The organism is Caulobacter sp. SLTY, from assembly GCF_009905535.1.
In the GTDB taxonomy this organism is placed as follows: domain Bacteria; phylum Pseudomonadota; class Alphaproteobacteria; order Caulobacterales; family Caulobacteraceae; genus Caulobacter.
In genome coordinates this window covers 20,001-74,510 of record NZ_JAAALA010000008.1, presented here as the reverse complement: position 1 = coordinate 74,510, position 54,510 = coordinate 20,001, and the positions used below count along the sequence as shown (strand labels likewise).

At 67.0% G+C, this 54,510-nt stretch carries 53 protein-coding genes, 3 tRNA genes, 4 rRNA genes and 1 riboswitch (2 of these 61 running past the window's edge); of the genes, 30 read left to right on the top strand and 30 right to left on the bottom strand.

Going from position 1 to position 54,510, the window contains the following annotated elements; genetic code table 11:
- Together GVN21_RS06545 and GVN21_RS06540 are read left to right on the top strand one after the other, a co-directional pair.
- A protein-coding gene (locus tag GVN21_RS06545; protein ID WP_166573914.1) for an ABC-F family ATP-binding cassette domain-containing protein crosses the window boundary here: on the top strand, positions 1-484 show its 3' portion. It extends 1,100 nt beyond the left edge of the window; the window shows 484 of its 1,584 coding nt (coding positions 1,101-1,584); its start codon lies beyond the left edge, outside the window; its stop codon occupies positions 482-484.
- 238 nt (positions 485-722) lie between these two features.
- Complete coding sequence (locus GVN21_RS06540; RefSeq protein ID WP_166573913.1) at positions 723-1,385, top strand: ParA family protein; 663 nt, start codon at positions 723-725, stop codon at positions 1,383-1,385.
- Here GVN21_RS06540 and GVN21_RS06535 read toward each other — a convergent pair.
- From GVN21_RS06535 to GVN21_RS06525, 3 genes are read right to left on the bottom strand one after another with little or no spacing between them, the layout of a single operon-like run.
- Positions 1,382-1,822, bottom strand: a complete 441-nt coding sequence (locus GVN21_RS06535; protein WP_166573912.1) for a flagellar basal body protein — start codon at positions 1,820-1,822, stop codon at positions 1,382-1,384. The genes GVN21_RS06540 and GVN21_RS06535 overlap by 4 nt on opposite strands.
- The gene (locus GVN21_RS06530; protein ID WP_166573911.1) at positions 1,812-2,138 is read right to left on the bottom strand and encodes a rod-binding protein; all 327 of its coding nucleotides are present in this window, start codon (positions 2,136-2,138) and stop codon (positions 1,812-1,814) included. Before GVN21_RS06530 ends, GVN21_RS06535 begins: the two co-directional genes overlap by 11 nt.
- The gene (locus GVN21_RS06525; RefSeq protein WP_240902784.1) at positions 2,138-3,238 is read right to left on the bottom strand and encodes a flagellar basal body P-ring protein FlgI; all 1,101 of its coding nucleotides are present in this window, start codon (positions 3,236-3,238) and stop codon (positions 2,138-2,140) included. Before GVN21_RS06525 ends, GVN21_RS06530 begins: the two co-directional genes overlap by 1 nt.
- A gap of 181 nt (positions 3,239-3,419) precedes the next feature.
- Here GVN21_RS06525 and GVN21_RS06520 point away from each other — a divergent pair, with 181 nt between their 5' ends.
- The 5 genes from GVN21_RS06520 (at position 3,420) to GVN21_RS06500 (ending at position 9,046) form a co-directional block, all read left to right on the top strand.
- Positions 3,420-3,851 carry a flagellar assembly protein FliX gene (locus tag GVN21_RS06520; protein ID WP_166573910.1) on the top strand — a complete coding sequence of 144 codons (432 nt, stop codon included), beginning with the start codon at positions 3,420-3,422 and terminating at the stop codon, positions 3,849-3,851.
- A gap of 93 nt (positions 3,852-3,944) precedes the next feature.
- Positions 3,945-4,373 carry an RNA polymerase-binding protein DksA gene (gene dksA, locus GVN21_RS06515; protein WP_166573909.1) on the top strand — a complete coding sequence of 143 codons (429 nt, stop codon included), beginning with the start codon at positions 3,945-3,947 and terminating at the stop codon, positions 4,371-4,373.
- 71 nt (positions 4,374-4,444) lie between these two features.
- Positions 4,445-4,837 carry a nuclear transport factor 2 family protein gene (locus GVN21_RS06510; protein ID WP_166573908.1) on the top strand — a complete coding sequence of 131 codons (393 nt, stop codon included), beginning with the start codon at positions 4,445-4,447 and terminating at the stop codon, positions 4,835-4,837.
- Positions 4,838-4,889: 52 nt separating this feature from the next.
- Positions 4,890-6,224: a glutamate--tRNA ligase gene (gene gltX / locus GVN21_RS06505; RefSeq protein WP_166573907.1), complete on the top strand. Its 1,335-nt coding sequence runs from the start codon at positions 4,890-4,892 to the stop codon at positions 6,222-6,224.
- Positions 6,225-6,460: 236 nt separating this feature from the next.
- On the top strand, positions 6,461-9,046 hold the full coding sequence (locus GVN21_RS06500; RefSeq protein ID WP_166573906.1) for a DUF3857 domain-containing protein: 2,586 nt from the start codon (positions 6,461-6,463) through the stop codon (positions 9,044-9,046).
- A gap of 127 nt (positions 9,047-9,173) precedes the next feature.
- Here GVN21_RS06500 and GVN21_RS06495 read toward each other — a convergent pair whose 3' ends face one another.
- Both GVN21_RS06495 and GVN21_RS06490 read right to left on the bottom strand, forming a co-directional pair.
- The gene (locus GVN21_RS06495) at positions 9,174-9,470 is read right to left on the bottom strand and encodes a hypothetical protein (RefSeq protein WP_166573905.1); all 297 of its coding nucleotides are present in this window, start codon (positions 9,468-9,470) and stop codon (positions 9,174-9,176) included.
- Between the two features lie 70 nt (positions 9,471-9,540).
- The gene (locus GVN21_RS06490) at positions 9,541-10,152 is read right to left on the bottom strand and encodes a TIGR00730 family Rossman fold protein (RefSeq protein ID WP_166573904.1); all 612 of its coding nucleotides are present in this window, start codon (positions 10,150-10,152) and stop codon (positions 9,541-9,543) included.
- A gap of 94 nt (positions 10,153-10,246) precedes the next feature.
- On the opposite strand from GVN21_RS06490, the gene GVN21_RS06485 reads away from it, so the two are divergent.
- On the top strand, positions 10,247-11,041 hold the full coding sequence (locus tag GVN21_RS06485; protein WP_166573903.1) for a hypothetical protein: 795 nt from the start codon (positions 10,247-10,249) through the stop codon (positions 11,039-11,041).
- 74 nt (positions 11,042-11,115) lie between these two features.
- Complete coding sequence (locus tag GVN21_RS06480; protein ID WP_240902787.1) at positions 11,116-12,873, top strand: ABC transporter ATP-binding protein/permease; 1,758 nt, start codon at positions 11,116-11,118, stop codon at positions 12,871-12,873.
- Between the two features lie 182 nt (positions 12,874-13,055).
- Here GVN21_RS06480 and GVN21_RS06475 read toward each other — a convergent pair whose 3' ends face one another.
- From GVN21_RS06475 to GVN21_RS06465, 3 genes are all read right to left on the bottom strand, one after another.
- Positions 13,056-13,808 (bottom strand): hypothetical protein, encoded by a 753-nt coding sequence (locus GVN21_RS06475; protein ID WP_166573902.1) that lies wholly within the window; start codon positions 13,806-13,808, stop codon positions 13,056-13,058.
- A 48-nt stretch (positions 13,809-13,856) separates the two neighbouring features.
- The gene (locus GVN21_RS06470) at positions 13,857-14,396 is read right to left on the bottom strand and encodes a RidA family protein (RefSeq protein WP_166573901.1); all 540 of its coding nucleotides are present in this window, start codon (positions 14,394-14,396) and stop codon (positions 13,857-13,859) included.
- A gap of 69 nt (positions 14,397-14,465) precedes the next feature.
- Positions 14,466-15,203 carry a hypothetical protein gene (locus GVN21_RS06465; protein ID WP_166573900.1) on the bottom strand — a complete coding sequence of 246 codons (738 nt, stop codon included), beginning with the start codon at positions 15,201-15,203 and terminating at the stop codon, positions 14,466-14,468.
- A 74-nt stretch (positions 15,204-15,277) separates the two neighbouring features.
- A riboswitch (TPP riboswitch) is annotated at positions 15,278-15,388 on the top strand.
- A gap of 67 nt (positions 15,389-15,455) precedes the next feature.
- Here GVN21_RS06465 and thiC point away from each other — a divergent pair.
- From thiC to GVN21_RS06435, 6 genes are all read left to right on the top strand, one after another.
- Entirely contained in the window at positions 15,456-17,303 is a 1,848-nt protein-coding gene (gene thiC, locus GVN21_RS06460) for a phosphomethylpyrimidine synthase ThiC (protein ID WP_166573899.1), read from the top strand.
- A 179-nt stretch (positions 17,304-17,482) separates the two neighbouring features.
- Positions 17,483-17,983, top strand: a complete 501-nt coding sequence (locus tag GVN21_RS06455) for a GNAT family N-acetyltransferase (RefSeq protein ID WP_166573898.1) — start codon at positions 17,483-17,485, stop codon at positions 17,981-17,983.
- Entirely contained in the window at positions 17,980-18,378 is a 399-nt protein-coding gene (locus GVN21_RS06450) for a nuclear transport factor 2 family protein (RefSeq protein WP_166573897.1), read from the top strand. The genes GVN21_RS06455 and GVN21_RS06450 overlap by 4 nt, the downstream gene beginning before the upstream one ends.
- A 26-nt stretch (positions 18,379-18,404) precedes the next feature.
- Positions 18,405-18,998, top strand: a complete 594-nt coding sequence (locus GVN21_RS06445; protein ID WP_166573846.1) for a hypothetical protein — start codon at positions 18,405-18,407, stop codon at positions 18,996-18,998.
- 50 nt (positions 18,999-19,048) lie between these two features.
- Positions 19,049-19,384, top strand: a complete 336-nt coding sequence (locus GVN21_RS06440; protein ID WP_166573896.1) for a GIY-YIG nuclease family protein — start codon at positions 19,049-19,051, stop codon at positions 19,382-19,384.
- Entirely contained in the window at positions 19,381-19,893 is a 513-nt protein-coding gene (locus GVN21_RS06435) for a DUF2239 family protein (RefSeq protein WP_166573895.1), read from the top strand. Before GVN21_RS06440 ends, GVN21_RS06435 begins: the two co-directional genes overlap by 4 nt.
- On the opposite strand, the gene GVN21_RS06430 is transcribed toward GVN21_RS06435, so the two are convergent.
- Both GVN21_RS06430 and GVN21_RS06425 read right to left on the bottom strand, forming a co-directional pair.
- Positions 19,871-21,280: a S41 family peptidase gene (locus tag GVN21_RS06430; protein ID WP_166573894.1), complete on the bottom strand. Its 1,410-nt coding sequence runs from the start codon at positions 21,278-21,280 to the stop codon at positions 19,871-19,873. The genes GVN21_RS06435 and GVN21_RS06430 overlap by 23 nt on opposite strands.
- 79 nt (positions 21,281-21,359) lie before the next feature.
- Positions 21,360-22,427 carry an AraC family transcriptional regulator gene (locus tag GVN21_RS06425; protein WP_166573893.1) on the bottom strand — a complete coding sequence of 356 codons (1,068 nt, stop codon included), beginning with the start codon at positions 22,425-22,427 and terminating at the stop codon, positions 21,360-21,362.
- A 131-nt stretch (positions 22,428-22,558) separates the two neighbouring features.
- On the opposite strand from GVN21_RS06425, the gene GVN21_RS06420 reads away from it, so the two are divergent.
- Positions 22,559-23,083, top strand: a complete 525-nt coding sequence (locus GVN21_RS06420; protein WP_166573892.1) for a lipocalin family protein — start codon at positions 22,559-22,561, stop codon at positions 23,081-23,083.
- A gap of 65 nt (positions 23,084-23,148) precedes the next feature.
- Here GVN21_RS06420 and GVN21_RS06415 read toward each other — a convergent pair whose 3' ends face one another.
- A complete protein-coding gene (locus GVN21_RS06415) occupies positions 23,149-24,573 on the bottom strand; it encodes a DEAD/DEAH box helicase (protein ID WP_166573891.1) in 1,425 nt (474 codons plus the stop codon).
- A gap of 330 nt (positions 24,574-24,903) precedes the next feature.
- Between GVN21_RS06415 and GVN21_RS06410 the strand changes: the two genes are divergently transcribed.
- Positions 24,904-25,539: a murein L,D-transpeptidase catalytic domain family protein gene (locus GVN21_RS06410; RefSeq protein ID WP_205689966.1), complete on the top strand. Its 636-nt coding sequence runs from the start codon at positions 24,904-24,906 to the stop codon at positions 25,537-25,539.
- Here GVN21_RS06410 and GVN21_RS06405 read toward each other — a convergent pair.
- The gene (locus GVN21_RS06405) at positions 25,536-26,063 is read right to left on the bottom strand and encodes a tetratricopeptide repeat protein (protein WP_166573890.1); all 528 of its coding nucleotides are present in this window, start codon (positions 26,061-26,063) and stop codon (positions 25,536-25,538) included. The genes GVN21_RS06410 and GVN21_RS06405 overlap by 4 nt on opposite strands.
- A 79-nt stretch (positions 26,064-26,142) precedes the next feature.
- Between GVN21_RS06405 and GVN21_RS06400 the strand changes: the two genes are divergently transcribed.
- Complete coding sequence (locus GVN21_RS06400) at positions 26,143-26,595, top strand: DMT family transporter (protein WP_166573889.1); 453 nt, start codon at positions 26,143-26,145, stop codon at positions 26,593-26,595.
- Here GVN21_RS06400 and GVN21_RS06395 read toward each other — a convergent pair.
- Both GVN21_RS06395 and GVN21_RS06390 read right to left on the bottom strand, forming a co-directional pair.
- Positions 26,592-26,894, bottom strand: a complete 303-nt coding sequence (locus tag GVN21_RS06395; RefSeq protein ID WP_166573888.1) for a UBP-type zinc finger domain-containing protein — start codon at positions 26,892-26,894, stop codon at positions 26,592-26,594. The two genes, GVN21_RS06400 and GVN21_RS06395, sit on opposite strands and share 4 nt — an antisense overlap.
- Positions 26,891-28,564: a cyclic nucleotide-binding domain-containing thioredoxin-disulfide reductase gene (locus GVN21_RS06390; RefSeq protein ID WP_166573887.1), complete on the bottom strand. Its 1,674-nt coding sequence runs from the start codon at positions 28,562-28,564 to the stop codon at positions 26,891-26,893. Before GVN21_RS06390 ends, GVN21_RS06395 begins: the two co-directional genes overlap by 4 nt.
- 216 nt (positions 28,565-28,780) lie before the next feature.
- Between GVN21_RS06390 and GVN21_RS06385 the strand changes: the two genes are divergently transcribed.
- Positions 28,781-30,436, top strand: coding sequence for a choline dehydrogenase (locus tag GVN21_RS06385; RefSeq protein WP_166573886.1), 1,656 nt, complete (start codon positions 28,781-28,783; stop codon positions 30,434-30,436).
- 2 nt (positions 30,437-30,438) lie between these two features.
- Positions 30,439-31,380 carry an aldo/keto reductase gene (locus GVN21_RS06380; RefSeq protein ID WP_166573885.1) on the top strand — a complete coding sequence of 314 codons (942 nt, stop codon included), beginning with the start codon at positions 30,439-30,441 and terminating at the stop codon, positions 31,378-31,380.
- On the opposite strand, the gene GVN21_RS06375 is transcribed toward GVN21_RS06380, so the two are convergent.
- The gene (locus GVN21_RS06375; protein WP_166573884.1) at positions 31,377-31,919 is read right to left on the bottom strand and encodes a PAS domain-containing protein; all 543 of its coding nucleotides are present in this window, start codon (positions 31,917-31,919) and stop codon (positions 31,377-31,379) included. The two genes, GVN21_RS06380 and GVN21_RS06375, sit on opposite strands and share 4 nt — an antisense overlap.
- Positions 31,920-32,275: 356 nt before the next feature.
- Between GVN21_RS06375 and GVN21_RS06370 the strand changes: the two genes are divergently transcribed.
- Positions 32,276-32,959: a hypothetical protein gene (locus GVN21_RS06370; RefSeq protein WP_240902783.1), complete on the top strand. Its 684-nt coding sequence runs from the start codon at positions 32,276-32,278 to the stop codon at positions 32,957-32,959.
- 113 nt (positions 32,960-33,072) lie between these two features.
- On the opposite strand, the gene GVN21_RS06365 is transcribed toward GVN21_RS06370, so the two are convergent.
- The 11 genes from GVN21_RS06365 to GVN21_RS06315 form a co-directional block, all read right to left on the bottom strand.
- Positions 33,073-33,471, bottom strand: a complete 399-nt coding sequence (locus GVN21_RS06365; RefSeq protein WP_166573882.1) for a hypothetical protein — start codon at positions 33,469-33,471, stop codon at positions 33,073-33,075.
- A 9-nt stretch (positions 33,472-33,480) separates the two neighbouring features.
- On the bottom strand, positions 33,481-33,879 hold the full coding sequence (locus GVN21_RS06360) for a hypothetical protein (protein ID WP_166573881.1): 399 nt from the start codon (positions 33,877-33,879) through the stop codon (positions 33,481-33,483).
- A gap of 8 nt (positions 33,880-33,887) precedes the next feature.
- On the bottom strand, positions 33,888-36,800 hold the full coding sequence (locus GVN21_RS06355) for a M16 family metallopeptidase (protein ID WP_166573880.1): 2,913 nt from the start codon (positions 36,798-36,800) through the stop codon (positions 33,888-33,890).
- Between the two features lie 120 nt (positions 36,801-36,920).
- Positions 36,921-37,676, bottom strand: coding sequence for a hypothetical protein (locus GVN21_RS06350; protein WP_166573879.1), 756 nt, complete (start codon positions 37,674-37,676; stop codon positions 36,921-36,923).
- Between the two features lie 37 nt (positions 37,677-37,713).
- On the bottom strand, positions 37,714-38,196 hold the full coding sequence (locus tag GVN21_RS06345; RefSeq protein WP_166573878.1) for a hypothetical protein: 483 nt from the start codon (positions 38,194-38,196) through the stop codon (positions 37,714-37,716).
- Positions 38,193-38,630, bottom strand: coding sequence for a hypothetical protein (locus GVN21_RS06340; RefSeq protein ID WP_166573877.1), 438 nt, complete (start codon positions 38,628-38,630; stop codon positions 38,193-38,195). The genes GVN21_RS06345 and GVN21_RS06340 overlap by 4 nt, the downstream gene beginning before the upstream one ends.
- 9 nt (positions 38,631-38,639) lie before the next feature.
- Positions 38,640-39,440, bottom strand: a complete 801-nt coding sequence (locus GVN21_RS06335; protein WP_166573876.1) for a hypothetical protein — start codon at positions 39,438-39,440, stop codon at positions 38,640-38,642.
- A complete protein-coding gene (locus GVN21_RS06330) occupies positions 39,437-40,207 on the bottom strand; it encodes a hypothetical protein (RefSeq protein WP_166573875.1) in 771 nt (256 codons plus the stop codon). Before GVN21_RS06330 ends, GVN21_RS06335 begins: the two co-directional genes overlap by 4 nt.
- 185 nt (positions 40,208-40,392) lie before the next feature.
- Positions 40,393-40,797, bottom strand: a complete 405-nt coding sequence (locus tag GVN21_RS06325) for a hypothetical protein (RefSeq protein ID WP_166573874.1) — start codon at positions 40,795-40,797, stop codon at positions 40,393-40,395.
- Positions 40,798-40,806: 9 nt separating this feature from the next.
- On the bottom strand, positions 40,807-41,322 hold the full coding sequence (locus GVN21_RS06320; RefSeq protein WP_166573873.1) for an SRPBCC domain-containing protein: 516 nt from the start codon (positions 41,320-41,322) through the stop codon (positions 40,807-40,809).
- A complete protein-coding gene (locus GVN21_RS06315; RefSeq protein WP_166573872.1) occupies positions 41,319-41,666 on the bottom strand; it encodes a metalloregulator ArsR/SmtB family transcription factor in 348 nt (115 codons plus the stop codon). The genes GVN21_RS06320 and GVN21_RS06315 overlap by 4 nt, the downstream gene beginning before the upstream one ends.
- A gap of 170 nt (positions 41,667-41,836) precedes the next feature.
- Between GVN21_RS06315 and chrA the strand changes: the two genes are divergently transcribed.
- Positions 41,837-43,126 carry a chromate efflux transporter gene (gene chrA / locus GVN21_RS06310; RefSeq protein ID WP_166573871.1) on the top strand — a complete coding sequence of 430 codons (1,290 nt, stop codon included), beginning with the start codon at positions 41,837-41,839 and terminating at the stop codon, positions 43,124-43,126.
- Positions 43,127-43,159: 33 nt separating this feature from the next.
- Here the strand turns inward: chrA and hfaD are convergent, their stop codons facing one another.
- From hfaD to hfaA, 3 genes are read right to left on the bottom strand one after another with little or no spacing between them, the layout of a single operon-like run.
- The gene (gene hfaD / locus GVN21_RS06305; protein ID WP_240902782.1) at positions 43,160-44,368 is read right to left on the bottom strand and encodes a holdfast anchor protein HfaD; all 1,209 of its coding nucleotides are present in this window, start codon (positions 44,366-44,368) and stop codon (positions 43,160-43,162) included.
- The gene (hfaB, locus tag GVN21_RS06300; RefSeq protein WP_166573869.1) at positions 44,337-45,353 is read right to left on the bottom strand and encodes a holdfast anchoring protein HfaB; all 1,017 of its coding nucleotides are present in this window, start codon (positions 45,351-45,353) and stop codon (positions 44,337-44,339) included. Before hfaB ends, hfaD begins: the two co-directional genes overlap by 32 nt.
- The gene (gene hfaA / locus GVN21_RS06295) at positions 45,343-45,747 is read right to left on the bottom strand and encodes a holdfast anchoring protein HfaA (protein ID WP_166573868.1); all 405 of its coding nucleotides are present in this window, start codon (positions 45,745-45,747) and stop codon (positions 45,343-45,345) included. Before hfaA ends, hfaB begins: the two co-directional genes overlap by 11 nt.
- Before the next feature lie 199 nt (positions 45,748-45,946).
- Between hfaA and GVN21_RS06290 the strand changes: the two genes are divergently transcribed.
- Entirely contained in the window at positions 45,947-46,378 is a 432-nt protein-coding gene (locus GVN21_RS06290; RefSeq protein WP_166573867.1) for a CBS domain-containing protein, read from the top strand.
- A gap of 24 nt (positions 46,379-46,402) precedes the next feature.
- Here GVN21_RS06290 and GVN21_RS06285 read toward each other — a convergent pair whose 3' ends face one another.
- Entirely contained in the window at positions 46,403-46,834 is a 432-nt protein-coding gene (locus tag GVN21_RS06285) for an Rrf2 family transcriptional regulator (protein WP_166573866.1), read from the bottom strand.
- 641 nt (positions 46,835-47,475) lie between these two features.
- Here GVN21_RS06285 and GVN21_RS06280 point away from each other — a divergent pair.
- The 7 genes from GVN21_RS06280 to GVN21_RS06250 all read left to right on the top strand — a co-directional run.
- A 16S ribosomal RNA gene (locus tag GVN21_RS06280) occupies positions 47,476-48,959 on the top strand.
- Between the two features lie 234 nt (positions 48,960-49,193).
- Positions 49,194-49,270, top strand: a tRNA-Ile gene (locus tag GVN21_RS06275).
- Positions 49,271-49,318: 48 nt separating this feature from the next.
- Positions 49,319-49,394: transfer RNA gene (locus GVN21_RS06270), tRNA-Ala, on the top strand.
- A gap of 268 nt (positions 49,395-49,662) precedes the next feature.
- Positions 49,663-52,452: ribosomal RNA gene (locus GVN21_RS06265) — 23S ribosomal RNA — on the top strand.
- Between the two features lie 67 nt (positions 52,453-52,519).
- A 5S ribosomal RNA gene (gene rrf / locus GVN21_RS06260) occupies positions 52,520-52,634 on the top strand.
- 72 nt (positions 52,635-52,706) lie between these two features.
- A tRNA-Met gene (locus tag GVN21_RS06255) sits at positions 52,707-52,783 on the top strand.
- 1,176 nt (positions 52,784-53,959) lie between these two features.
- Positions 53,960-54,510, top strand: a 16S ribosomal RNA gene (locus GVN21_RS06250); it runs 933 nt beyond the window's last position.
- The 16S, 23S and 5S rRNA genes sit together here with 3 tRNA genes alongside, the layout of an rRNA operon.

The window sequence follows — 54,510 nt, the reverse complement described above, 5'->3', positions numbered from 1 at the left end:
CGCGGTCACCGGCCCAAACGGCTCGGGCAAGACCAGCCTGATCCGCATCGCCGCCGGCAAACTGGACCCCACCGCCGGGACTGTCCGGCGCGGCGTCCCGGCCCTGATGCTCGACCAGCGGGCCGCCATCCTGCGCGACGACCAGACCATCCTCGTCAACTTCCGTCGCCTGAACCCCGCCGCCGACCGGAACCGCGCCCAGGCCGCCCTGGCCCGGTTCCTGTTCCGCAACACCGCAGCCGACCAGATGGTCGGCTCGCTGAGTGGCGGCGAGCGTCTGCGCGCGGCCCTGGCCTGCGTCCTGCTCGGCGACCGCCCGCCCCAGCTGCTGATCCTCGACGAGCCGACCAACCACCTGGACCTCGCCTCCATCGAGGCCATCGAGGCGGCCCTGGCCGGCTATGACGGCGCCCTGCTGCTGGTCAGCCACGATGAGGCCTTCCTCACCGCGGTGGGCGTGGACAGCCGGCTGGCGCTCAACTGACAGGCAATTGGCCGGGCCGATCTCGCCGCCAGCGCGCACGGACTGTCACTGTTCGATGGCCCGTGTTACCTCAGCGCCCGGGACGGGGTAAGCGGTGGCGGGGGGATTCGTCGCCGATCCCTTGCCGTATCACCGCCACAGGACCGCGCTAAAAGGCTGTCCATTCCGCCGGATAGAGGGGGGCTGACATGATGGGATCGCGCTTCACCCGCCTCGCCGGTGACCGGCCGGTAGCCTCATGAAGACGCTGGCGGTTCTCTCCCGCAAGGGCGGCACGGGCAAGACAACCGTGTCACTGCACCTGGCGGTGGCCGCCTGGCTCGGCGGACGCGGCGTGCTGCTGGCCGACTGCGACCGCCAGGGCTCGGCTTCCGAATGGCGGCGTGAGCGGCGCATCGGCGGGCCCGTGGTGTTCGGCGCGAAGTCGCCCGCCCTGTTCGCCACCCAGCAGGCCGCGCGCCGCGCGGGCCGCGACCTGATGATCGTCGACACCAGTCCCAGCGCCAGCGAGGATCTGGCCGACGCCGTCCGTTGCGCCGACTTCTGCCTGATGGTCCTGCGGCCGAGCTTCCTGGACGTGCGGGCCGTCCGCGAGACCGCCGAACTGGTCACCCGCTTCGGCAAGCCGGGGGCCTTCGTCATCAATCAGGCGCCCCCGCGCCGGGGCGGCCGCGAAATGGCCTGCGTCGGCGACACCGTGGCCCAGCTTTCGACCATGGGCCGCCCGATCCTGCCTATCGGCCTGCGCGCCCGCATCGCCTACCAGCAGGCAATTGGCCTTGGCCTGTCGGTGCAGGAGGCCTCTCCCGGCAGCGCCGCGGCGCAGGAGATCGGCGGGCTCTGGCGAGCGGTCGAAGAGCAGATGTGGCCCGTGCCGGTCGAGGTCGAGGAAGCGGTCTAGGCGCTTCGGTTCAAAGTGACCGACCGCGCGTCGCCGGCGACCGCCGTCGCCCCCGGGCCGTAGCCCGTGCCGCTGCTGCGCTGGCTGACCACCTCTTCGGCGATGGCCTTGACCAGGCCCTCGGTCACCGTCCGCGCCGCTTCCAGCGCCCGGCCCTGCCGCGCCAGCACCGCGTCGAACGCCTCTGTCGCCCGCATCAGGGCCACGCGGCGCTCCAGGGTGGCGCCCTCTATCAGGGCGGGCTGGCTCCGTACCCGCGCCGATTCATGGCGGTAGAGATTGGCCAGGCGCGAGGTCTCTTCCAGCTGGCCCGCGGCCTCCTGCGGCCGGCGGCGCTCGAAGGCGCTGGCCTGGTCGGCGATCAGATTGGTCAGCCGCTCCGTCAGGATGATCAGTTGGTCGACCCGCTCGGCAGCGTCGCGCGCATCAAGCGCCATGGGGAACCTCTTCCTGCAATCCTTGAAGCTTCAGCATCTCGCGCTCGACCGGCCCGGCCAGGCCGATGCCGCCGGAGCGGCTCACCTGCTTGGCGACCGCGTCGGCGAAGAACGATTTGAACATCTCTTCCCCCTGGCCGCCGCCGAACGGCGCCTCGGTCCCGACGTCCTTGAACATCTGGGCGAACATCACCGACAGGAAGCTGGCCTCGTAGGCCTGGGCGGTTTCCTTGACCTTGGCGCGGGCCAGGGTCTGGGCCTGCTTCTGCGCCAGCAGCACATCGACGGGTGGGGCGACGGCCAGGGTGGGGGTCATCAGATCACCTCGATGTCGGCTTGAAGGGCGCCGGCCGCCTTGATCGCCTGCAGGATGGAGATCATGTCGCGTGGGGTGACCCCCAGGGCGTTCAGGCCCGACACCAGGCTGGACAGTGACGCCCCGCTCTTCAGGGTGATCAGCTTGCGCCCCTTCTCCTCCTCGACCCCAACCTGCGACTGCGGCACGGTGGTGGTCTCGCCCCGGCTGAAAGGCGCCGGCTGGCTGACCGCCGGGGTTTCCTGGACACTGATCGTCAGGTTGCCCTGGGCGATGGCCACGGTGGAGATCTTGACGTTCTCGCCCATGACGATGACCCCGGCCACTTCATCGATGATCACCTTGGCGCCGTAGTCCGGCTCGACCGTCATCCCCTCGACGGCGGTCACGAAGGCCATCACCGAGGCGCCCTGCGGCGGGGTCAGGGTGATGATCGACGGGTTGTTGGCGTAGGCGGTGTTCGGATACTTGGCGTTGATCACGTCCGCGATCCGCCGGGCGGTGGTGAAATCCGGATTGCGCAGGGTCAGGCGGATCTGGCTCATGCTGCGCATGTCGAAGCCGATCTCGCGCTCGATGATCGCCCCGCCGGCAATGCGGCCCGAGGTCGGCACGCCCTTGGTCACCGACGAGCCCGAGGCGCCGGAGGCCGAGATCGATCCGGTCTGCACGGTTCCCTGCGCCACCGCATAGGACTGGCCGTCTGCCCCGATCAGCGCGGTGACCACCAGGGTTCCGCCCATCAGGCTCTTGGCGTCGCCCATCGAGCTGACGGTCACGTCGATCGGGGTGCCGGCCGCCGCGAACGGCGGCAGCTTGGCGGTGACCATCACCGCCGCGACGTTCTTGGAGTTCAGGTTGGCGTCGCGGATGTTGACGCCCAGCCGCTCAAGCATCGCCTCCTGGCTCTGCTTGGCCTGGGGCGTGTTGCGCATGTTGTCGCCGGTGCCGTTCAGGCCGACGACCAGGCCGTAGCCGACCAGGGCGTTTTCACGCACTCCTTCGACCTCGACGATGTCCTTGATGCGCGACCCGGCCAGGGCCTCGCCGGAGACAGCGAGGGCCAGGGCCAGGACAACCGCGGAAATCAGACGCTGCATGAAACTCCACCCGGTGCGCATTTCACGCATGGGTGTGCGAAAACCGGGCCAGTCGGTTTCGTGAGGTAAATCAGAGGATTACGCGAACAGGTGACGCGGTCGCGGCAGAAATTGCCCGGCATTAACCATACCGCAAAGGCTGGCGGTGGAGATTCGTCGTCGAGATTTGGAGTGGTCGTCGATGAAGGTTGGGGGTTCCAGCGGGGTGACGTCGAACGGCGGGGCAGGGCGCGCGCGTCCCGCGGCCGGCGGCGGCTTCAACCTGCCCGGCGTGGGCGGGGCCGGCGCCGCGGCACCGACCGCCCGCGCGACCGGGGTGACAGGCGTTGCTTCACTCGACGCCCTGTTGGCCCTGCAGGAGGCGGAAGGCCCGCTGGAACGCCGCCGCAAGGCCATGGGCCGGGCGGGGCGGATTCTGGATGTGCTGGAGGACCTCAAGCTGGCGGTGCTCGACGGCGAGGTGTCGTCGGGCCACCTCGACCGCCTGCTGCGCGCCGTCCGCGACCAGCGGCAGGGCACCGAGGATGACCGCCTCGAGGGGCTCCTGAACGAGATCGAGACGCGGGCCGCCGTGGAACTGGCAAAGCTCCAACGGGCGAAGATTGCGGCATGAACGCGCGCTGAACGCGAGCTTCATTGTTTGCGCGACCGCTTTTGCTATAAGGCCCCGCTCGCTGTGAGCGGGGTAGTGGGGCGTGAGGCGTCAATGACGACGGCTACGGTTCTGAAGGTAGTGTCGGACTATCGTCCTTCCGAGGACGAGGAGTTCATGAACGAGCGTCAGCTCGAGTATTTCCGCAACAAGTTGCTCGGCTGGAAAGAGGACATCCTCCGCGAATCTCGCGAGACGGTGGCCATCCTCCAGAAGGAGACTGAAAACCATCCTGACTTGGCCGATCGCGCCACTTCGGAGACGGATCGGGCTCTTGAGCTGCGCACGCGGGATCGCCAGCGGAAGCTGATTTCCAAGATCGACGAAGCTCTTCGTCGCATCGAGGACGGCTCCTACGGCTATTGCGAGGAAACAGGCGAACCCATCGGACTGGCGCGTCTCGACGCCCGGCCGGTCGCCACCCTCAGCCTGGAAGCCCAGGAGCGGCACGAGCGCCGCGAACGGGTCCACCGGGACGACTGATTGCCTTACCCGCCCGGTCATTGACCGGGCGGTTCTGTTTTCCGAAGCTTCCACGCGATGGGGAGCGACGGATGACCGACGAAGATCGACGGCTGGGCAATCTGGCCGTTCTGGAACGCTATCGCGACGCCTGGGCGGCCGGTGACTTCCCTGGGCTGATCGGCCTCTACGCCGATGACTTCATCCTGCACTGGCACGGCGACAATCCATTCGCCGGAACCCATGTCGGCAAGGCCGCCGCTGTCGGCGCCCTGCTGGAATTCACGCGTCGGACCGATCGCAAGCTGGTGGCCGTCACCCACATCATGGCCGACGCGGACAGGGCCATCATGATCGCCCGCGAAAGTCTGGCCGGCCGGGAGGTCGACCGGGTGCTGATCTATCGCACCGATGGCGAAAAGGTGCTGGAATGTTGGGTGCTTGACGCCGACCAGGCCTACATCGACGGCCTGCTGAAAGCTTGACTTCCGGCCCTCGAAAGACGACCTACCCCGGCTCTTTCAGGGATTATTCTTCATGACCGTCAAGGTCCGCTTTGCCCCGTCGCCGACGGGCCGCATCCACGTCGGCAACATCCGCGCCGCGATCGTCAACTGGGTGTTCGCCCGGGGGCAGGGTGGAACCTTCGTGCTGCGGATCGACGATACCGACGTGGCCCGCTCGACCAAGGAGTACGAGGACGGCATCGAGGCCGACCTGACCTGGCTCGGCCTGACCTGGGACGAGCGCTACAACCAGTCCAAGCGGTTCGACCTCTATCATTCGGCCATGGAGCGGCTTAAGGCCGCCGGCCGCCTCTATCCCGCCTACGAGACCCAGGAAGAACTCGACCGCCGCCGCAAGGTGCAGCTGTCGCGCGGCCAGCCGCCGATCTACGACCGCGCGGCCCTCAAGCTCACCGCCGAAGAGATCGCCGCCTTCGAGGCCGAGGGCCGCAAGCCCCACTGGCGTTTCAAGCTGGACGGCCGCCGGGTGAAGTGGACCGACCTGGTGCGCGGCGAGTGCGACGTCGACACCACATCGATGTCCGATCCCGTGCTGATCCGCGAGGACGGCGCCTTCCTCTACACCCTGCCGTCGGTGGTCGACGACATCGACATGGGCATCACCCACATCATCCGGGGCGAGGACCACGTCGCCAACACGGGCACCCAGATCGAACTGTTCGAGGCCCTGGGCGCCGCCGCCCCGACCTTTGGCCACTTCAGCCTGCTGGTCGGCGCCGACGGCAGCGCGCTGTCCAAGCGCCTCGGCTCCCTGTCGATCGCGCAACTGCGTGAGGACGGTATCGAGCCCCTGGCCATCACCTCCCACATCGCCAAGCTCGGCACCTCAGATCCGCTGGAGGCCGGGGCCAGCCTGGCCGAGTTGGGCGCCAACTTCGACTTCGCCAAGATGGGCCGCGCGCCGGCGCGCTTCGACGAGGCCGACCTGCACCGCCTCAACGCCGGTGTCTTGCACATCATGGACTACGCGACGGCGAAACCCCGCCTGGCCGCTCTGGAGGCGGATCTTGGCGAAGACTTCTGGCTGGCCGTCCGCCCGAACCTCAAGCTGTTCAAGGATGTCGCCGACCTGGCCCGCATCGTCGGCGGCGAGATCGTTCCGGTAATCGAAGACCCCGCCTTCGCCGCCAGGGCCCTTGAACTGCTGCCGGCCACTGTTGACGCCTCGACCTGGTCCGCCTGGACCGCCGCCATCAAGGACGCCACCGGCGCCAAGGGCCGCGCCCTGTTCATGCCCCTGCGCCAGGCCCTCACCGGCCTCGACCACGGTCCCGACATGGGCGCCCTGCTGGCGCTGATAGGGCGCGAGAAGGCGGCAAAGCGGCTGGCGGGTCAAACCGCCTAGTCATCCCAACTACACCGGTCATCCGAAGGGGCGATCCGGGACCCAGGAGGGCAGGAAAGCCGGCAGAAATGCTGCGTTGGATGAGCAGATCACGCGCCCCTGGGTCACGGCAGCTTCGCTGCGCTGCGGCCGGGAGGACGGGGTAGAGTAAGCCCGATCCATCATCTCCCGCTTGCCGCGCACCCGCCGTTCCCGCAAGTTGACCGGAGAGTAAGCGTCGTCTTCGGGGGATATCCATGCGCGCCTATATCGTCGGGCTGTTCTGCGCCGTCGCCTTCTTGTGGGCCGGCGCCGCCCTGGCCGCTCCGGAGCCGGTGCTCGCCCCGGCCGGCGCCTGGGTCAAGCCGATGGGGCGGTTGAAGATCGACAGCCCCAAGACCGCCGCCCCCTACCGCCTGCTGCGCCTCGACCAGCAGGTTCACTTCGGCCCCGAGGGCGACAGCGTCTATGTCGAGAGCGTGGTCCGCATCCAGACGGCCCAGGGCCTATCGGTGATGGGCACCATCGCCCTGCCGTGGAACCCCGATTCCATGACCCTCACCGTCCACAAACTGGAGATCCGCCGCGGCGCCGAGGTCATCGACGTTCTGGCCGACCAGGTGTTCACCGTCTTGCGCCGCGAGAACCGTCTTGAATACGCCCACCTTGACGGCGTGCTGACCGCCACCATGCAGCCCGACGGGCTGGAGGTCGGCGACATCGTCACCCTGTCCTTCACCATGACCCGCAAGGACGCGGTCGTCGGCGCCTTTTCCGAGGATTACCTGCCGGCCGTCACCACCGACCAGGTCGATGAAATCCAGCTGCGCGTTCTCTGGGACCCGAAGGCCAAGCCGATCCGCTATCGCCTCGACCAGGGCCTGAAGGCTCCCAAGGTCGGCAAGACCGCCGCCGGCGAGACGGAACTGCTCTTCGACCTGAAGGGCCAGAAGGCCTACAAGCCGCCGGCCGGCGCCCCGCCGCGTTTCCTGCGGCCGCGCGGGGTGGAGTTCACCCAGTTCAAGGACTGGTCGGAGGTCTCCGCCCTGCTGGCGCCGCTCTACGACAAGGCCGCCACCCTCAAGCCCGACTCCCGGCTGAAGGGCGAGATCGCCAAGATCCGCGCCGCCTCCAACGACCCCAGGGTCCAGGCCGGCCTCGCCCTGGCCCTGGTTCAGGACCGCACCCGCTACGTCTTCCTGGGCATGGACGCCGGCAACCTGACCCCCGCGCCGGCGGACCTGACCTGGTCGCGCCGCTACGGCGACTGCAAGGGAAAGACCGCCCTGCTGCTGGCCATCCTGCGCGAGCTCGGCATCAAGGCCGAGGCCGCCGCCGTGCATAGCGAACTGGGCGACGGCATGGACGTCCGCCTGCCGATGGTCGGCCTGTTCGACCATGTGATCGTGCGGGCCGAAATCGACGGCAAGGTCTACTGGCTGGACGGCACTCGCATGGGCGACCGCAAGCTGGAGGACGTGAGCGTCCCGGCCTTCGTCTACGCCCTGCCGCTGCGCCACAAGGGCGGCGCCCTGGAACCGCTGAAGGTGGAGGCCGCGCCGCTGCCGCTGATGGCCCTGGTCATCGACATCGACGCCTCGGGCGGCCTCTACGCCAAGGCCCCGGTCAAGGCGACCCAGTCGTTCCGCGGCGACCTGGCCGCCAGCACCAAGGCCGCCGCCGACGCCGCCCCGCCCGAAGAGCTGGAGAAGGTCTACAAGAAGTACTGGACGGATCTCTATCCCTTCATCGAGGTCGAGACGGTCTCCAGCCGCTACGACGACAAGACCGGCGAACTGATCCTCAGCATGGCGGGCAAGGCCTCCATGGACTGGGTCGAGACCAACGAGTCCTCCTCACCCCGCTATCTGGCTGACGGCTACCTGCTGGGCGGCACGGTCAGCTACAAGCGGGACGCCGAGGCCGACAACAAGGACGCCCCCTACGCCACCCAGCACCCGACCCACAGCTACTTCCGCGAAACCATCCGCCTGCCGGATGGCGGCAGGGGCTATACGGTCGAGGGCGCGGACGTCGACACGGTGGTCGGCGGCGTCGCCTATTGGCGCAAGAGCGCGATCAAGAACGGCGTCTTCACCATGGAGAGCCGCGGCCGCAGCCTGGAGCCGGAATTCCCCGCCGCCCAGGCCGACAGCATCGCCAAGCAGCTGGCCGAGATGGGCAAGGTCGAGGTCAACGTGGTCGCCCCGCCCGGCTATCGCTGGAGCGCGGCCGACCGAACCAGCCGCATCGCAGACATGGACAAGGCCATCGCCGAGGATCCCAAGAAGATCGGCCCCTGGACCGGCCGCGCCTGGCTGCACCGCGAGAACAAGGACTGGGTCCGGGCCGAGGCCGACTACACCCAGGCCCTGACCATCGAGGACGGCAACAGCGACCTCTATGCCCTGCGCGCCGGCGCCTTGCTCCGCCAGGGCAAGAAGGACGCCGCGATGGCCGACTTCGCCACCGCCCGCAAGAAGGCCGGCAAGGACGCCGGCAAGCTCAACACCCTGTGCTGGGAACAGGCGACAAACGGCGTGGCCCTGGAAGCCGCGCTCGGAGACTGCGACGCCGCCCTGCAGCTGGAGCCGCGCAACGCTCCGACGCTCGACTCGCGCGGCTTTGTGCTGATGCGCCTGGGCCGCTGGAAGGACGCCCTGGCGGACTACGACAAGGCTATCAGCATCCGCGCCGACTCAGCCGAAAGCCTCTACGGCCGGGCGCTGGCGAAGTATGGGGTGGGCGACAAGGCCGGTGGCGATGCGGACCTGGCGCAGGCCCGGAAACTCGACCCCGCCATCGACGAGGAGTTCGCCACCTACGGGCTGAAGGCGCCGTAGAAATCCTCCCCGTTCGGGGAGGGGACCACGCGAAGCATGGGGGAGGGGGTCCTCAACGATCTGAGCGGACCCCCTCAGTCAGCCGCTACGCGGCTGCCAGCTCCCCCGAACGGGGAGCACCTACCGTTTAGGCGTTGCAGGCGGCCAGTTGCGTTTCGTCGAACTTGGCGCCGCGGTAGCCGAAGCCGGTCACCGCGCCCAGCTTGGACTGCAGCTTCTTGCACTGCTGGTCGGCCGGCAGGGCCTTGACCTTCGCCGCGCGGCAAATGTCGCCCTTGCAGGTCCAGACGGCGCCGTCGATGATCAGGTTGCCCCGGGTGGTCTTTTCCTTAAGGGTCAGCCAGCCGTCGACCCGGTCGGCCTGGGCGTTGGCGGCCCCGGCCATGCAGCTCAGGGCCAGCGCCCCGATGAGGAACACACGCATAGTCTTCTCCATATCCCCGCGCGCGGTGGGAGTCCGCGCGCTGGAAGCGACCTTGCGTTTTCTTTAACAACTAAGTCAACTCGTTTGTCGCGGGGTGGGCGGTTCCCGCGCCGGGCGCCGCCGCCATCTCGCGGAGCAGGGCGGTGACCTGGCCGATGTCGTCGGTGGACCGCCAGGCCTTGGCGAATTCCGGCGGGCTCAGCCGCTCGGTGATCGTGTGGTGAAGCAGATCGAACAGCGGTTCCCAGAAACCACGTGGATTGTAGAACACCAACGGCTTCTTATGCAGGTCCAGACGCTGCCAGGACAACAGCTCAATCACCTCTTCCAAGGTGCCGATGCCTCCAGGCAACACCACGAAGCTGTCGGCCTCCTCGAACATCATCATCTTCCGCTCGTGCATATTCTGCACGACGATGGTCTCGACATCGTCGAACGGCTGCTCGCGCCCCATCAGGAAGGTGGGGATGATGCCCAGCACCCGGCCGCCGGCGTCATGCGCCCCGCGCGCGCAGGCGCCCATCAGCCCGACGCCCCCGCCGCCATAGATCAGCCTCAGGTTCTCCTTGGCCAGCAGGCCGCCGAACGCCTCCGCCGACTCCAGGAAGGCGGGATCGGCGTCGTTGGACGAGCCGCAGTAGACGCAGACAGAATCGATCCTGGCGGCCTCTTGTTCGGCCATGTCGGTATCCTCAGATAGAAACGGCGCGCTTGCGGGCGCGCCGGAAAATCACGAAGGGATATGTTCGGCCTTCCTGACCGGGGTTTCAAGCATCGTGTCCAAACCCGTCCTCGCCTTGGCGGTTCCGCTCTTCCTGCTCCTGGCCGCCTGCGGCCAGGGCGGTGAGCCTGCCTGGCGCGGAAAGGCCAAGGCCGCCGCCGATCCCGAGGGCGCCGCCGGCTACCTGCGCCCACCCAGCCTGGCCATGGTCCGGGCCGGCGCGGACGGGGTGTCCCTGTCCGGCCGGGCCCAGCCGGGCGCGCCGGTCCAGCTGATCTCGCCGAGCGGCCAGACCTTCGACGCCACCGCCGACTCCGCCGGCGCCTGGACCGTCCGATTGCCGCCGTCGCAGGATGTCCGCCTCCTGGCCCTGTCCATGGGCGCGGGCGGGAACCGCGTCGTCCCGGCCCAGGGCGTGCTGGCCCTGCTGCCGGACGGCCGCGCGGTCCAGCTGCGCGCCGGCGCCAGCGCCGAGCCGATCTCCGCCATCAGCGACACCCCGCGCCTGCTGACCATCGACTTCGACGCCGACGGCGCCGCCTCGGTCGCCGGCGCCGCCAGGCCCGAATCCGGCCTCTCCCTGCGCATCGACCGCGCCGCCCGCGCCTCAGGCAAGGCCGACAGCCGTGGGCGCTTCCACCTGGTCGTCGCCCGTCCCCTGGCCGCCGGCGTCAGCCGCTTCGAGGTGGCGGGCGAGAGCGGCGAGCAGGCGGTCGATATCCCGATCAGCCCCGCCGGCATGTTCGAGGGCTCCCACCGCATCCAGCGACTGGCCAATGCCTGGCGCATCGATTGGGTCACCCCGGGCGGCGGGGTGCAGACCACCCTGATCCTGGACGCCGGCTCGTGAGGCCGACGCCCGAGCGCACCCGGCCCAAACCTCAGGCAGACCCGACGCCCCGAAAGGTCGATGCTGTCGGGGCCCTGCGCGACCTCTTCGCCTTGATCCTGAACTGCGGCGCGCCTGGTCTGCGCTGGCGGCTCACCTCCGCCCTGACCCTCACCCTCGGCGGCAAGGTGCTCGGCGTCCTCGCCCCGCTGCTGCTCGGCGCCGCCGTCAACCGTCTGGCCGCCGGCCAGTCGCCGGCGGTGCAGGTCGGGACCGCCTTCGCCGGCCTGATCGTCGGCTGGACCCTGATCCGCTTCCTGGCCGCCGCCGCCCCACAACTGCGCGATGTGGTCTTCACCCCCGTCGCCCAGGCCGCCCAGCGCCGCGCCGCCGCCGACGCCTTCGGCCACGCGCTCAGTCTCAGCATCGACTTCCACCAGACCAAGCGCACCGGCTCGCTCAGCCGCACGATCGAGCGCGGCGCCCGGGCCATGGACTTCCTGCTCCGCGCCCTGGTCTTCAACCTCGGCCCCACCTTCATCGAGCTGATCATTGCCGCCGTGGTCCTGGCGCGGGCCTACGACTGGCGCTTCGCCCTGGCGGCCGTCGGCACGGTGGTCGTCTACGGCGTCCTGACCTTCGCCATCTCCGACTGGCGCATCGCCCACCGCCGCGCCCTCAACGAGGCCGACAGCGACGCCGCCGGCCGCGCCGTCGACGCCCTGATCAACTACGAGACCGTCAAGGCCTTCGGGGCCGAGTCGCGCGCCGCCGCCGACTACGATCGGGCCCTGGCCATCTATGCTGACGCCCAGGTGCTGGCCACCAACAGCCTCAGCCTGCTCAACCTGGCCCAGTCGGCGATCATGGCCGTCGGCCTGGCCATCATGGCCCTGTTGGCCGGGTTCGAAGCCCAGGCCGGACGGCTTGGTCCCGGTGACGTCACGGCGGCCATCCTGATCCTGATCAACCTTTACGGCCCGCTGAACATCCTCGGCTTCGCCTACCGTGAAATCCGCCAGAGCTTCATCGACCTGGAGGCCATGAGCGACCTGCGCCGCCAGACACCCGATGTCGCCCAGGCGCCCGACGCCGCCGACCCGCCCCCCGCCGACGGCCGTGGCGGCGCCGTGGTCTTCGCCGACGTCTCCTTCAAGCACGGCGCCCGCAGCCAGGGCCTGGAAGGTGTCTCCTTCACCGCCGCCCCTGGCGAGACCGTCGCCCTGGTCGGCCCCTCCGGCGCCGGCAAGACCACCCTGGTCCGCCTGGCCCTGCGGATGATCGACCCCCAGGGCGGCCATATCAGCCTCGACGGCCTCGACCTGCGCCGCTGGCGGATCCCGGCCCTGCGCCGCGCCGTCGCCCTGGTCCCCCAGGACGTCGCCCTGTTCAACGACAGCCTGGCCGCCAACATCGCCTTCGCCCGCCCGGACGCCACCCCGGAGGAGATCGCCGCCGCCGCCGGCGCCGCCGAGCTCACCGACTTCATCGCCGGCCTGCCCGAAGGCCTCGACACCAAGGTCGGCGAACGCGGCCTGAAACTCTCTGGCGGCGAACGCCAGCGCGTCGGCATCGCCCGCGCCTTGCTGGCCAACCCCCGCGTCCTGATCCTCGACGAAGCCACCAGCGCCCTCGACAGCCGCACCGAAGCCGCCATCCAGGAAACCCTGCGAAAGGCCCGCCAGGGCCGGACCACCCTGGTCGTCGCCCACCGCCTCAGCACCATCGCCGACGCCGACCGCATCCTGGTCCTGCGCCGCGGCCGGGTGGTGGAGGAAGGTCGGCACGAAGAGCTGCTGGAGCGGGCAGGGGAGTACGCCGCCCTCTGGCGGCGGCAGACGAGGGGGCGGTAGGCGCGTCCCTCACCGCAGGGGACTGGCTCGCCGCGAGCGCAGTCAGGCCGAGTTGGAGCGCAGTCCGTTCCCGGCGTGCCTGTCCCCGACGTGGTGGTCCGTCGGGGACAGGTTGCCCGGGTCACGGCGGAGTTTCTCCTGACCCCCCGGCTCAGCGGGCAACCAGTCCCCAGCCGCTTGCGCTAGTCGAAGGCGGCCGCTACGCCAGCCGCGCCCTGCCCATGCAGGCGGTCAAACTCCAGGTACAGCCCAACCAGCATTAGGTTGTTCAAGATCTGGAACACTGCACCGACACCCTCGGACGCCCAGTGGTCCTGTGTCCCGGTGGCAAGCATCAGCACATAGACCAGGCCTGTGATCAGCAGCAGGCAGAAACTCATCAGCAGGATCAGTCCGACCATCAACCATCGCCGCCCCCGCAGCAGGGCCCAGCCCGCCCGCACCGCATCCGTCGGAAACGGGCTGCGATCGAGACCGACGGGCAGGGTCAGCCCCAGGAGGGCGGTCATGACCAAATACCAGAGCGTGGAATAGGGCAGGTCCGGCAGCCCAGCCTTGAGGGACGGCCAGAAGGCCACCACCCATGTCGGAGTATCCATGACCATGGTGGCCAGCAGCACCAGGGGGAGCGCCGCTGCCGTATTTCGGCCAACCCCCTTCAGGTCCAGCGGCCGTCCTCTCGCGCCCCCCAGCGCCAGGACAATCGCCACCCCGGCGGTCAGCGCCCAGACAAGGTCCATCGCAATCTGCAGCGCCAGGATAGTCGGCGGCGCTGCGACGCCGTCCGGCAAGTCCGGCCCATCCAGCACATCGATCCCGATTGCGATCGCGCCACAGATCAGGCCCACGACCAACAGGCTGGCCCACCGACGCCGCAGGGCTTCGATGCCGAAGATGGTGGCGCCACGCAGGCTGAATCGATCCGGTAGGGTCATGCGCCGATCTAGCCTTGCGCGACCGGCGGCTACAACCGTCCGTCGTTGCTACTTCCCCTGAACCCGCGCGATCAGCTGGATCTCCACGATTCCCGTCTCCGCCAGCAGCCCGGTGGTCCCCACCGCCGTCCAGGCCGGATGCGGCGCGGTGGTGAACTCGGCCCGCACCTTGTTCATGATTGCGATCTGCTCATCGCGCGAGCCGGTGAAGTGCGGCCCCTCCCAGACGTGGAAGCTGTTGACCATCACCACATCGTCGAAACTGGCCCCCGCCGCCTTCAGCACCGTGGCCAGCTGTTGGTACGCCCGCCGCGCCTGCGCCTCGAACGCCGCCCCGTCTTTCGCATCGCCCTGGTTGCGGAAGATGATCACCCCCGACACATAGAGGGTGTCGCCCACCCGCCGCGCCGGGGCGTAGCGATGGGTATCGTACGACGGCTGATGCCGCGCCGTGGGAATGATCACCGACCCGCCGGGCGCCGGGATCACCTTCGGATAGCTCTCCTGGGCATCCGCCGGCGACCCGGCGATGGCGAAGGCCGCCGCGAAGGCGGTGATGGTCAAGATGAAGACGGCGATGCGGCGCATGTCTGGCTCTCCGGGACCTTGCCTGACCCATGCCCGCAGGCCCCCGATCGGCACAACTTAAGTTGGTCATCAATCGAAGGTCTCGGCCGTCGTCTGGTCCCGCAACCCCACGAACTCCCGGTAAAGCCCGGCCAGGGCCAGGACCGAAGCGCCGGTGTAGACCACGACAAGCGCCGATAGCAGCGCGGGTGACCGAGCGGCGCCGATCGCCAGAAGGGCGACGGCTTGTACTAGGCCCAGCGCCAGGGCCGCCGCGGCGCTCAGCCCAAGCATGAGCCACCTTCGCCCATGCGTCAGCTCCAGGCTTGCTTGCGCCGAGGCGATCAGCCCGGTCCCGCGGTCCAGCGCGATGGGCACGGCGAAGCCCAGAAACACCGTCAGCAGGGCTTGCCAGGCCGTCGACGCCAGAAGCAAAGGCCCCAGCGCATCCAGGTTTTCGGTTGTTGATCGCGCACCGATTCCGATCAGATTCCTGATGAACTCCGAAGCCACGATGGTCGGTAAGGCCGACCATGGCGGAAACACATGGGCGAGCCGTCCTGGCTCCTCGGCCGTCGTTCGCCAACTGCTCAGGCAGGCTTGCAGCAAGAACCCGGACGTGAGCGCAACGACCAGGGTGTCGGCCAAGCGCCGCCAAACGGCGCCTTCGCCGGCCGGCAGAATGCCAGTAGAGAACGCCATGCGTGTCGCCAGGGCCAAGATCGCCCACGTGGCCGCCAGAGTTAGGAGTAGCAGCGGCCGCCGCAACAACGGCTCGACCACGTAGCCGGCCGTTCGTCGCAAGGATAGGCGGGCAGAATCGGCCATGGTCCAACCCTGCGGCCGGCTCGCGCCGCCGTCCACCATTCCGGTTGACCCCGCCGCGCATGCGCCTAGTCTCCCCTCGTTCTCCGGGGGGCCGCCCTTACGCGGCTGAGATAGGGGCGATAGGCTCCTGACCCGCCGAACCTGATCCGGGTCATGCCGGCGAAGGGAGAGGGACGCGGCCAAGCTTAGTCCGGGCCGTCAGACCGCCTTTGGCGTCACAATCCGGGTCTCCACCGTTTCGAGGAGCCCACGATGAACATCCACGTCCCCGGCAAGACCACCAAGCCCGAGAACGCCACCATCCCCACCGGCGAGCGTCCTGGCAGTCGCAAGGTCTACGCCCAGGGCGAGCTGTTCCCCGACATCCGCGTGCCGTTCCGCGAGGTGGCCGTCCACCCCAGCGCCAACGAGCCGCCGGTCACCCTCTACGACCCCTCGGGCCCCTACACCGACCCCAGCTTCGTGGTCGACATCGAGCAAGGCCTGCCCCGCCCGCGCGAAGCCTGGATCGTCGCTCGCGGTGACGTTGAAGAGGTCGCGACGCCCCGCGAGGTAAAGCCCGAGGACAACGGTTTCGCCGCCGGCAAGCACCTGGCCCCGCAGTTCACCGCCAAGCGCCCGATCTACAAGGCCCGCGCCGGCGCCCCGGTGACCCAGCTGGAATACGCCCGCGCCGGCAAGATCACCGCCGAGATGGAATACGTCGCCATCCGCGAGAACCTGCGCCGCGAACAGACCGCCCCCTGCGTCCGCGACGGCGAAAGCTTCGGCGCCGAGATCCCCGACTTCGTCACGCCTGAGTTCGTCCGCCAGGAGATCGCCCGCGGCCGCGCCATCATCCCGGCCAACATCAATCACGGCGAGCTGGAGCCGATGGCCATCGGCCGCAACTTCCTGGTCAAGATCAACGCCAACATCGGCAACAGCGCCGTGCTCTCGTCGGTCGCCGACGAGGTCGACAAGATGGTCTGGTCGACCCGCTGGGGCGCCGACACGGTCATGGACCTCTCCACCGGCCGCAACATCCACAACATCCGCGACTGGATCATCCGCAACAGCCCGGTGCCGATCGGCACGGTGCCCATCTACCAGGCCCTGGAAAAGGTGGGCGGCGTCGCCGAGGACCTCAACTGGGAGGTCTTCCGCGACACCCTGATCGAACAGGCCGAGCAGGGGGTGGACTACTTCACCATCCACGCCGGCGTCCGCCTGCCCTTCGTGCCCCTGACCGCAAAGCGGGTCACCGGCATCGTGTCCCGCGGCGGCTCGATCATGGCCAAGTGGTGCCTGGCCCACCACCGCGAGAGCTTCCTCTACGAGCACTTCGAGGACATCTGCGAGATCATGCGGGCCTACGACGTCTCGTTCAGCCTCGGCGACGGCCTGCGCCCCGGCTCCATCGCCGACGCAAACGACGAGGCCCAGTTCGCCGAGCTGCGCACCCTGGGCGAGCTGACCAAGGTCGCCTGGAAACACGGCTGCCAAGTGATGATCGAGGGCCCCGGCCACGTGGCCATGCACAAGATCAAGGCCAACATGGAAGAGCAGCTGAAACACTGCCACGAGGCCCCGTTCTACACCCTCGGCCCGCTCACCACCGACATTGCGCCAGGGTACGACCACATCACCAGCGCCATCGGCGCGGCGATGATCGGCTGGTTCGGCACCGCCATGCTCTGCTACGTCACGCCGAAGGAGCACCTGGGCCTGCCCGACCGCGAGGACGTCAAACAGGGGGTCATCGCCTACAAGATCGCCGCCCACGCCGCCGACCTGGCCAAGGGCCACCCCGGCGCCCAGATCCGCGACAATGCCCTCAGCCGGGCGAGGTTCGAGTTCCGCTGGGAAGACCAGTTCAACCTCGGCCTCGACCCCGAAACCGCCCGCGAATACCACGACGAGACCCTGCCGAAGGAAGCCCACAAGACGGCCCACTTCTGCTCGATGTGCGGCCCCAAGTTCTGTTCGATGAAGATCAGCCAGGAGGTGCGGGACTTCGCGGCGGGCATGGCCCCGAACGAGATCGAACTGGGCATGAGCGCGATGAGCGACAAGTTCCGCGAACTGGGGAGCGAGATCGATGTGGCGGTGAGAACGTAAACCTCGTCACCCTGCCTCCCCCCATCCGTCATCCTCGGGCTCGTCCCGAGGACCCATCGCTCAGCCGCCGCGACCCCATGCAGCGGCCTGCCTGCGAAGACACCTCAACGATCGCCGACACCCCTGCCATGGGTCCTCGGAACAAGTCCGAGGATGACGGGCAGGGGAGGATGAACAGCATGACCGCCACCACCATCCGCCGCCTTCAACCCGGCGAAGGCCCCATCTTCCAGGCCATCCGCCTGACCGCCATGGGTCTGGACGAAGCGACCTTCGTCTCCACCCTCGCCGAGGAACAGGCCAAGCCCGCCAGCTGGTTCGAGGACCGTGTCGCCGCCGATGGAATCTTCGTCGCCGAGGCCGACGGCCAAGTCCTGGGGATGGTCGCCATCGGCCCCAAGGCCGCCGCGAAAGAACGCCACAAGGGCATGATCTACAGCATGTTCGTCCTGCCCGAGGGGCGAGGGAAGGGGATCGGCGGTTCCCTGATGGCCGCCTGCCTCGACTACGCCCGCGAGGTGGTCGAGATCGTCCAGCTGGTTGTCGTCTCGACCAATACGGTCGCCGTCTCCCTCTATGAGTCAGCCGGCTTCGAACGCTATGCTTTCGAACCGCGCGCCCTTCGCCACGCCGACGGCCGCTACACCGACGACCTGCATATGTGGAAACGCCTCAAATGACCGACCCCATCCACGCCTGGCACGGCTACATCGTCAGCCGCGACCCCGCCGACCTTTCGGCCCTGATCGCCGAGGGCTGCGTGTTCGAAAGCCCCGTGGTCCACACGCCGCAGGTCGGCAAGGCGATCACCGAGAAGTATCTGCTGAGCGCGTTGCAGGTGCTCAACAACGACACCTTCGAATACCTCGGCGAATGGCGGGCCGAGCGCTCCGCCGTGCTGGAGTTCGGCTGCACCATCGACGGCATCCGCATCAACGGCGTCGACATGATCTGGTGGAACGAGGCAGGCCAGATCACCCGGTTCAAGGTCATGGTCCGGCCGCTGAAGGCCATCAACCTGCTGCACCAGAAGATGGGTGAGATGCTGATGCGGATGGCCGAAGGCGCGGTATAGTCGCCGATATTCGGGAGGACCCCATCATGCGTTTCATCGCCGCCCTTGGCCTCGCGGCCCTGCTCGCCGCCTGCGGCAAGCCTGTTGAGGAGGCCTCGCCGACCGAGCCGCCCGCTGCGCCGGCCCCCGCCGAGCCCACTCACGCCCTGGCCCCCGCGGCCAAGGCGGCCGTCTCCCTCGATCCCGAAGGCCTGCGCCTGGTGGTCCTCGACAGCGGCTCCACCCGCCTGCTGGCCTTCGGTCGCCCGACCGCCGAGGCGGTGGAGGTGCTGAGCGGCATTCTCGGCCAGCCGGCCAGCCGCTCGACCAACGCCGAATGCGGCGCCGGGCCGACCGAGTTCGTCGAGTACGGCAACGGCCTGTCGGCGCTGTTCCTGGACGGCAAGTTCAGCGGCTGGAGCGCCGACGCCGAGAGCGCCGCCAAGGTCACCTTCATGAACGGCATCGGCGTCGGCTCAACCCGCCAGGCGCTGACCGAGAACTTCGCCGACCTCAAGGTCGAGGAAAGCACCCTGGGTATCGAGTTCACGGCCGGGGAGGTCTCCGGGCTGCTCGACCAGGACGGCCCGGCCGGCAAGGTCACTACCCTCTGGGCCGGCACGTCCTGCGTCTTCAGATAATTTTACCCGGGTATAATTGACCTAGAATTATACCCGGGTAAAATGGCGGTATGAAACAGGATCGCAAAGCGCTGGTGCGCGCCTATCGTGAGCGCCGAAAGCCGGCCGGGGTGTTCGCCCTGCGCTGCACCACCACCGGCCAAGCCTGGGTCGGTTCGACCCCGGACCTCTCGACCCGCCAGAACGGCCTCTGGGCCGGGCTGCGGCTGGGCGGCTATCCGCTGCCCGCTCTGGTCGCTGCCTGGAAGCAGGAGGGGGAGGGGGCCTTCGCCTTCGACGTGCTGGAGACCCTGCCCGACGAGGACCGCGAGCCCTACGTCGAGGCCAGCCAACTGACAGACCTGGCCGCCGTCTGGCGGGAGCGGCTGGGGGCGGAAAAGCTATGAGTGACGAACCCATCCTGACCCTGTTTGACAGCCACCGCCGCGTAACGTCCGGGTCTGTCGAGGCAGTGACCAAGGCCGCCCTGGCGGCGCTCGAGCGCGACCCGAACGCCCGCCTGCTGGCGTTCGACGACCGCACCGGCCGCCAGACCGACCTCGACCTGCGCCCCCGCCCGCCCGCCAGGAAGGCGGGCCGGCCCAAGCTCGGCGTGGTCTCCAAGGAGGTCACCCTGCTGCCCCGCCATTGGGACTGGCTGGCTGAGCAACCCGGCGGCGCCTCGGTGGCCTTGCGCAAGCTGATCGAGGCCGCCCGCCGTGACCCGGCCGAGGCCCGGCGCACGGCGGTGGAGGCGGCCTACCGGGTGATGTCGGTGCTGGCCGGCGACCTGGCTGGCTTCGAGGAGGCCAGCCGCACCCTGTTCGCCGACGATCGCGAGGGCTTCCTGGCCAACACCACTGACTGGCCGTCGGACCTGCGCAGCCACCTGCTCACCATGCTGGGCTGGACCTGATCCAGGCCAGGGCGGCGGCCATCTCCTGGTCCTCGCCGCGCGCCAGGGCCTTGGCGCTCGGCCGCACGGCGATGTCCGGGGCCAGTCCCGCGTCCGGTTGCGCCGTACGGGGCAGGCCGGCGACCAGCGGCAGGTCCGCCTCCAGCCCGCTGGCCGGCAGCTTGAGGAAGAAGAAGGCCCCGCCGTTGATGCCGCGCAGGTTGCCGCCCGTGGTCTGGCCGATCAGGGTGCCTCGTCCCGAGGCCTTCACCGCAACGGCGAACTGGAAGGTGGCCGAACTGTTGGTCGCCGAGGTCAGCACCGCCACCGGCCCGGCGAACCGGCGGCCCGCCGGGCGGATGACGTCGCCGTCCGGCCCGTCGTCGAAGCGGGTCATCCGGAAGAGGCCCCGCGAATCGGGCCCCACGGCCTTGTCGCCCCAGTCGAGGAAACTGCGGTCCCAGGTCGAGAGGTAGGGCTTCAACGCCGCCGGCGCGGTGCGGTAGCGGGTATAGCGGTCATACGCGGGCTTGGTCAGGTCGCGGTCGATCAGCCGGGCCAGCACCGCATCGCCGCAATCCTGGCCGCCCTCGTTATCCCGGATGTCGAGGATCAGCCCCCGGCCCCCCTCGTCGATCAGCCGGTCGATGGCCGCATCGATAAAGCCCCGCCAGTCGAAGTCGCTCTCGTAAAAGGCCCAACTCGTCATAGTCAGAACCCCGACACCGGCCTTGACCGCGAAGGCGAACGGCGGACCTTCCGCCGCGCTGCCACGCGGCTCCCCCTCGGCCAGGCAAGCGACCTCGATCGGCCGGTTCGGCAGCCGAAGCACCGCCGTGGGGCCGGTGCGCCAGAGCAGTGGGCGATGGACGTCAAAGGCGGCGAACCGGTCCAGCCCGTTCACCTCCATGTTGGCGATCCGCTTGGCGTCGTTTCCGCCGTCGGCGCGGGCCAGGGGGATCAGGGTGCGGAGCATGCGGGCGGTGGAGATCCCGTCGATGTCCAGAACCCGCTCGCCGCGCGTCAGGCGCGGATCGGCAGAGCCGGTCACCACCATCTCCCCGTCGATCCATCGGAAGGTGAAGGGCAGCCGGTTGCGGCCGCCGAAGAGGGCGGCGGCGGTGGCGTCCGGCTGGTTCAGCGGATTGGGAAAGCTGTGGCCGCAGCGGACGGCGGCGGTCAGACGGGTGAGAGCCAGAAAAGCCTGAACCTGGGTCGTGGCGGCGCCGAGTTCGCGCTCCAGCCGGTCGAACCGCACGCTCATCTGGGCCGGCGTATTGTAGCGATAGAGCCCCGGATGCATGGCCTCGTAGGCCTGCCGCAGGATCCGGGCATCCTCCGCCCAACCCTTGGCGGTCGGCAGGGCGAGGGCGAGGCCTCCGGCGAGAAGTTCACGACGATCGAGCATGGGCGTCTCCGGTTGGAGCCCGGACCATGGCGGCGCGGTCGCCGCCCCGCGCCTCACGTTCCGGCGGACGCGCTGAAATTCAGGATTTGAGGCGCGCCCGGTATGCGCTGGGCGCGACGCCGAAGCGCTGGCGGAAGGCGCGGTTGAAGTTCGCTTTGGAGCTGAAGCCGGCGTCGAAGCCGAGCGTCAGCAGGTCCTGCCGGGCCCCGGCGGTCAGGGCGGCGGCGACCATCTCGGCCCGCAGGCCGTTGATCGCCTCGGAGAAGTTGCGCCCCAGCCCCTCGTTGAAGGCCCGCGACAGGTGGCTGGTGTTTGTGCCCAGGCGGCCGGCGAGATCGGACAGGGTCAGGCCCGGCTCGGCTGCCCAGCCGGCCTCGCGGGTCGTCTCCAGCCACACTTCGCCCTGGGCCTGCCAGTCGCGGGTGCGGGTGGCCGGCTGCGGCGGCTCGGCGGATAGGGGCGGGAAGGGCCGGGCGGCATTGCGCCAGCCTTCCAGCCCCAGGAAGGCGGCAAAGGCGCTGAGCGCTAGATAGTAGGGATAGACGTCGAAGTAGTTGAAAGGACCCAGCAATCGCTCCCCCACCTCGAACACCAGCCGCAGGGCCGCGACCCCGGCCAGCGCCGCTAGGACGTTGCGCATAGAGCGGGCGGCGAACAGGCCATCGTCACTGCGATGAGCGGCCAACCAGGCCCGGTACCGCGCCAGCAGCCGCAGGCCGAGCAGGCTGTAGGCGATCAGGGAGGCGAGGGCGGCGACCTGGATGACCGGGTCGATGAACCGCTCGTCGACACCATTGCTCCAGGCGCGCTTAGCCTCCATCGGCAGCAGGAAGCAGACGCTCTGGTAGCCGAACTGCAGGCCGGCGGGGATCAGGTGGCGGCGGTCGAACCGGCCGCCGGTCAGGCTGGTGAGATAGGCCAGGATCAACGGCCCCAACGCCAGCGGGACCGCGAACGGCGCGAACGACAGCCACGGCCAGGCGTCATAGGCGCCCGCGTAACCGATGATGAAGGGGGTCAGCATGCCGGCCAGCACCAGCAGCAACGCGGCCAGCCAGCCGTTGGCGCGGCGGTTGAACGACCCCTGCGTCAGCACGGCGGCATGGACCAGCGCCTGCAGGCCGAAGGCCAGCAGCAGGCAACTCATCCACCTCAATCGGATCGGCCCAATCTCCACGACCGCCAATCTAAAGCAGCCCGCCCCGCCTCCAAGGACTTAGCGGCCGTTGATCAGCCGTCCGTTCGCCCTAGCTCCCGAAGCAACAGTGGAGTGACCCCATGAAACGCTTAGCCGCCCTCGCCGCCCTCGCCTTTGCCATGCTGGCCACACCAGCGCTCGCCCAGGCCCCGCAGCCATCCAAGCCCGTCGACCTGGAGCGCTTCTATTCCGGCCAGTGGCTGGAGATCGGCCGGCTGCCGATGAGGCTGACCGACGGCTGCGTCGCCGGCGCGACCGCCTACGCCCCGGCCGACAAGGGCCGCATCGCCGTGCGTGACACCTGCCGCGACAAGACCCCGACCGGCAAGGAGAAGGCCATTGAGGGCAAGGGCCGGATCATGGATCCGGGGACCAACGCCAAGCTGAAGGTCAGCTATCCCTTCTTCATCACCTGGGAGTATTGGGTGCTGGACCGGGCCGACGACTACAGCTGGTTCATCAGCGCCGACCCGAAGTTCGAGAAGCTGTGGATCTACACCCGCAAGCCGCCGACCCCAGCCGAGCTCGAGGCCCTGGTCGCCCGCGCCAAGGCGCTGGGCTACGACACCAGCAAGCTCGAGTTCCCGGCGCCGCTCCAGCAATAGCGCGGGCCACGAAAAACCCCGCCGTCCGGAGACGGCGGGGTTCTGCATCTCGAAGCCCTGCGAGCCTAGGCTTGTGCGCGGGCTGTGGTGTTCGGCCCACGACCGCCGCCGGGACGGAAGCGGCGACGCTTCTTGGGCTTGGCGGCCGCGTTGGCGGCCGGAGCGGCGGTGGCACCCTCGACCATCGGGTCATAGCCGCCCGGACGCGAGGCGCGGGGGGCGTTGGCGAAATGCTTGCCCGCCGAATGCTCATGCCGCTTGGCGGCCGGGCTGCGGCCGCGGGTGTCGCGGGGATCGCGTTCGCGGGCGACTTCGGCCGGCTGAGCCGCCTTGAAGGCGGCCTCAGCGGAGCCCAGGTTGCGGTCGTTGCGGCGGTCCCAGCTGGGGATGGTCTGGCGGGTGACCTTCTGGATGTCCTTCAGCAGGTTGCGCTCATCGTCCGCCACCAGGCTGATGGCCGAACCGTTGGCGCCGGCCCGGGCGGTCCGCCCGATCCGGTGTACGTAGGCTTCCGGCACGTTGGGCAGCTCGTACTGGATGACGTGCGAAACGCCGTCCACATCGATGCCGCGCGCGGCGATGTCGGTGGCCACCAGGGCGCGGACGTCACCGGCCTTGAAGGAAGCGAGCGAACGCTCCCGCTGGCCCTGGCTCTTGTCGCCGTGGATGGCGGCGGCCTCGACACCGATGGTGCCCAGCTGCTTGGCCACTCGGTCGGCGCCGCGCTTGGTGCGGGTGAAGATCAGCACGCGCTTCATCGCGCCGTCGTCCATCAGCTCGGCGAGCAGGGCGCGTTTGCGGCCCGATTCGATGAACAGGATCTTCTGGTCGATCTTCTCGACGGTGGTGGCCTGCGGGGTCACCGACACCTTGGCCGGGTTCTTCAGCAGCTCGCCGGCCAGCTTGCCGATCTCGGTCGGCATGGTGGCGGAGAAGAACAGGTTCTGACGCTGCTGCGGCAGGGTCTTGGCGATGCGGCGGATCGGCACCACGAAGCCCATGTCGAGCATCTGGTCGGCCTCGTCGAGCACGAAGACCTCGGTCTCCGACAGGTTGGCGACCTTCTCGTTGATGTGGTCGATCAGCCGGCCGGGGGTGGCGACCAGCACGTCGACGCCGGCGGCCAGGGCGCGGACCTGGGGTCCGTACTTCACGCCGCCGAACACGACCGCGACGGTCAGGCCCATGTTCTTGCCATAGGCGCGGAAGCTCTCGGCGATCTGGGTGGCCAGTTCGCGGGTCGGCGACAGCACCAGGGCGCGGCAGCCGCGGCGCGGCGCGGGCTTACGGTCCTCGGCCAGGCGCTGCAGGATCGGCAGGGCGAAGGCGGCGGTCTTGCCGGTGCCCGTCTGGGCGATGCCCAGGATGTCGCGGCCTTCCAGCACCAGCGGGATCGCCTGGGCCTGGATCGGGGTAGGGGTGGTGTAACCCTCGGCCAGCAGGGCCGAGAGGATGGGCTTGCAAAGGCCCAGGTCAGTAAAAGCGGTCAAAGCCGTGGTCTTTCTATGTGCGACCGTATCCGCGCGGGCTCTGATGGCCGGCGCGGGGGATCGCGGGGGTCGTTGGAAAACGCCCCGCGTATGGCGTCCTTATGGGGAAGTTCGGTTCTCGCGCCTGGGCGAAGTGACTAGTCACTCCTCACGCGGCCGGGCGCGGCCGAAGGCGCAGATAAGCTGCGCAGGAGGCTCATGTGGCGGTGCAGCATGAAAAAGTCAAGGAAAATCGGGCATCTCGCACGGGAGCGAACATCCGTCGCATCGCGCATGGCCCGCCGATCCCTTATGAACCCGACCTTCCTGTCACGGCCGGAGCCGCCCCGCTTGCTGACACGCCGCCTGTTCCTGGCCGCCGCCGCGCTGCCGCTCGCCAGCTCCGCCCTGGCCAGTCCCAGCCCCGCGCCGCGCACCTTTCGGGTCGCGACCGCGCCGTTGATGGTCCCGCCGCCGATCCCGCAGAACCCGCTGCTGTCGCGGGCCCGGGCCGAGCTGGCCCGTCTCGGCGGCGCCATCCCGCGCCACGACCTGGTGGCCATCGCCGACTTCGCCAGCCCCAGCAAGGCGCCGCGGTTCCACCTGGTCGACATGGCGACGGGCACAGTGGACAGCCTGCTGGTCTCCCACGGCAGCGGTTCGGACCCGGCCAACAGCGGCTGGCTGAAGGCCTTCTCCAACCAGCCGGGTTCCAACGCCAGCTGCGAGGGCGCCTTCCGCACCGCCGAATTCTACACCGGCAAGCACGGCCGCTCGATGCGGCTGGACGGGCTGGACGAGGCCAACAGCAACGCCCGCGACCGGGCCATCGTCATTCACGGCGCCTGGTACGTCAGCGCGGCGATGGCCGCCGCCGCCGGCCGGATCGGCCGAAGCCAGGGCTGTTTCGCCTTCGCCGAGGGCGACCTGCCGAAGGTCATGGAGCGGCTGGGGCCAGGTCGGCTGCTGCTGTCGACGCGGCTTTAGCGCTTCAGGCTGGCCAGCAGCTCGACGGCCTCGTCGTGGACGTCCTCGGTGATGTAGTCGAGATCGTCGTCCACCTCATCGCCCTCACTGTAGACCGGCGCGGCGACGGCCAGTTCCAGATGCTCGCGGGCCTTGGCTTCCGATGCTTCGACGCCATCGCCGGCCAGGTAGGCCTTGGCCAGTTCGACGTGGGCGTCCACGTCGCCAGCCTCGATCGCCTTGGCGAACCATTCGGCGGCGCTCTTGGCGTCGTCCTGCTCGCGGTACAGGATGGCGATGTTGTGCCCGGCGCTGGCCTCGCCCAGGTCGAAGGCCTTGCGGTACCAGTCCATGGCCGCGCCCTTGTCGACCGGCACGCCCACGCCTTCGTCGTAGAAATAGCCGACGTTCAACATCGACGGCAGGTCGCCCTGATCGGCGGCCTGCTTGAACAGCGCCAGCGCCTTGGCCTCGTCTCCGTCGTCCCATGCGTCCGACGCGGCGTCGAACAGGTCGATGAGGGCGTCTTGGTCGGCTTCCGACATGGCGGGGGTCCTTTGGAACGTTTGCCCATGGTCTCAGGGCGATGCGGCGGTATGGAGGCGGGGCGGAGGGGAATCAACGATGTCCAAGTCCATGATCGCCATTGCTGTTATCGCCTGTGTGATCGGTGGGATGGCCACGGCCACCCAGGGGCCGACCAACGCCATGCTGGCGCGACCCTTCAATTCGCCGGTCAACGCCGCCTTCATTTCGTTCGCGATCGGGACGGCGGCCCTGGCGGTGCTGGTGATGGCGCTTCGCGTGCGGCCGGACTGGTCGGCGGTGGCGGAGATGCCCTGGTACGGCTGGCTGGGCGGCCTCTACGGCGTCTGCTTCGTCATCGCGGCGGCCTTCTCGGCGCCCAGGCTAGGCGTGGCGACCACCATCACCCTGATGGTCGGCGGCCAGCTCCTGATCAGCGTCATCCTCGACCACTTCGGGGCCTTCGGCATCGAGCCGCGTCCGATCAGCCTCTCGCGGATCGCCGGGCTGGCGCTGGTGGTCGGGGGCGTGCTGCTGGTGCGGCGGGGTTAAACCCAGCGGGGGATAGGTCCGACCTGCTCCGTCGGATCGTCCCGCAGGTCCAGGAACGCTTCATCCACATAGCACCAGCCCCAGTGCTCGGGCGGGTCATAGCCCTCAATCACCGGGTGACCTGTCTCGCGGAAGTGGGCGCTGGCGTGCCGGTTGGGGCTGTCGTCGCAGCAGCCGACGTGGCCGCAGGCGCGGCAGAGGCGCAGGTGGACCCAAGGGCTGCCGATCTTCAGGCACTCCTCGCAGCCCTTGGCGCTGGGTGTGACGGTGCGAACCATGTCGCGGTGAGAGCAGCTCATGCGCTGGCCTCCTGGGCGGCGAGATACTGGTGGATGGCGGCGACCACCTGGGCGCCTTCGCCGATGGCGGCGCCGACGCGCTTGACCGAGCCGGAGCGAGCGTCGCCGACCGCGAAGACACCGGCCACCGTGGACTCCAGTCCGCCACGGTCGACGCCGCCGGTGGTGATGAACCCGGGTGCGTCGCGGGCCACGCCGCAGTCGGCCAGCCAGTGGGTAGCCGGATCGGCGCCGACGAACAGGAAGACGTGGGCGATGTCGGCGCTGGTCGTCTCGCTGGTGTGCCTGTTGGTCCAGGTCACCTGGGCCAGGGCGCCGTCGGCGTCGGGCTCAAGGGCGGTGATCTGGCTGTGCGGGGTCAGCTCGATGTTGCCGGCCCCTTCGATGCGATCGATCAGGTAGCGGGACATGGTCTCCTTCAGCCCCGGCCCGCGAACCATCACCCGCACCTTGGCGGCATGGCCCGAGAGGTAGACCGCCGCCTGGCCCGCCGAGTTGCCGCCGCCGACCACAATGACTTCCTGGCCCGCGCACATCTCCGCCTCCAGCGGCGAGGCCCAGTACCAGACGCCCCGGCCCTCGAAGTCCGACAGGTTGGCCACCTCAAGCCGGCGATAGGCCGCGCCGCTGGCCACAACCACGGTGCGGGCGGTCAGGGTGGCGCCGTCCTCCAGGGTCAGCACGCGAAGCCCGTCGGGCCGGGTGCAGTCGAGGTCGCTGACACAGGCGGGAATCATCAGCTCGGCCCCGAACTTCTGGGCCTGCAGCACGCCCCGACTGGTCAGGGCCTGGCCGGAGATGCCGGTCGGAAAGCCGAAGTAGTTCTCGATCCGGGCGCTGGCCCCCGCCTGGCCGCCATAGGCGCGGCGGTCGATGACCGCGACGCTGAGGCCCTCGGAGGCGGCGTACACCGCCGTCGCAAGACCGGCCGGTCCCGCCCCGACCACCGCCACGTCATAGACCTTGTCGGGGTCCGGGCCGCTGATCATCCCCAGCGCCCTGGCCAGATCCTTGTCGCTGGGCCGGCGCAGGATTTCGCCGTTGGGACAGGCGGCCAGGGGCAGGTCGGCCTCGGTCAGGTTGAGGCGGGCCATCAGCTGGGCCGCCTCGGGATCGGACTTCGCGTCGATCAGATGATGCGGCTGGCCGTTGCGGGTGAGGAAGCCCTGCAGGCGGACCACGTCGCGCTCGCCGGCATGGCCGATCAGCACCGCCCCGCTGGCCGCCGCCTCGATCAGCGCCACCCGGCGCAGGATCAGCGCCCGGGTGATCCGTTCGCCAAGCTCCGCTTCGGCCACCAACAGGGCGCGGACGTTGGCCGAGGAGATGACCAGGGCCTCCAGATCGGTCTCCGCCACCCCGTCGACCAGGGCGGCGCTGCCGCCCAGCTGGCTGACCTCGGCCAGGAACTGGCCAGGGCCCTGTTCCACGACGGGGGTCTCATGACCCATGCCGTCGCGCTGAGTTATGGCCACACAGCCTGACAGGATGACGAACATCCCCGGCGCCCGTTCGCCGGAGCGGAACAGGGTGTCGCCGGCCTTGAAGCCACGCACCTCGCCGAACCGCTTCATCCGGCCGATCTCGGCGGGCGTCAGGGTCGGGAAGGTCTGCTCAAAGCGGGCAAAGCCCGAGCCGGCGGGGACCGCCACGTTCTCATCGTCGCTCATGGCGCCAAGGAGGCCCCGCACGAGGCCCTGCGTCAACTGAACCAAAGGATGACCCACCGGAACGCCAAGAGCGTTCCGGCTCCTTGCTTTTTGAGCCCGTCCGGGCGGCGAACCGGTGTCCACTTCGCCTGACGGGCTCGGCGCCTCTTGCCCAAACCTGACGCCGGCGTCACTGTCGCCTGAACAACGATAATCTACGGGACGAGGCGTCTTCAGATGGCCAGCTATGACTACATCATCATCGGGGCGGGTTCGGCTGGCTGCGTGCTGGCCGGGCGGCTGACTGAAGACCCCAACATCAAGGTGCTGCTGCTGGAAGCCGGCGGCAAGGACAACTCCATCCTGGTCAACATGCCCGCGGGCGTCGGCAACCTGATCAAGGACAAGGGCGACTACAACTGGGGCTTCTGGACCGAGGAAGAGCCGCACCTGGGCAACCGGAAGCTCTGGTGGCCGCGCGGCAAGGGCTGGGGCGGGTCGAGCTCGATCAACGGTATGGTCTACATCCGCGGCCATGCGCGGGACTATGACCAGTGGCGGCAGATGGGTCTGGCCGGCTGGGGCTATGCCGACATCCTCCCCTACTTCAAGCGCTCGGAAAGCCTGGAGGGCGGCGGGGACGAATGGCACGGCGGCGAGGGGCCGCTGCATGTGTCCAAGGCCAGCTCGCCCAACCCGATCTATTCGGCGGCTATCGAGGCGGGGCGCCAGGCGGGCCATCCGGTGACCAAGGACTTCAACGGCTTCCAGCAGGAAGGCTGGGGTCCCTACCAGATGACCATCAAGGACGGCCGCCGCTGGAGCGCCGCCAAGGCCTATCTCTATCCGGCCCTGAACCGGCCCAACCTGACCTGCATCACCGGCGCGCGGACGACCCGGATCGTCATCGAGAACGGCCGGGCGATCGGGGTGGAATACGCCGAGAAGGGCGGGGCGCGGACCATCGCCCATGCCGACGCCGAGGTGCTGCTATGCGCCGGGGCGGTGCAGTCGCCGCATATCCTGCAGCTGTCGGGCGTCGGGGCGCCGGACGACCTGACCCCGCACGGGATCAAGGTGGTGCATGAGAGCAAGGGCGTCGGCGCCAACCTTCAGGACCATCTGGACGTCACCCTGAGCTGGGAGACCCAGAACGTCGAGACCGCCTACAGCTACAACAAGGGCCTCAAGCGCCTGGCCACGGGCCTGAACTACCTGCTGTTCAACAAGGGGCCGGGGCGGCAGAACTTCCTGGAATCGGGCGCCTTCCTGCGCTCGCGGCCGGACCTCGACCGGCCGGACCTGCAGATCCACACCGTGCTGGCGATCATGCAGGATCACGGCAAGACGGTGATCGAGAAGGACGGCTTCACCTTCCACGTCTGCCAGCTGCGGCCGGAGAGCCGTGGCCATGTGGGCCTGCGCTCGGCCGACCCGTTCGCCGACCCGACCATCCTGGCCAACTATCTGGCCGCCGAGGAAGACCGCCGGGCCATGCGCGAAGGGGTCAAGATCGCCCGCGAGGCGGCGGCCCAGGCGGCGCTCGATCCCTATCGCGGGGCGGAGTTCGCGCCCGGCAAGGAGATCCAGTCAGACGCCGACATCGACGCCTGGATCCGCCGTACGTCGGAGACCATCTACCACCCCGTCGGCACCTGCCGCATGGGCGCGGCGGGCGATGCGCTGGCCGTGGTCGATGGCGAGCTGAAGGTGCAGGGGATCGCCGGCCTGCGGGTCGTCGATGCGTCCGTGATGCCGACCCTGGTCGGGGGTAACACCAACGCCCCGACCATCATGGTCGCCGAAAAGGCCAGCGACATGATCCGTGGGAAGGCGGCGTTGGCGCCCTATGACGCGCCGGTCTACGACCCATCGGCGGAGAAGGCGGCTTAGAGATGATGAAACGTCCCCTCGGCCGGTCCGGCCTGTCTATCTCCCCGCTGGTGCTGGGCGGCAATGTGTTCGGCTGGACAGCGGACGAGGCGACGTCGCACCGGGTGCTGGACGCCTTCGTCGATGGCGGGTTCGAGACCATCGACACCGCCGACGTCTACTCGGCCTGGGTCCCCGGCCACACCGGCGGCGAGTCCGAGACGGTGATCGGGACCTGGCTGAAGGCCAGGGGCCGGCGGGACGACGTGGTGATCGCCACCAAGGTGGCCATGGGGCCGGCGCATCCTGGGCTTTCGGCCAAGAACATCGAGGAAGCCTGCGAGGACAGCCTGCGCCGGCTGCAGACAGACTACATCGACCTCTACCAGTCGCACCGCGACGATGCCGAGACGCCGCAGGAAGAAACGGCCGAGGCCTTCGATCGGCTGGTCAAGGCGGGGAAGGTGCGGGCCATCGGGGCGTCGAACTTCGACGCCGGCCGGCTGGGCTCGGCGCTGGATATTTCGGCGCATAAGGGGTTGGCGCGGTACGACAGCCTGCAGCCGGCCTACAACCTGATGGACCGGGGGATCGAGGGGCCGCTGTTGGACCTCTGTATCGCCCGCGAGGTTGGCGTGATCAGCTACTATGGCCTGGCCAGCGGCTTTCTGACCGGCAAGTACCGCTCGGAAGCGGACCTGGGTAAGAGCCCGCGTGGACGGGGCATGGGCAAGCACCTGGAAGGCGAGCGGGGTCCGAAGGTGCTGGCGGCGCTCGATGCGGTGGCGGCCGAGGCCGGCGCCAGCCAGGCGCAGGTGGCGCTGGCCTGGGTGATGGCCAGGCCGGGACTGACCGCGCCGATCGCCAGCGCGACCAGCGTGGCGCAGCTTCAGGAATTGCTGGGCGCGGCGCGGCTGTCGCTGTCGGACGCGCAGATGTCGCGGTTGAACGAGGCCTCGGCCTAGGCGATCCGCCGCCCGTCCAGCGAGGCCAGACGCAGGCGCGGGCCGTCTTCGCCCGAGCGGGACAGGTTGCTGACCTTCAGATCGGTGACCGTGCGGCCCATCAGACGGGCGGTCATGCCCAGGGGCTGGTAAAGTCCCAGGAACCGGTCGATCTCGCCCGTGACGCCGACCAGGGGCAGCAACACCATCTCCAGGCCGACCGGCCCGCCGACGCCTTCGGCGCGAATCTGGCCTTCGATGGTCAGGGGTTCGGGGCGGCGGTGGATCTGTTCGGTGGCCAGGCGCAGCGGCGCGCGGTCGGCGGCGGCGAACAGGCTGAGCAGGTTGACGCCGCGCAGGTCGCGCCGGTGCAACTGGGCGATCAGGCCGCCGACCAGCCGGAACGGCAGGTCGCCCGCCTCGCGGCGGCCGACGATCAGCGTCTGGGGCAGGATGTCGACGAAATCCATCGGGTCGATGTCGGCGCGCGCCGGGGCTGGGCGATGGCCCGCGCGAGCCCGCCAATACTCCGTCAATCGTTCCGTGTTGGGATGGGCCATTGCCTCACCCTGCCTCCCGTCGGCCCAAAGCGGCCGCACGGGGGTTGCAGGGAAGGATCGGGCCGGGGGGATTGCGTTCCACTATGGGACACTCCGGCGCGGTTCTTGCATGGGGCGAAGTGGCTTTTTGCGGGAGCGGCCCCATGGGTTTGCGGACGACTTTTCTGGGACTGGCGGCCGGGTTCGTGCTGCTGATGATCGGTTCGGCGACGCCGGAGGAGGCGGCCGCCCAGTGCTGCGCACCCCCACCGCCGCCGTGCTGCACGCCGCCGGCCCCTCCGCCCTGCTGCACCCCGCCCGCGCCGCCGCCGCGGCCGCCGTCGCCCCCGCAATGCTGTGACAGCGGCGGTGGGCGCGTGAATGTCCAGGTCAACGCCAACGTCACGGCTGTCGCCGTAGCCGGCGGCCGCGCGAGCTCCGGCGCCGTCGTGTACGGCGGCGGTGGCGGGGGCGGGGGCTATTACAGCGCGCCGGGCGCCACGGGTATCATTCAGGGCCTCAACGTCGAGGGCAGCCTGAAGAAAAAGAAGGTCGCCTATGAGGCCAAGCGCACCCGCACCCGCCGGGTGATCATCCGCGCCTACTGCGTGGACGACCGCGACATCCCGCACGCCGCCAGCCAGGTGTTCGCCGGCGAAGAGGTGGCTGACGGCTACGAGGGAGAGCTCTACCGCTGCATCGCCGGCACCCGCATGCAGTGGACCCTGGTCGAGTGGTCAGCCGAGCGGACCAGTGGCGGTGGGGACGGCGGCAAGACCGTCTTCTGCCAGAAGGGCGAGGCCCTCCACTACGAATACGGCTCGGTCGCCTCTGGTGACGGTGCGGCGGTCAGCGGCGGGCGGATTTCCTGCCGACCGCAACGCCCGGCCCGCGACTGCAACGAGCGCTCGCTCCTGCGGCGGTTCGGGGCGGGGATCAAGGTGATCACCATCGTCGAGGTCGAAACCTACACCGCCTACCGCGAGGAGATGGTGCGCGAGGAGTCCAGCGCCACCTTCAATATGAGCCTCGACGGCGGGGTCGGCGGGACCATCTACTAGAGCGCGTTCCTATGAGTGGGAACCGGTAATCGGGTCAAACGCGCGACCAGCAAGAACCTAGAGCAGCGCGATTTGATTCCATCAAATCGAGCCCTGCTCTAGGTCCGGTCAGCTCAGGCCGGCAGCTTCGCAATCTCGGTCAGGCAGGCGTCCAGCGCCTTGCCGTGGTTGGTGACCAGGGCCGCGGCCGGGTCCTTCGCCCCGACGACGGCTTCGATCTGCGGCTTGGCGTCCGCGAACACCTTCTCGGTGATGGCCTGGGTTTTTTCGTCGCCCACCACCTTGCGCAGCGCGTCGAACCGGGCCCCGACGCGGGGCAGCAGCGGGTTCATCCGGTCGGCCAGCGGCTTGATTCTGGCGTCGGTGGGGAAGGTCTCGGCCAGCACGGACAGCGCCGCCAGGTGCGTGGTGCACTGGGCCAGGCGGGTCACCTCGGCTTCCTCCTTCGGGCCGGCCAGGGCAGGCGTGGCGAGGAGCAGGGCGGTGGCGGTCAGGGTGAGGGTCAGACGCATGGGCTCTCTCTAGGCTTCCGGCAGGTTTGCCGCTTCGGCGATGCAACGGTCCATGATCGGGCCGAACGTCCTGATGAAGAAGGCCTCCGGCTCGCCTTGCCCGTCCCAACCGTCAAGAACGGCGGTATAGTCGGACTTGAGTTTTGCCAGCACGGGCGCCGACTTGGCGTCTCCGAGCTCAGCGGCGATGCCATCGACATGCTTCTCCATGCGGGGCATCAGGACCATGAACCGCTTGTAGGCGTCGTTGATAGCGGCGTTCGAGCTGCCCCCGTCCACAGACGCCTCGTAGATGCCGCCCGCGACGGCGCACTGGCCCCAGTAGTAGAGGTTTTCCTCCGGCGTCGCGGCCTGCGCCGGGAGGGTGAGCGCGGCCGATAGGCCGGCGGCGAGGAGCAGGGCTTTCATACGATGTCTCACTTCGATTTCTCCGGCTTGACCACAACGCGCCAGGCGCGGCCGTCTGCGAGGAACTGGCGGGCGGCGGCCTGGACGTCCTGAGGCGAAACCCCTTCGATGCCGGCCTGGGCCGAGCGGACGGCGTCCAGGCGACGGGGGTCGTATTGCGCCCCGCCCAGTTGGCCGAGCCAGTACTCATTGGTGACCTGGGATTTGGCCAGGCGTTCGAGATAGGGCTTTCGGGCGCGGATCATCTCGTCCTCGGTGGGCGGGGCGTCGCGCAGATCGCCGGCGATCTTCAGGGTGTCGCGGAAGAAGCCGTCGAGCTTGTCCGGCGGCACTTCGACGCTGGCCATGACCAGGCCCCAGTCGGTCCAGGTCCCGCTGTGGTTGGCGCTGGCGTTGGGGCTGTAGGTAGCGCCCTGCCTCTCACGCAGTTCATCGATCAGGCGCAGGCCGAGGATCTCGGCCATCATCGACGTGTTCCGGGCTCGCTGAACGTTGCTGTAGAAGTCGTCGGTGCGCCAGACGATGACCGCCGCCGACTGGTCGGCGCGGCCTTTGTGGGTCAGCACCAGGGGCTCGGCGTTGGGGGCGGGGAAACCGACCACGCGGGCCGCGTCCGGAACCGGCTTGTAGTCAGGCCGGCGGGGCAGGGCGCCGAAGGTGGCAGCGGTGATCTCCACCGCCCGCTCGACGGTGATGTCGCCCACGATGATCACCTCGATGGGCCCGCCGGTCAGGTCGGGCATGACCTGAGCCTTGACCTGCTCCAGCTGGGTGGCCTTGATCTCGGCGCTGGTCGGCGTGGTCCAGCGTTTGTCGCCGGCGCGCAGCAGGCCGCTCAGGTCACGGGCCAGGACGCCGCCGGTGGTCATCTCGTACTGCTCGCCATAGGTGGCGGCGGCGGCGCGGACCCGGTTGAACGCCGCGGGACGCCAGGCCGGGTCGGTGACATAGGCGGCCAGCACCTGCATCTGCAGCTCGGCGTCCTCCGGCCGGGTGCCGCCGCTGAAGGTCAGGGCCTCCTCGTCGATACCGAAGCCGACGCCGTAGACCTTGCCGGCCAGAACGCGCTCCATGTCCTCGCGACTGATCTTGCCCAGGCCCCCCTCGACGATGGAGCCGGCGCCCCAGGCCAGGTTCTGGCGGTCGGAAGGCTGGCCCAGCAGGCCGGATCCGATCCGCACCCGGACCATCACCTGGTCGTCGCGGAACTTGGTCGGCTTGACGGTCAGGCGGACCCCGTTCTCGAAGCGGATGAAGGTGGTGTCGAGATCGACGATGTCCTTCTCCTCGACCACCTTGCCCGGCGCGCCGAAGTCGGCATAGGGCCAGGAGCCGCGCACCGCCTCGGTAGGCGCCGAGACGGCGACCTTCAGCGACCCGTTGTAGGCGTCCATCACCGCCACCTCGGCGCCGTCGATGGCGGTCGGCGTGGCGACGAAGATCAGCGGGCCATTGCCCCGGAAGGCGTCTTTCAGGGTAGCGGAGACGGTCTCGGCCTTGAGGTCCTTCACGGCGGCCTCGAACAGGTCGAGGTCCTGCTGCGGGCTGGTGACCACCTCGGAATAGTCGAGGCTGCCCAGGATGACGCCGGCCAGGGCCGGGGTGCGTTGGGTGGCGGCGCCGGCGACCCGGCTCTTGAAGAAGGCGCGGTACTCCTCGATCTCACGGTCGAGTTCCGATTGCAGCACCCCGTACTGGACGGCGCGGCGCTGTTCCTGCTCGGCGGCCTGCAGGGCCACGCGCCATTCGCCGGGGCGGGCGGTGACCGCGATGGAGGTGGCGGTGGCGGCGTGGAACTGATCGCCCTTGAAGGCGCCGGCGCTGATGAAGGGCGGCTCGCCCCCACGGGCCAGGGCGGCCAGGCGGCGGTTGAGCACGGCGAAGCCGAGGGTCTCGACCAGGTCGCGCCTGCGCTTGTCGGCGGTGTCGCGCTCAAGCTCCGGACCGCGCATCCAGGTCAGCTGGAAGGCGGTGGGCGAGCCCGGCTGAATGGCGACCAGGGCTTCGGCCTGGCGCTCGGCGACGGGGCCAAGATCAGGGTCGCGGCCGTCCGGGCCACGGGCGGTCCAGTCGCCGAAGACGGTCTTGACCTTGGTCTCCATCTTGTCGAGGTCGAAGTCGCCCACGATGACCAGGGTGGTCCGCTCGGGCCGGTAGTAGGCGTCGTAGAAGGCGGCGATGCGGTCGCGCGGCGCCTTCTGCAGGATCTCGACCTTGCCGATCGGGTAGCGCAGCGGCGGGCGCTGGCCGCGCATCTGGAATTCCAGGCGCTTCTGGTAGAGCTGCCAGCCGGGGGTGTCGCGGGCGCGTTCCTCGGAGAGCACCACGCCGCGCTCGCGGTCGACGGCCGCCGCATCGATCAGCAGTTCGCCGGCGGTCTCGCGCATCAGCTTCAGGGAAATGTCGACCGTCTCGTCGTCGCTCTTGGGCAGGTCCAGCTTGTAGACCGTCTCCTCCATGCTGGTGGAGGCGTTGGTGTCGGCGCCGAAGGCCAGGCCGTGGCGCTCCAGCACCTTGACCATCTCGCCCTCGGGAATGGCCTTCGAGCCGTTGAACGCCATGTGCTCGAGGAAGTGGGCCAGGCCCTGCTGGTCGTCGGCCTCATGCAGAGAGCCGGCGCGGAAGTGCAGCCGGATGGCGGTGGCGCCGGGCGGAGTGGCGTTCTTCATCAGCGCATAGCGCATGCCGTTGGGCAGGGACCCGAAGCGGACGGCAGGGTCAGGGGCGATGTCGCTCTGGACCTGGGGCCAGACGCCGGGCGGCAGGCGAGTGGGGTCGGGCGCCGCGGCGCGGGGGGCCGGCGCCGCGGCGGCGGGACGATCCTGTCCGGGGATCAGGCCCCGAACCTGGGCGCAGCCGGCAAGGGCCAGAACCGTCGCGGCGATCAGCGCCGGACGGGCGAAACGGGTCGTTTGGAGCAAAGCCAGAGCACTCGATGTTTTATTTGTTCGGCAACATTGCCGGGCGTCGAGGCGATGGCAAGGCAGGGATGTGGCGGGGGCCAACCGTAGGGTCGCAATCCAGCCGCGGAGAAGGGCCGGCTATCGGCGCTGGAGGGTCAGGGAATAGGCTCCGAACTGATCGCGCAACTGGCTCCTCGCGCGAACCGAATAGACTTCAGTGTTGGTGATTGATTGGACCAGCCGGGCCTCGCCCTCGCCAAACTCATTCTGGAAACTGATCGGCGTTCCCTCGCAGGATCCGCCGGCGTAGAGCGCCACGGCCGGCTTGAAGGCCGAAGAGCGCATGGTCACGATAAGATCGTCGCCGCGTGACGCCTCGAACCTGTAGCAATCATAGGCCGCGAAGATGGTGTTGACCGCATCATCAGGGGTTAGCGCCGAACTCAATGTCTGGCCAAATCTCATGTTCAGTGTGACGGCCGGGGCCGTCTGGATGCGATTGACGCCCAGATGGTAGCCGCCGGTTGCACCGTCGGGCGCAATGGCGGCGATCAGCCATATCGTGCCGTCGCCGTCCAGGTGGACATCGGCCAGTCGCTCGCCATCGACCTTGCGATCCTCGACTACCCGGGTGAGCGCCTCGCAGGACTTGCCCTTACCGGCGCGCACAACTGGCGCGAAGGCCTCAGACAGCAGCGTGACCTGGTAACGCTCGCCGGCGCGGGTCTGCAGGCTGTAGCAACGGAACCGGCCGACGCCTGTCATGATGGGATGGTGGGTCCCCATCGAGGTGCTGATTCCGCCGGTCGGCCTCAACTGTTCCTGGGCCGCCGCCAGGGTCGGCATGGCGACCAATGCGGCGGTAAGCAAGGCTGCCGAGACGGCTCGATTCACAGCATCTTTCCTTGAGCGGTCATCCTCTGCCTCACGCTTACTGCAGGGTGAAGGAGGTGGCGAAGGCTCGAGCCGGAGCGGCCGCGCCTTCATCCGGGTAGAGGGCGGTGACTCGATAGACGATGTTCCCGCGCACGAAGACCCGCCGAAGCTCGAAGCCAGACGACATGTCGATCGAGCTTGACGTCCGCTTCAAGACGACCTCACGACCAACGGCGCCGGGTAGGGTCAGCGGCTGGGAGGACACCACGGTCTGTCCGGTGTCAGGGCCGGTCATGAAGTCCAACATGCCCGAGGGGTCGGTGATGGGTGCGCGATAGCGCGCTACCGTAATGGCGTATGTATTGTCTGGGCTGGCCACCAGGAGGATTGACCGGTCCCTCAACTCGCTGATGCGCTGGTTGCTCTCGCCAGGAAACGTCACGAGAAATCCCCATTCGGCAAAGGCCAGGGACTGGGCGGAGAGCGCCGGCGCCGCGACGACGGCAGCACCGGCGAGGGTGAGGACGAAGCTTCTCATTCGGCGGGCGCCTCACTGGATGTGGTGGATGTGGGCAATGAAATGGGCCTACGGAACATGAGCGCTGCGAGGGTGGCGAACAGCCCGGCCGCTGCTCCGATCAGGATCAGGTTGATAACGCCCTCATCGGACGGAACACCTTCGCCGCCGAACCTGCCGACCAGCCCTCCGACAGTTGCGGTCAGGGCGCTGCCGGCCAACACATAGACCGGGGCCGGCGCGCGGCCGGCGACGAGCCCGACCAAGGCCCCGATCAGTGCGGCTGGAACACCGCCGATCAGGTATGCAAAGGGCAGCAACCAGGCGAAGCCCAGCAAGGCGTCGGCCGGATCAGTCTCGGTCTGGCTGAAGCCCAAGGCGGTCAGGCAGAGGATTCCGACCAGGGGAGCGACCACGAAGAAGGAGGCCGCCGTCAGCAGGACGGTTCTAAGCATGGCGTTTTCCTAGGGCGGCGGCACAACGGCCATCTGGGCCGCCCGATCGCGCACGTAGTCGGTGACCTGGATATCGTCCCCCGGAGGCACATCGAGCTGGATATAGAAGGGGCCTTCGACAAGGCGATCGAGCAATGGTTCAAGAACCGCCGGCTCGCCTGGGTTCCTCGGCCACTGCAGCAGGTTGATATTGCTGTATGTCGAGGCTGACGCCGGCGCCTTGGCGGCCAGCAAGGCAGACTCCTCGGGGGTCAGAGTGATGTCGACCACCACATACTCGTCGAAGACTCCGCGCTCCTCGATCGCGGCCTGGAGGACCACCCGGCCAAAGACGCCTTCGCCGGCGACCAGCATCTTGCCCTCGAGCGCGAGCTCTTTGGCCAACAGTGGCTTCAGCTCCTCGCTGAGAAACTGGGTGAATCGGCCGTTTTGCTGCCGATAGGCCGGTCCCGCGAGTTCTTCCGCGAGACTGTCGCTGTCGAGCGGGCCGGCGTTCTCCAGCCAGACCACGACCACGCCGTACATCGAGGTCTCCAACTCGCGCTTGCGAAGGTCGGCGGCGATCCTTCGGGCGTCGGGCGACGGCATCAGGGCGATCAGGACGACGTTGCCGGGGCGCACGCCAAGGGCCGGATACTGGATCCGGATCGTCACGTCCTCACCCAACGCGCTAGAGCGGAGCACCAGCCGTTCCGATCGCGCGAAATCGGGAGCGGCGGGCGGGCTAGCGGGCGCCGCGCCCTGGGCCAAGGGGGCGGTCGGCAGTGCGAGGATGGTCAACCCCAGGATGGAGGCCAGCGCCTGTCTCATGGGGCGAACAGGCTCCGCCGCAGAAACTGCTCGTCGCCCTCGTTGATCTTCCAACCTACCGCATGGCCGCGCGCCCTAACCTTTTCCAGAAAGACCAGAGTGGCCGAATTCGGGGCATCGCTGGCCTGGCTCCAGCCCAGGTCCAGCTTCAGCCGCAGGTCAGCCTTGCCCGCTGGAAGGGCGGCCGCGATCGCGCTGAGCGCCTCGCCGGTCAGCCCATGGTCCTTGGCGTAGACGCTGTCGAACGCGGCCGGGTCCTGGCCAAAGACCGCCAGGGCGACGTCCGCGCCCCGGCCGATGCCGATCAACCGGAGAGTGGCGACATCGCTCCGGCCTCGCAACTCCGGGGCCAGCGTCCGACGCAGGTAATCCGCCAGCGCTGCGCGCTCGGTCTCCGTCCAGCCCCGACGGCGGAAGGTCTGGGCGACGGCCTCATCGGCCGGTGCGATGGTGATCACAAGCAGAGCCTCATCGGCCGCCACGGCCTCGACCTGGCGCGCCATGGCGGCCGCGGCGCCGACGTCCGCCTGGCCATCGATGACGACCACCGCCCGTATCGGCGCCGACTCGGCATCGCGCTCACCGACCGGCGCCCAGGTGCGAATCAGCCAGGCGGGAGAGTCGCTGTCCGGCCCCTTCACCACAGCCTGCTGATAGGCTTCGTCCGGCACGCTGGACCGTTCGAGTACGGTCGCCCCGGGCGTCTGCGCCGCGGCCGATGACGCCAGGGCAAAGCAGGAAAATATGGTGATGACTGTCCGACCCACGCCCGAAGTTTTTCACCAAACCTTTCAATTCCGCAACCCGTGTTCCGTGGCTTGCCTCCGCACCCAAGGCCTGGGTAGCCTCCTGAACGCTGATCTCTTCCCTGCTGGCGTGGCGCGATCAGTCCGTGGCTAAAACGCGGACCGGACGGCGTTGGCCCGAGTGAGCAACCGACCTGGGTCCGACACTAGGCCGTGCGGCGGGTAGCCGCCCAGCCGCCTGCCAGGGAGGCGGCGATTTTGGTGCTGTAGGAGAGTGTGCCCCAGAACCAGAATTCCGGGCTGGCGGCATAGCCGAGCAGCATCGCGATATCGACAACCGTATAAAGGAGGCTCACTGCGCCGGCGGCGATCAGCCCGCTCCTGCGGCTGCGCTTTCGCGCAACAAAAAAGCCTGCCAGGAACATCAGCGGGATACCGAACAGGACGCTGCTGACCGGAGCGGCCTTGAGGGCGAAGGCATTGTAGAAGGCCTGTGGGTGGCCCGGTTCAAAGAGGGAATAGACCCAGACTACCGCAAAGCTGATGGCGACATTGATGACCATGACCGCCATGGCGAAGGCTGGCAAGATCAGCCATTCTCTCAAACGCATCATCGGCTCCTAGATGGTGACCTCGGGCGGAAGGTGGGCGGCTTTGTAAGCGCGTTCCTCTATGGGGATGGCGCCGGGCGTGAAGACGCCCTGGTCGATGGCTGCGAGCGCGCGCGGAAAGAACCGGCGCAGATAGAGTCTCCAGCCCCATCCCATCGCGAGGGGGATCAGCCAGGGCTGGCCCTCCAACCCGGTCTGGATCAGTTGCAGTCGCGTCCCCTCCGCGACGGGAGTGAGGATCCACTCGACGCGCATGGCGGGAGCCGGAGGCTTGCCCTTCGGCGGGCGATTTCGCCAGGACCAGACCATCCGATGCGGCGGCTCGCAGGCGAGGATTTCGCAGTCCACTACGCCCGAAGGACAGAGTGGGTCGGGATCGTACTGGAACCGGAAATGGTGGCCGACCTCGGCGGTCTTGAAGGTTGTCGGCATCAGCCATTCGGCCAGGGCCCTGGCGTCGGTCAGCCCGGTCCAGACGTCTTCCGGGCTGTGGCGGTAGGTGGCCTCACGGCGCAGCACCCTCATGGCCGGCCCTTCTCGCGATCGAGGAAGGCGCCCAGGCGAGCGAGGCGCTCATCCCAGAAGACTTCGTATTCTCGCAGCCAGTCGAACGGCTCGGCCAGAGGCTGCGCCTTGAGGGCGTAGATGCGTTCTCGGCCTTGCGGGCGGGCGGTAACGAGGCCCGTCCGCGCCAGGACAGAAAGATGCTCGGAAAAGGCGGGCTGGCTGGGGCCGGAAAGGCCAGCCGAAAGACGGCCGCGGAGATCGCCCACACTGGCCTCGCCCTCGCGAAGCAAATCCAGCACGGCCCGTCGGGTGGGATGGGCAATGGCGCCGTAGGGCGAGAGGTCAAGGGCTGGACGCGACATGTGGAAACAATGCATCGGGTTTTGACGATATGTCAATCTGCTGTGGGCTATCAGCCGGGAAGCTGTTGACCGGCGATTACGGCCGGATAGTCTCTGCCTATCCGGGGTGAGCGGTCCCCCGGTCAGGCCCGCGCCCAAGCACCGAGCCTTGAGCCGTGCGGAGACCGTTCTTGACTGACACCCCTCTCAACATCCCCAGCTTCCGCGACCTGGTCGCCGCCAGCGCGCGGGTGGGCTTCCTCGGCTTCGGTGGGCCGGCGGGGCAGATCGCCCTGATGCACCGGGTGTTCGTCGACGAGAAGAAGTGGATCGATGAGCCGCGCTACCTGCATGCGCTGAGCTACTGCACCCTGTTGCCGGGCCCGGAGGCGCAGCAGCTGGCGACCTATGTCGGCTGGCTGTTGCACGGGGTGCGCGGCGGGCTGGCGGCGGGGCTGCTGTTCGTACTGCCGGGGGCCGTGCTGGTGACCGCCCTGGCCTGGCTCTATGCGGCCCATGGCGAGGCGCCCTGGCTGGAGGCGGCGTTCTGGGGGGTAAAGGCGGCGGTGCTGGCGCTGGTCGCCGAGGCGCTGCAGCGGGTCGGCAAGCGGGCGTTGAAGGGTCGGGGCGATCTGGTCATCGCCATTCTGGCCTTCGTGGCCCTGGCGGTGTTCAGCGCGCCGTTCCCACTGGTGATCCTGGTCGCGGCGGGGGTCGGGCTGGCGATGAGCCGGAGTAAACCGTCGGTGGCGCGGGAGAAGAAGCCGGCGGTCGGGGTCGGGCGCACCGTGCGAACGACGGCGCTGTGGCTGGCAATCTGGTTGATCCCGCTGGCGGCGGTTGTGCTGGTGTTCGGGCCGGACCATTGGCTGAGCCGGGTAGGGGAGGTGTTCGCGGCCCTGGCGGCGGTCACCTTCGGCGGCGCCTACGCCATGCTGGCCTGGCTGCAGCAGCAGGCGGTGGAGGTTCAGGGCTGGCTGACCACCGCGCAGATGATCGATGGGCTGGGGTTGGCCGAAACGACGCCTGGGCCGCTGGTGCTGGTCAATGGGTTCGTCGGGTTCATGGCCGGATGGAACAATGGCGGGTGGGCCTGGGGCCTGGCGGGGGCGGCGATGGCCCTATGGCAGACCTTCGCCCCGTCCTTCCTCTACATCTTCGCGGGGGCGCCCTATGCGGAGCGGCTGCGCCAGAGCCCCGCGGCGACCGGGCTGCTGCGGGCGGTGACCGCGGCCGTGCTGGGGGTGATCGCCAGCCTGGCGCTGTGGTTCGCCCTGCATGTGGTCTTCGGGTCGGTGACCGATGTCGCCACGCCGTGGGGCGGGAAGGTCGGTGTGCCGGTGTGGGCGAGTTTCGATCCCTGGGCGCTGGGTCTGGCCCTGGCGGCCGGCGCAGCGCTGATCCGGTTCCACGTCAACGTGGTGGTGGTGATCCTGGCGTGCGCGGGCGTGGGACTGGCGCGGTGGGCGGCCGGCCTTTGATCCGTCTCCCGGCAGGCGGGAGAAGGACCGATCCTAGTTCCCCGTTGGGCGGGTGACGTAGAAGCTGGCGTTGTTGCCGGTGGCCGTCGACACGCCCACGACGCTGCGGCCGCTGTTGCCGACATTCACCGTCGAGCTCGACGAAACATCGCCGTTGTTCGTCTGGCTGTTGTTGACGCTCATCGTGCCGGTGCAATCGCTGCAGGCATAGCCGGTGACGTCGTTGCCGACAGCGATGGCCTGGCCGTAGGCGTCGTAACCGGTATTGCCCTCGAAGGCGGCGATCACCTCGACCCCGCCGACGCCGTTCCACTGGGTGTTGTCCAGCACCAGTTCGGCGCCGCTGTTGCCGGCCACCGCGGTATTGCCCGCGCCGTAGGCGCTGACCTGGGCCGCGCCGAACAGGTAGGCAGATCCTTCCGCCTGGCTGCGGACGTAGGCATTGTTGACCTGCTGGTTGGTCACATCCAGAAGGGGGCCTTCGTTGAAGGCGTTGGCGGCGTTGCCGGCGGCTGTCGTGGTGGTGATCGCCTCCTGGGCATTGCCGTAGGCGGTGAACTTGCTGGCCTGGACCAGCGAGCCGTTGTTGGTCTGGCCGATGGCCAGGCGCTGGGCCGAGCTGGTGTCGCCGACCGAGCTCATGTTGTTGCCGACCGCCACGCCGGACACGGCCGAGGAGCCGCTGACGTACTGCATCACCGCCCCGCCGTCGGCCAGCACGTCCGCCCCGGTCGTCTGGTTGACCCGCACGCCGGCCGAGCCGTTGGTCAGGCTGAGCGTGGTGTTGTTGGAAATGGCGGTGGTGGCAGAGACCAGGTTGCCCGCCTGTGCCGTCTCGCCCTCGATCTGGGTGCGGGCGGTCACATTATCGGAGAAGGTGGAGATCTGGGTGACAACGCCGGTCACCGTGCCCTGGTTGATGCCGATGTCGGCGGTGTTGCCGATGGCCAGGGTGGAGATGGCGCTGTCCTCGCCCAGGCTGCCGGTGACGTTGACCGTCGTCTGGGCCTGGACCGAGCCGACCAGGGTCTGGTTGGAGGTCACGGCCATGTCGGCCTGATCGGCGTAGGCCTGGACATTGTTGCCGGTGGCGGAGGTGTCCTGCTGGACGCCTTCCTCGACCGTGACGATGTTCAGCGTGCCTTGCGAAAAGACATCGCCGACCTGGACCTGGTTGTTGATGACCTCGCTGGGATCCTGCGACCAGGCGCTAGTAGCGACCCCGCAGAGCGCGGCCAGCATCGCGATCGCGCTTGTCGTTCCAGCGGTTCGGATCTTCGCGAGTCTCGCCATTGTTGGTCCTCAGGTTGTCGTACGCGGGGGTAAAGCCGCCGGTCATGCCGGTGGTGGCGCCGCCGAGCGGGTCGGAGGTCAGGCAGGATTGCGGGCCGGGCATGCCGTATAGGTTGGCGCTGATCTCGACCACGGCGCGCTCGATGAGGGAGCGAACGGCCAGCTGGAGCGGCTCCTGGGCCCCGGCGCCGGCGGAGACGTCGAAGATATTGCCGTTCAGGAAGTCGAAGATGCCGACGCCGACTTCGCGGCCGATGATCTGCTTCTGATAGGAGATGACATCCACCACCTCGAGCGAGCGGCTGTTGACCAGGCGCAGATCGATGGCGACGTTCATCACATAGATGCTGTTGCGGAAGTTGCCCTTCAGGCCGGTGGTGTCCTTGTCACCGGCATAGGCATCCGCGCCCACCGAGTATATGTTGTAGTTCAGCTCGGTGATGCCGCCGACCAGGTAGAAATCGACGCCCGCCACCTGGCCTTCGTAGATCTTGCGGGACTCGGTCGGGCCGGGGCCCGGGCCGCGGGGGCCGTCGCTGATCAGCTTGTTGTTGCTGTACTTCAGGTCCAGCTCGCTGATCGAGGTGTCGAACCGCTCGACCAGGGGCATCCCGGCCTTGGCCAGGGCGGTCATGGCCATCAGCGAAGCGCCCTGGGTGACCTTGCGGCCCGAACCGTCGGCCTCGGCCTTGCCGGTGTAGTCGCTGATGCGGCCAACCGCGATGCGGGGCGCGCCCAGCTTGTGCTGCCGAGCGTAGCCGCCGATGCAGACCAGGGCCGCCGAATAGGGGCTGGGGTTGGCGGTGACCGGGGCGTTGCCGATCGGCTTGGCATAGACGCCGCTGGGGCCTGCCACCGGGCTGACACAGGCGGACAGGCCTACGGCGGCGATCGCGAGGATCGTGCCGGCGCGAAGCGCGGACTTAGTCTTCATCGCCGTTCCCCTGGGCGTTCGCCGTGACGTCGCCATTGTTCGTCTGGGTGCTGTTGACGATCACCGTGTTGTAGGAGCCCTGGGTGATCACCACGAGGTTGTTGCCGATGGCGGTGGAGCTGCCACCCTGGCTGCCGACGCCGGAATAGGCATCGAGCGAACCGCCGGCGCGGGTGAAGGTGGACTGGTCGTCGCCTGTCAGCATGACGCCATCGACGATGACCCGGTTGCCGTTGGCGTCGCGGGTCGAATAGTCGACCATCCGGTTCTCCTGACCGGGGGTGCGGCCATAGCCGGCGTTATAGTTGGCCGAACCCGTGGACTGCTGGGCCAGGGCGGGCGACGCCGCCAGGCCGACAACTGCCGTCAGGGTGATGATCAGGACCTTGGCCATCGGATGTCTCGCTCCACGCCGTTCCGCGCACTCGGCGTTAACCATGCAACCGCCGTGCCAGATCGGGACGAACCCACATTGGGCAGCAGGTCTGGCGATTTGGTTAAGTCCGACGGTTGTCAGAGGCGCGCGGCGCCGGTTGCTATCGTGGCGCGATTGAGCGACGCTCCCCTGTGTCTAGAGAGGGAGGACGATCCCAGTGCTGGTTTCCCAGATTCTCAAGGACAAGGGCGACATGGTGTTCACGGCTTCGCCGTCGGACACCGTGGGCGCGGTCGCGGCCCTTCTGCACAGTCGGCGCGTGGGGGCGATGATTGTCGTCACCGAGGACGGCGCGGTGGCGGGGATCGTTTCCGAACGCGATGTGGTCAGCATGGTGGCCAGCGAAGGCTCCGGTGGGCTGAACCGGCCTGTGTCAGTGTGCATGACCTCAGACGTGATCTTCGCCGATCCCAGGGAGTCGGTCGACGAACTGCTGACCCGGATGACGGACCGCCGGATCCGGCATCTGCCGGTGCTGAAGGACGGACGGCTGGCCGGGATCGTTTCGATCGGCGACCTGGTGAAACACAAGATTTCCGAGGTGACCGCCGAGGCGGATGGCCTGCGAGCCTATATCTCAGCGGGGTGAGGGCGCAGCCGGGGAGGGCGCTCTCTATAGAACCGGGGTCGATTCCGGCCCCTGGGCCGCTGCGTCAGCCAGGCTGTAGGTCTCCAGGACTTCGGCGGTGGCGTCGCGGGTGCGCCGAAGCGACTCTCTCAGAGGGCAGGTTTCCAGGTCAGGGCAGTCGTCGCACTTTCGGAAGGCGGTCACGCTGACGCAGGGAGCCAAGGCCAGTGGGCCGTCGATGGCGCGAATGACCTCGGCGAAGCTGATCTCCGCGGCCGGTCGGGCCAAGACATAGCCGCCGAACTTCCCGCGCCGGCTGGCGACAATATGTCGGCGGGCCAGTTGCAGCAGGATGGCTTCGAGAAACTTGCGCGGGGCGTCGGCGCGCAGGGCGAGCTCGCCGGCGGTCACCTGCTCGGGATCGCGGGCCAGTTCGACGAGGGCGCGGAGGGCGTAGCGGGCCTTGCTGGAGAGCATGGGGTCTGAGGAGCCTTTCGGACCTGCCTTTTGAGGGCTCAGGGCGGCGGACGCAAGTTTGCCGCATCCCGCCACAAAAAGACCGCTTGCGACTCGGGCGGCGGGACCCTAGATAGCCGCCTCCGCCGCGGACGAGCCGCCGCCGGAAACGCCGACGCCCTAAGGGGTTGAGGCATTCCGGTCAGGTTCAGCCAGGCGGATCAGCTGGATCGTCCAATCCGCAAGCGGGCGCCTCTCACGAGGATCCCGAACGGATCGGTTCGGCCTTCGACATCGGGAACCTCGGTACTCGAAAAACTCGAAGGACGACGGAACAATCCGGTTGACACCGAAAGGGTCGGCAACTAGATACGCCGCTCTTCGCCGGGACCGGGCGCTAAACGGTTGGGCCGCTCCGGCGGTTCGGGTCTTTGACATTGTAGATTTGGAAAGAGAAACGCAGGCGGCGACGTTCTGGCGATGGGGTTAACCGCCCTATCTTAGACGTCGACAGAATGCGGTCTCTTGAAGACACCATGAATATGGATCTGAGCTTTAGGGCTTGGGTCGATGTGAATGGGAACTCGTCAAGATACTATGCAAAACCAGATACGCCGGCTTGGGAGCGATCCTGAGCTGAACGACTGGAGTCAATGTCAACTCAACCTGAGAGTTTGATCCTGGCTCAGAGCGAACGCTGGCGGCAGGCCTAACACATGCAAGTCGAACGGATCCTTCGGGATTAGTGGCGGACGGGTGAGTAACACGTGGGAACGTGCCTTTTGGTTCGGAACAACTCAGGGAAACTTGAGCTAATACCGAATGTGCCCTTCGGGGGAAAGATTTATCGCCATTAGAGCGGCCCGCGTCTGATTAGCTAGTTGGTGGGGTAATGGCCTACCAAGGCGACGATCAGTAGCTGGTCTGAGAGGATGATCAGCCACATTGGGACTGAGACACGGCCCAAACTCCTACGGGAGGCAGCAGTGGGGAATCTTGCGCAATGGGCGAAAGCCTGACGCAGCCATGCCGCGTGAATGATGAAGGTCTTAGGATTGTAAAATTCTTTCACCGGGGACGATAATGACGGTACCCGGAGAAGAAGCCCCGGCTAACTTCGTGCCAGCAGCCGCGGTAATACGAAGGGGGCTAGCGTTGCTCGGAATTACTGGGCGTAAAGGGAGCGTAGGCGGATAGTTCAGTCAGAGGTGAAAGCCCAGGGCTCAACCTTGGAACTGCCTTTGATACTGGCTATCTTGAGTTTGGGAGAGGTGTGTGGAACTCCGAGTGTAGAGGTGAAATTCGTAGATATTCGGAAGAACACCAGTGGCGAAGGCGACACACTGGCCCAATACTGACGCTGAGGCTCGAAAGCGTGGGGAGCAAACAGGATTAGATACCCTGGTAGTCCACGCCGTAAACGATGAGTGCTAGTTGTCGGCATGCATGCATGTCGGTGACGCAGCTAACGCATTAAGCACTCCGCCTGGGGAGTACGGTCGCAAGATTAAAACTCAAAGGAATTGACGGGGGCCCGCACAAGCGGTGGAGCATGTGGTTTAATTCGAAGCAACGCGCAGAACCTTACCACCTTTTGACATGCCTGGACCGCTGCTGAGAAGCAGCTTTCCCTTCGGGGACTAGGACACAGGTGCTGCATGGCTGTCGTCAGCTCGTGTCGTGAGATGTTGGGTTAAGTCCCGCAACGAGCGCAACCCTCGCTGTTAGTTGCCACCATTTAGTTGGGCACTCTAACAGGACTGCCGGAGTTAATCCGGAGGAAGGCGGGGATGACGTCAAGTCCTCATGGCCCTTACAAGGTGGGCTACACACGTGCTACAATGGCGACTACAGAGGGTTGCAAGCCAGCGATGGTGAGCCAATCCCAAAAAGTCGTCTCAGTTCGGATTGTTCTCTGCAACTCGAGAGCATGAAGTCGGAATCGCTAGTAATCGCGGATCAGCATGCCGCGGTGAATACGTTCCCGGGCCTTGTACACACCGCCCGTCACACCATGGGAGTTGGCTTTACCCGAAGGCGGTGCGCTAACCAGCAATGGAGGCAGCCGACCACGGTAGGGTCAGCGACTGGGGTGAAGTCGTAACAAGGTAGCCGTAGGGGAACCTGCGGCTGGATCACCTCCTTTCTAAGGATGCTTCTCCAGGATGGACCTCACGGTCTTCCTACTGAGGCGTTCAAAGACATCTTTAAATAGGTGCGGAACGTCGCCGTCTTCGTTTCTCTTTCCACTCATCGCTGGCCGGCGGATCCCATACGGGGGTTCGGATAGGTTGGCGGTGCGATCGCGAGCCCGGGGTGGCGTAAGCCGCTGTTGAGCTGGCCTCAAAGCCCTTATCCCTCTGAGAGGGCGGGGTTCTGGAGGCCTGTAGCTCAGGTGGTTAGAGCGTACGCCTGATAAGCGTAAGGTCGGCAGTTCGAGTCTGCCCAGGCCTACCATCCCTGACATCGTGGATTGACCGACCAGTTCTCCTGGGCAGCTCTTATGGGGCCATAGCTCAGTTGGTAGAGCGGGTGCTTTGCAAGCATCAGGTCGTCGGTTCGATCCCGTCTGGCTCCACCATCCTGCACGGCAGGAAGCGATCGATAGAAAGATACAGGTTTACAGCGCCTGGCGCCTCTTATTGGGGACCGGGTTTTGCTGTGAAGTGACATCGTAAAGCAAGGGTCAGCCCGGCGTCCCAAGTCTCCCCCTGGAGGTTTGGATCAACGCTTTGAGGGCGGACTTTGAAGACATCATTGTCTGACAAATACAAAGCGCATGACCAGGGTCTGTCGCCTTCCCTAGAGGGTGGCGGACGCATAGCCTGGGCATGAGTTTTACTGAGAACGATCAAGCGCATAAGGGCTTCTGAAGGATGCCTTGGCGTCGAGAGGCGATGAAGGACGTGGCACGCTGCGATAAGTACCGGGGAGGCGCGAGCACCCTTTGATCCGGTAATCTCCGAATGGGGAAACCCACCTTTACGGTCTGCGAACTTGCTTCTCACCTCTGGTGAGGATCCGGTTCGTAGGGCGTTAAAAGGTATAATGACCTGAATACATAGGGTTCATTAAGCAAACCCAGGGAACTGAAACATCTCAGTACCTGGAGGAAAGGACATCAACCGAGACTCCCGTAGTAGTGGCGAGCGAACCGGGACCAGGCCAGTGCTGTCGTGACATAAAGCTGAACGATCCTGGAAAGATCGGCCATAGCGGGTGATAGCCCCGTAAGCGTCAAATAGCGACAGACTCGAGTAGGGCGGGACACGTGAAATCCTGTCTGAACATGGGGGGACCACCCTCCAAGCCTAAGTACTCCTCGACGACCGATAGTGAACAAGTACCGTGAGGGAAAGGTGAAAAGCACCCCGACGAGGGGAGTGAAATAGAACCTGAAATCGGAAGCCTACAAGCAGTCGGAGCCACCGAGCGTGGTGACGGCGTACCTTTTGTATAATGGGTCAGCGACTTCATGTGCCGTGCAAGCTTAAGCCGTTAGGTGTAGGCGCAGCGAAAGCGAGTCTGAATAGGGCGAATAAGTACGTCGCATGACGACCCGAAACCAGGTGATCTATCCATGAGCAGGTTGAAGGTTGGGTAACACCAACTGGAGGACCGAACCCGTGAATGTTGAAAAATTCTGGGATGACTTGTGGATAGGGGTGAAAGGCCAATCAAACCTGGACATAGCTGGTTCTCCGCGAAATCTATTTAGGTAGAGCGTTCGATGTATTCCTTGGGGGGTAGAGCACTGGATGGATGCGGGCGGCGCGAGCTGTACCAATTCTAACCAAACTCCGAATACCCAAGAGAACTATCGGGCAGACACACGGCGGGTGCTAACGTCCGTCGTGAAAAGGGAAACAACCCTAACCATCATCTAAGGCCCCCAAGTACTGGCTAAGTGGGAAACGATGTGGGATTGCTTTGACAACCAGGATGTTGGCTTAGAAGCAGCCATCATTTAAAGAAAGCGTAACAGCTCACTGGTCAAGCGATCCTGCGCGGAAAATGTAACGGGGCTCAAGCCAGTCGCCGAAGGTATGGGTTTGCACTTTGTGCAAGCGGTAGCGGAGCGTTCCGTAAGCCTGCGAAGGGAAGGCGTGAGCCTTCCTGGAGGTATCGGAAGTGAGAATGCTGACATGAGTAACGACAAAGAGTGTGAGAGACACTCTCGCCGAAAGTCCAAGGGTTCCTGCGTAAAGCTAATCTGCGCAGGGTTAGCCGGCCCCTAAGGCGAGGCCGAAAGGCGTAGTCGATGGGAACCAGGTAAATATTCCTGGGCCAGTCAGAAGTGACGGATCTCGTAACTTGTCTGAACTTACTGGATTGTGAGGGCAGGGAAGAGGTCCCTGGAAATAACTCTGACGGAGACCGTACCCGAAACCGACACAGGTGGACAGGTAGAGTATACCAAGGCGCTTGAGAGAACTATGCTGAAGGAACTCGGCAAATTGCACGCGTAACTTCGGGATAAGCGTGACTCTGCTTAGGGCAACCTTTGTAGAGTGGCACAGGCCAGGGGGTAGCGACTGTTTAGCAAAAACACAGGGCTCTGCGAAGCCGTAAGGCGAAGTATAGGGTCTGACGCCTGCCCGGTGCCGGAAGGTTAAAAGGAGGGGTGCAAGCTCCGAATTGAAGCCCCGGTAAACGGCGGCCGTAACTATAACGGTCCTAAGGTAGCGAAATTCCTTGTCGGGTAAGTTCCGACCTGCACGAATGGCGTAACGACTTCCCCACTGTCTCCAGCATAGGCTCAGTGAAATTGAATTCCCCGTGAAGATGCGGGGTTCCCGCGGTCAGACGGAAAGACCCTATGAACCTTTACTACAGCTTCGCCTTGGCGTTAGCAGCAACATGTGTAGGATAGGTGGGAGGCTATGAAACCGGGGCGCCAGCTCTGGTGGAGCCAACCTTGAAATACCACCCTTATTGTTGTTGACGTCTAACCGCGGCCCCTTATCGGGGTCCGAGACATGGCGTGGCGGGTAGTTTGACTGGGGCGGTCGCCTCCCAAAGTGTAACGGAGGCGCGCGATGGTGGGCTCAGAGCGGTCGGAAATCGCTCGTCGAGTGCAATGGCATAAGCCCGCCTGACTGCGAGACTGACAAGTCGAGCAGAGACGAAAGTCGGCCATAGTGATCCGGTGGTCCTGCGTGGAAGGGCCATCGCTCAACGGATAAAAGGTACTCTAGGGATAACAGGCTGATTTTGCCCAAGAGTCCATATCGACGGCAAAGTTTGGCACCTCGATGTCGGCTCATCACATCCTGGGGCTGGAGCAGGTCCCAAGGGTTCGGCTGTTCGCCGATTAAAGTGGTACGTGAGCTGGGTTCAGAACGTCGTGAGACAGTTTGGTCCCTATCTGCCGTGGGTGTACGAAGCTTGAGAGGATCTGTCCCTAGTACGAGAGGACCGGGATGGACACACCTCTGGTGGACCTGTCGTGGCGCCAGCCGCGCAGCAGGGTAGCTAAGTGTGGAATAGATAACCGCTGAAAGCATCTAAGCGGGAAACTAACCTCAAAACAAGGCTTCGCTGAGAGCCGTGGTAGACCACCACGTTGATAGGCCAGGTGTGGAAGTGCCGCGAGGCATGCAGCTTACTGGTACTAATAGCTCGATCGGCTTGATCGTTCTTAGTTGAACTCATGAAAGCGCTTTGTACAGACAACGATGTCTTCACCCGTATCTCTTCCGCCGACCTGGTGGCTATGCCGGAGGTTCCCCACCCGATCCCATTCCGAACTCGGTCGTTAAGTCCTCCAGGGCCAATGGTACTTCGTCTTAAGGCGCGGGAGAGTAGGTCGCCGCCAGGTCCGCCGAAGAGATACACTCCGCCAACCCAAAAGGTTGGACTGACCCTCGCTTTACGATGACATCCGCCTTGCCGCGGGATGGAGCAGCCCGGTAGCTCGTCAGGCTCATAACCTGAAGGTCGCAGGTTCAAATCCTGCTCCCGCACCCAAGCACAACACGAACAGCCGCTCTTCATCGGGCGGCTGTTTGCGTTTGGGTCCGCCACAACGCGAGGGCAAGGAATCGACTTGGCTGCTGCCGGCAGAACGGGCGTAGCGCTCCAGGCCGGTCGATGGCCGCTATGGGCCGTATCAAGCCTAGCCAGAGGGCAGGGCGGCCGCAGCGATCTCCCGGCCCATCGAGCTCCCCCCCTGTCGCGGCCTGGGCCTTGGCGCCTTCCACGCCATGCCGGCCGGGAGGATCTGCCAGGCTCCGGCCAGGAGCCGGGAGATCGACCTGGGGCCTCGTGAAGCCTCGGGCGGGGAGCGGCGCGCCAGCGCTCATCAGCGCGCCCCGCGAGACGCAGCGCTCTATCCAGCCGGGCCGGCAGGCTGGAGTGGATCTGTTCGGGGTGATCTGAAGCCGATCGCGCCTGGCGCCTCGTCGAGTCTACAGGATGGGGCCCGTGAGGATGGATCATCCGAGGGATCGAGGCCGAGCTGGTCCTGGTCGCCGACCGCGGTGAGGGCGCCCTGCAGGCGATCCCCGGTATCGCCTCAAGGACAGCAGGTCCTATCCGGCTCGCCGCTGACGCCGGTGTTATGTGAAGATTCTACGTCGGCGGGGTTGCCACGCTGGCAGAGACCCCATATTACCGCCCATCTGCTTAGCACGGCTCGCGCCGCTGGAGGGCTCGGGAAACATTCCCTTGCAATTTCGGCAGCGATGAGTATGTTCCGCAGCCTCAATCGACTCGGTCAGCGACCTGGAGGGAACGCCTCGGCATCCCTGGGTGGCTGGTTTTGTCTCTGAGAACAGGCGGTTTCTTCGGAAACCTGGTTCTCTGAGAAAAAAGAAATCGGGCGGTTGACACCAACGGGGTGGCCAAATAGAAGGCCGCCTCTCGCAGCCGCCGGGCGATGACACGGCGGGGTCGGCAAGCCGATCTAGGTCTTTGACATTGTAGATTTGGAAAGAGAAACGCAGGCGGCGACGTTCTGGCGATGGGGTTAACCGCCCTATCTTAGACGTCGACAGAATGCGGTCTCTTGAAGACACCATGAATATGGATCTGAGCTTTAGGGCTTGGGTCGATGTGAATGGGAACTCGTCAAGATACTATGCAAAACCAGATACGCCGGCTTGGGAGCGATCCTGAGCTGAACGACTGGAGTCAATGTCAACTCAACCTGAGAGTTTGATCCTGGCTCAGAGCGAACGCTGGCGGCAGGCCTAACACATGCAAGTCGAACGGATCCTTCGGGATTAGTGGCGGACGGGTGAGTAACACGTGGGAACGTGCCTTTTGGTTCGGAACAACTCAGGGAAACTTGAGCTAATACCGAATGTGCCCTTCGGGGGAAAGATTTATCGCCATTAGAGCGGCCCGCGTCTGATTAGCTAGTTGGTGGGGTAATGGCCTACCAAGGCGACGATCAGTAGCTGGTCTGAGAGGATGATCAGCCACATTGGGACTGAGACACGGCCCAAACTCCTACGGGAGGCAGCAGTGGGGAATCTTGCGCAATGGGCGAAAGCCTGACGCAGCCATGCCGCGTGAATGATGAAGGTCTTAGGATTGTAAAATTCTTTCACCGGGGACGATAATGACGGTACCCGGAGAAGAAGCCCCGGCTAACTTCGTGCCAGCAGCCGCGGTAATACGAAGGGGGCTAGCGTTGCTCGGAATTACTGGGCGTAAAGGGAGCGTAGGCGGATAGTTCAGTCAGAGGTGAA

What these genes read in the sequence shown, in the direction of transcription:
- GVN21_RS06540 (WP_166573913.1), top strand. Translation starts at nt 723, where the DNA reads ATGAAGACGCTGGCGGTTCTCTCCCGCAAGGGCGGCACGGGCAAGACA.
- GVN21_RS06535 (WP_166573912.1), bottom strand. Translation starts at nt 1,822, where the DNA reads ATGGCGCTTGATGCGCGCGACGCTGCCGAGCGGGTCGACCAACTGATC.
- GVN21_RS06530 (WP_166573911.1), bottom strand. Translation starts at nt 2,138, where the DNA reads ATGACCCCCACCCTGGCCGTCGCCCCACCCGTCGATGTGCTGCTGGCG.
- GVN21_RS06525 (WP_240902784.1), bottom strand. Translation starts at nt 3,238, where the DNA reads ATGCAGCGTCTGATTTCCGCGGTTGTCCTGGCCCTGGCCCTCGCTGTC.
- GVN21_RS06520 (WP_166573910.1), top strand. Translation starts at nt 3,420, where the DNA reads ATGAAGGTTGGGGGTTCCAGCGGGGTGACGTCGAACGGCGGGGCAGGG.
- dksA (WP_166573909.1), top strand. Translation starts at nt 3,945, where the DNA reads ATGACGACGGCTACGGTTCTGAAGGTAGTGTCGGACTATCGTCCTTCC.
- GVN21_RS06510 (WP_166573908.1), top strand. Translation starts at nt 4,445, where the DNA reads ATGACCGACGAAGATCGACGGCTGGGCAATCTGGCCGTTCTGGAACGC.
- gltX (WP_166573907.1), top strand. Translation starts at nt 4,890, where the DNA reads ATGACCGTCAAGGTCCGCTTTGCCCCGTCGCCGACGGGCCGCATCCAC.
- GVN21_RS06500 (WP_166573906.1), top strand. Translation starts at nt 6,461, where the DNA reads ATGCGCGCCTATATCGTCGGGCTGTTCTGCGCCGTCGCCTTCTTGTGG.
- GVN21_RS06495 (WP_166573905.1), bottom strand. Translation starts at nt 9,470, where the DNA reads ATGCGTGTGTTCCTCATCGGGGCGCTGGCCCTGAGCTGCATGGCCGGG.
- GVN21_RS06490 (WP_166573904.1), bottom strand. Translation starts at nt 10,152, where the DNA reads ATGGCCGAACAAGAGGCCGCCAGGATCGATTCTGTCTGCGTCTACTGC.
- GVN21_RS06475 (WP_166573902.1), bottom strand. Translation starts at nt 13,808, where the DNA reads ATGACCCTACCGGATCGATTCAGCCTGCGTGGCGCCACCATCTTCGGC.
- GVN21_RS06470 (WP_166573901.1), bottom strand. Translation starts at nt 14,396, where the DNA reads ATGCGCCGCATCGCCGTCTTCATCTTGACCATCACCGCCTTCGCGGCG.
- GVN21_RS06465 (WP_166573900.1), bottom strand. Translation starts at nt 15,203, where the DNA reads ATGGCCGATTCTGCCCGCCTATCCTTGCGACGAACGGCCGGCTACGTG.
- thiC (WP_166573899.1), top strand. Translation starts at nt 15,456, where the DNA reads ATGAACATCCACGTCCCCGGCAAGACCACCAAGCCCGAGAACGCCACC.
- GVN21_RS06455 (WP_166573898.1), top strand. Translation starts at nt 17,483, where the DNA reads ATGACCGCCACCACCATCCGCCGCCTTCAACCCGGCGAAGGCCCCATC.
- GVN21_RS06450 (WP_166573897.1), top strand. Translation starts at nt 17,980, where the DNA reads ATGACCGACCCCATCCACGCCTGGCACGGCTACATCGTCAGCCGCGAC.
- GVN21_RS06445 (WP_166573846.1), top strand. Translation starts at nt 18,405, where the DNA reads ATGCGTTTCATCGCCGCCCTTGGCCTCGCGGCCCTGCTCGCCGCCTGC.
- GVN21_RS06440 (WP_166573896.1), top strand. Translation starts at nt 19,049, where the DNA reads ATGAAACAGGATCGCAAAGCGCTGGTGCGCGCCTATCGTGAGCGCCGA.
- GVN21_RS06435 (WP_166573895.1), top strand. Translation starts at nt 19,381, where the DNA reads ATGAGTGACGAACCCATCCTGACCCTGTTTGACAGCCACCGCCGCGTA.
- GVN21_RS06430 (WP_166573894.1), bottom strand. Translation starts at nt 21,280, where the DNA reads ATGCTCGATCGTCGTGAACTTCTCGCCGGAGGCCTCGCCCTCGCCCTG.
- GVN21_RS06425 (WP_166573893.1), bottom strand. Translation starts at nt 22,427, where the DNA reads ATGAGTTGCCTGCTGCTGGCCTTCGGCCTGCAGGCGCTGGTCCATGCC.
- GVN21_RS06420 (WP_166573892.1), top strand. Translation starts at nt 22,559, where the DNA reads ATGAAACGCTTAGCCGCCCTCGCCGCCCTCGCCTTTGCCATGCTGGCC.
- GVN21_RS06405 (WP_166573890.1), bottom strand. Translation starts at nt 26,063, where the DNA reads ATGTCGGAAGCCGACCAAGACGCCCTCATCGACCTGTTCGACGCCGCG.
- GVN21_RS06400 (WP_166573889.1), top strand. Translation starts at nt 26,143, where the DNA reads ATGTCCAAGTCCATGATCGCCATTGCTGTTATCGCCTGTGTGATCGGT.
- GVN21_RS06395 (WP_166573888.1), bottom strand. Translation starts at nt 26,894, where the DNA reads ATGAGCTGCTCTCACCGCGACATGGTTCGCACCGTCACACCCAGCGCC.
- GVN21_RS06390 (WP_166573887.1), bottom strand. Translation starts at nt 28,564, where the DNA reads ATGAGCGACGATGAGAACGTGGCGGTCCCCGCCGGCTCGGGCTTTGCC.
- GVN21_RS06385 (WP_166573886.1), top strand. Translation starts at nt 28,781, where the DNA reads ATGGCCAGCTATGACTACATCATCATCGGGGCGGGTTCGGCTGGCTGC.
- GVN21_RS06380 (WP_166573885.1), top strand. Translation starts at nt 30,439, where the DNA reads ATGATGAAACGTCCCCTCGGCCGGTCCGGCCTGTCTATCTCCCCGCTG.
- GVN21_RS06375 (WP_166573884.1), bottom strand. Translation starts at nt 31,919, where the DNA reads ATGGCCCATCCCAACACGGAACGATTGACGGAGTATTGGCGGGCTCGC.
- GVN21_RS06365 (WP_166573882.1), bottom strand. Translation starts at nt 33,471, where the DNA reads ATGCGTCTGACCCTCACCCTGACCGCCACCGCCCTGCTCCTCGCCACG.
- GVN21_RS06360 (WP_166573881.1), bottom strand. Translation starts at nt 33,879, where the DNA reads ATGAAAGCCCTGCTCCTCGCCGCCGGCCTATCGGCCGCGCTCACCCTC.
- GVN21_RS06345 (WP_166573878.1), bottom strand. Translation starts at nt 38,196, where the DNA reads ATGAGAAGCTTCGTCCTCACCCTCGCCGGTGCTGCCGTCGTCGCGGCG.
- GVN21_RS06340 (WP_166573877.1), bottom strand. Translation starts at nt 38,630, where the DNA reads ATGCTTAGAACCGTCCTGCTGACGGCGGCCTCCTTCTTCGTGGTCGCT.
- GVN21_RS06335 (WP_166573876.1), bottom strand. Translation starts at nt 39,440, where the DNA reads ATGAGACAGGCGCTGGCCTCCATCCTGGGGTTGACCATCCTCGCACTG.
- GVN21_RS06325 (WP_166573874.1), bottom strand. Translation starts at nt 40,797, where the DNA reads ATGCGTTTGAGAGAATGGCTGATCTTGCCAGCCTTCGCCATGGCGGTC.
- GVN21_RS06320 (WP_166573873.1), bottom strand. Translation starts at nt 41,322, where the DNA reads ATGAGGGTGCTGCGCCGTGAGGCCACCTACCGCCACAGCCCGGAAGAC.
- GVN21_RS06315 (WP_166573872.1), bottom strand. Translation starts at nt 41,666, where the DNA reads ATGTCGCGTCCAGCCCTTGACCTCTCGCCCTACGGCGCCATTGCCCAT.
- hfaD (WP_240902782.1), bottom strand. Translation starts at nt 44,368, where the DNA reads ATGCTGGCCGCGCTCTGCGGGGTCGCTACTAGCGCCTGGTCGCAGGAT.
- hfaB (WP_166573869.1), bottom strand. Translation starts at nt 45,353, where the DNA reads ATGAAGACTAAGTCCGCGCTTCGCGCCGGCACGATCCTCGCGATCGCC.
- hfaA (WP_166573868.1), bottom strand. Translation starts at nt 45,747, where the DNA reads ATGGCCAAGGTCCTGATCATCACCCTGACGGCAGTTGTCGGCCTGGCG.
- GVN21_RS06285 (WP_166573866.1), bottom strand. Translation starts at nt 46,834, where the DNA reads ATGCTCTCCAGCAAGGCCCGCTACGCCCTCCGCGCCCTCGTCGAACTG.